Consider the following 55,886-nt stretch of genomic DNA (forward strand, 5'->3'; position numbering starts at 1 on the left):
CCGGAGGATACCGGCTGTTCGGGCGCTTCATCCGGCGAAACGACCACGAGCATCCTTCCTACATAAGGAGATTGTCGGTGGCCTTCTGGTCGACGGTGATCCAGACCGTGGCGCTGGCGGCCTTTCTGCTCGCTTCCTTCCTGTTCCTCGACGGCTTCAACGTGCTGCGGACGGATATCACGCCGATCGTGGTGACCTTCTTCGGCTTCGTCTGGTTCGTCAATTTCGTCTGGAAGCTCACCTATGGCGTATTGGCGCCGGGCGAGCCGGAGTGGCGGCTCGTCCGCATCACCAATCGCGGCGCCCGCCTGCTGACCCTTGCCGTGCTCGCCATGGCGATCGTCAACGGGCTCGACTATCTGCTCGGCGCGATCAGCGAGGCGCTGAATTCGCCGCTGGTTCTGACCATCGTCAAAAGCCTGCTCGCTTCGGTGATCATCGGCCTGATCCTGATTGCCATCTCCTTCGTCCAGCCGCGGCTTGTCGAGGGTGAAGATCCCGATGGGCCGGGACATCGGTGGCCGCGGTACTTTCCGCTGTTCCTCCGTGTCATGGGTCTGCTCCTGATCCTGTCGGTTCTGACGGGATATGTGGGGCTTGCCCGGTTCGCTTCGACCCAGATCGTGCTGACAGGTGCGGTGATCGTGCTGATCTATATCGGGCTCCTGTCGGGCAGGGCGGTTTCGAAACAGGGATCGTTCACGGATACGGCGGTCGGCCGCCGGCTCGCCGAAAGCTTCAGTTTCGGCGAGGTCTCCCTCGACCAGGCAGGGCTCGTTGCTGGACTTGGCATCTACGCCTTTGCGCTGATCCTCGGCATCCCCCTCATCCTGCTGACCTGGGGCTTCCAGATCGCCGATATCGAAGCCTGGATCTACAGTTTCTTCACGCAGATCCGGATCGGCAACATCTCGATCTCGATCGTCGGCATCCTCGGCGGCATCCTGCTTTTCGGCCTCGGTTTCGTCGTCACCCGCTGGGTACAGAAGTGGATCGACGGCAATGTGCTGGCGCGCAGCCAGGTGGATCTCGGGGTCCGCAACTCGGTCAAGACCGGTATCGGTTACCTCGGCATCGGGCTTGCGGTGATCGTCGGCGTCTCGGCCGCGGGCATCGATCTCTCGAGCTTCGCGCTGGTGGCATCCGCGCTGTCGGTCGGCATCGGTTTCGGTCTCCAGAATATCGTCTCGAACTTCGTCTCCGGTCTGATCCTGCTCGTCGAGCGGCCCTTCAAGGTCGGCGACCATGTGGTGACCGGGGCGACAGAAGGTATCGTCAAGCGCATTTCGGTGCGCGCCACGGAGATCGAGACGTTCCGCAAGCAGTCGATCATCGTGCCGAATTCCGACCTCATCAATTCGCCGGTCGGCAACTGGACGCATCGCAACAAGATCGGGCGTTCCGAGGTGCCGGTCGCGGTGAGCCACCACACCGATCCGCAGAAGGTGATGGATATCCTTCTGGAACTGGTCGATCAGGTGCCGGAAGTGCTGCGCAATCCGGAACCGCATGTGGAGTTTCTGAGCTTCGGGCCTTCCTCGCTCAATTTCGAACTGAGGTTCCATCTGGCCGACATGGGCGAGGGTTTGAGGATCCGCAACAATCTGCGGATCGCCATCCTCAGGCGGTTCAAGGAGGAGGGGATCGATATTCCGTTCCCGCAGCAGGAGATCATCTTTCATCGGGGCCGGCCGATCCTGCCGGAGGAGAACGATGCAAGAGGGGGCGCGTAACGGCCCTCTCCCCGAGCCCCGCGCGGCCATTCTGATGATCGTCGCGGGCGGGCTCCTGGCATGTCGTAAACAGGCGTTTGGCCCGCCTGTCGGAATTGCATAGTCCCTGCAGTTTGCGAAAAGGCCGCACGAGGCCGAAGAGGGGTTCATTCCATGAAGACACATGCACGGGCGGTGGTGATCGGCGGCGGCGTGGTCGGTGTTTCGACGCTTTATCATCTGGCGAAAAAGGGCTGGAGCGATGCCGTCCTGATCGAACGCAAGGAATTGACCTCCGGTTCGACCTGGCATGCGGCGGGCCTTCTGCCGCTTTTCAACCTCTCCTATTCGGTCGGCCAGCTGCACAAATATTCGGTGCGTTTCTATCAGGAACTGCAGGAAGAGACCGGCATGAATGTCGGTTTCTCGAAAGTCTCGAACATCCGTCTCGCCCGCACCAAAGACCGCTGGGAAGAGTACATGTATTATGCCGGGATCGCCGAGACGATCGGTGTCACGGTCAACGTCCTGACGCCCGAACAGGTGAAGGAGATCTGGCCGCTCTGCGAGATGGATGGAATCCTCGGCGCCATCCAGCATCCGGACGACGGCTATATCCAGCCGGCGGACCTCACCCAGGCGCTTGCCAAGGGCGCGCGCGACCTCGGCGCCACGATCTATCGCAACACGACCGTCACCGCCATCGAACAACAGCCGGACGGGCTCTGGAAAGTGACGACCGACAAGGGCGAGATCACCGCCGAACACGTCATTTCCTGCACCGGCAACTTCGCCCGCAAGACCGGCGAGATGGTCGGCATCAACATTCCGGTCATACCGGTCGAACACCAGTACATCGTCACCGAACCGCATCCGGCGATCCAGGAGCGCAAGGCCAAGGGCCTGCCGGAAATGGGGGTCCTGCGCGAATCGGACTCCTCCTGGTACATGCGCGAGGAGAATGGCGGCCTGCTGCTCGGGCCTTACGAGGTCGGAGCACCCGTCTGTTACGTCGACGGTCCGTCCGACGAGAGCGAATACGAGCTCTTCAACGAGGAACTCGACCGGCTGATGCCCCATATCGAGACCGCCATCGTGCGCGTGCCGGCCTTCGGCGAAGTGGGTATCAAGAAGGTCTATAACGGCGCGATCGCCTATACGCCGGACGGCTCGCCGATCGTCGGTCCGGCGCCCGGCCTCAAGAACTTCTGGCTGAACGAGGGCCATTCCTTCGGCATCACCGCCGCTGGCGGCGCCGGCTGGCAGCTGGCGGAATGGATCGTCGATGGCGAACCCACCGTCGACATGATGGGCGTCGATCCGCGCCGCTTCGGGCCTTACGCAACGGAAGGCTACCTCATCGAGAAGAACGAAGAGGCCTATGCCAATGTTTTCACGATGCATTATCCTGACGAGGAGCGTTCTGCCGCGCGTCCGTTGAAGACGACGCCGGTCTATGACCGGCTGAAGAAGATGGGTGCCGTGTTCGGCTCCGTCTACGGCTGGGAACGCGCCAACTGGTTCGCGCCTGAAGGTTATGAAGTGCCTGCGGAAGACCTCGGCGTCGGCGTCGACGTGCTGACCGGCCACAATCATGCGCCGGCACTGGAAGATGGCCGGATCGTCGAAAAATGGTCTTTCCGCCGCTCGAACTATTTCGACCACGTCGGCAACGAGGTCAAGAATGTCCACGAGAATGTCGGCGTGCTCGACATGTCGGCCTTCGCCAAGATGGAAGTGTCCGGCCCGGGTGCGCGCGCTTTCCTCGACTCTATCTTTGCCAATGCGATCCCGAAGAAGCGCGGCCGCATCGCGCTCTGCCACCTTCTGACCAAACAGGGTGGGGTGCGTTCCGAGTTCACGGTCTACGAATGGGCACCGGATCGTTTCTATCTCGTGTCGGCGGGCGCCTATGAGGCGCATGACCAGGATTACCTGCGTAAGCTCGCCCCGACAGATGGCTCGGTCAAACTGACCCAGATCACCCAGAGGCTCGGCGTGCTGGTTCTGGCAGGCCCGAAGTCCCGCCAGGTTCTGAAGAAGCTCACCCGCACCAGCCTCGACAACAAGGATTTCCCCTGGCTGTCCGGCAAGGAGATTTCCGTCGGCATGGCCTCCGCCCATGCGCTTCGCGTCAACTTCGTCGGCGAGCTTGGCTGGGAACTGCATCACCCGATCGAGATGCAGAACTATATCTTCGACAAGCTGATGGAAGCCGGCGCCGAATTCGGTATCAAGCCTTTCGGCATCCGAGCCATGCTCTCGATGTCGGTCGAGAAATCCTACCGGCTCATCCCGCGCGAAATGTCGATCGAGTACAATGCCTACGAGTCCGGCCTCGACCGGTTCATCAAGACCGACAAGGAATTTCTCGGCAAGCAAGGCCTGCTTTCCTACAAGGAAAAGGGGCTGCGGTGGAATTTCTGCACGCTGGTCATCGAAGGCGCCAATGATGTCGATGCCCGCGGTTCGGAGGCGATCTACAACGAAGACGGCGAATTGATCGGCCGCGCCACCAACGGCGCCTACGGCTGGCGTATCGGCAAGTCGTTGGCGCTTGCGATGGTCAAACCGGGCTATGCAGAGACCGGCACCAGGCTCAAGATCAAGATTCTCGGCAGCCTCTACAACGCCAGTGTTGTGCCGGAAAGTCCGTTCGACATGGACAACACTGCGCTGCGGGCCTGAAAACCGGCTAAAAGTAAGAAGTCATTGACGTTAGCGGGCGGTCTTCGGGCCGCCCGTACCGTTTTGATACCGTAGTGCTGCCCTGATTAACGGTTCTGCAAAGCGTTTCCACTAGGGATGTTATCAGAGGGGATAATATCTTATTCGATAGGGGCACCATGACATTCCTCGGCATCTCCGGGATGCAGTATTCCGGCCAATCACTGGCAAACTCCCGCATCCTGCTTGCGGAGGATTCGAACGTCTTTACGTCGATGATCGGGACCCGGCTCAGGGAGCTGTTCGGCATCGAGGTCGAGATCTGCCGCAACTTCGAGGAATTGCAGTTCGCCTATGACCGCTCCGCCGAGCCGGTGATGCTGGCGATTTCCAATATCAATCTGCCAGGCGCGGAAAACGGGGAAGCGCTGGAGTATCTCGTCGATCTGTCGATCCCAACCATCGTCTTTACCGGGACCTTCCATGAAGAAACCCGCGACAAGCTGCTGACCAAGGATATCGTCGACTATATCCTCAAGGACAATGTCTTCGCGGTTGAAATGCTGGCCGAATCGGTCTGCCGGTTCCTTACCAATCATCGCCACCACGTCCTGATCGTCGACGACAGCCCGACCGCAAGAGCGCTGCTCTCAAGCCGCCTGAAGCGCTACAATTTTCGGGTCAGCGTTGCGGAGAACGGTGCCAAGGCCTTGGATATTCTCAAGAAGAACCCGGATATCGGCCTCGTGGTCACCGACTACAACATGCCCGATATCGACGGCTTCGAACTCACCCGACGCATCCGTTCGGTGCGCGGCTCGCACGAGCTCAGGATCATCGGCGTGTCGTCCTCTTCGAACCGGCTGCTTTCGGCCCGCTTCCTGAAGGCCGGCGGCAATGACTTCATGCTGCGCCCCTTCATCGACGAGGAATTTTACTGCCGCGTCAACCAGAACCTGGATACGCTCATCCAGATCCGGTCGATGCAGGCAAGACGCCAGGAAACGGCGGTGAAGAACGTCGCCTGATCCCCGAGGAACTCCGTATGCCGTACCTTCTAAGCCAGCATTCCCGGGAGAAGGAGCGTCTGACCTACGGTTTGGCGCCGCCGTCGCGCATCGAGATGGAGGCGGCTCGTCCGACTGCCGATCCGTTGACCGGTTTTGCCAACCTGAAGGAATTTTACCGGCTTGGCGAACCGTTGGTCGGGGAATGTCTTTCCGAGGGGATATCCTGCGCCGTCGCGATCGTGGACATCGACCATTTCCGGCGGTTGAACGCTGTCCATTGCGAAGAAATCGTCGCCCAGGTCGTCAAGACCACCGCCGCCAGGCTTGGTTCCGCGTGTCGCGACAACCGACATTTTCTTGCGCGGCTGGGTGACGAAGAGTTCGGCATGCTGCTGGTCGGCCTCGACGTAGCCGCTGCGACGGAATTCTGCGAGAAACTGAGGCTTGATATTGCCGGCATCAGGATCGTTTCCGGCGATGTCGATTTTTCGATGACCGTTTCGATCGGACTGGCGGAGGTCTGCGGCCCGGAAACGTTCGACAATTATCTCAACGCCGCAGAACAATTCCTGTTCATGGCGAAAAGCCATGGCCGGAATCGGGTGTTTTCGGATTATACAATAGCGCTGCAGGCGGCAGGCTGACCCGCCGCAATCCCACGGCTCAGGCCACGACGCCGGTGCGCGACGTATTCATGTTGAGCTTGCGCTCGGCCCGCTCCTGCTGCGGCGAACGGTTATAGACCTCCCGATAACATTTCGAGAAATGCGACGCGGACACGAACCCGCAGGCAACCGCCACCTCGACCACGGGCATCGAGGATTGCACGAGCAGGTGCCTTGCCCGGTCGAGCCGGATCTCCAGATAATAGCGCGCCGGCGAGCGGCCCATTTCCTGGCGGAACAGGCGTTCGATCTGGCGCCGGGAGAGGCCGGCGTCGTCGGCGATCTCGACCAGCGACAGCGGTTCGGAGAGGTTGTTTTCCATGACCTCGATGATCGTCAGAACCTTGGCGTTCTGGACGCCGAGGCGCGCCCGCAGCGGCAGGCGCTGGCGGTCGTGCGGGTTGCGGACACGGTCCGTCAACTGCTGCTCGCAGACGCGGTTGACGAGGTTCTCGCCGAAATCCTGGCTGATCAGGTTCAGCATCATGTCGAGCGAGGCGGTGCCGCCGGCGCAGGTATAGAGGTTCGAATCGACCTCGTAGAGATCCGCATAGACTTCCGCCTGCGGGAATGCCTCGGCAAAGCCCGGCAGGTTCTCCCAGTGGATCGCACAGCGCTTGCCGTTCAGCAGCCCGGCCTGGGCGAGGACATGCGCTCCGGTGCAGAGGCTTCCAACGGCAATGCCGCGGTTATAGGTCTCGCGCAGCCAGGCGTTGACCGACTTGTTGTTGAATTCCTCCACGTAGACGCCCGAGCAGACCAGAACCATGTTTGGACGGTTTTCACCGGAGAGGTTGCGACGTTCGTCGGCGAGAGAAGAGTTTACTTCGATCCCGATGCCGCTCGAGGAATAGACCTTTTCGCCGTCGGCGGAACAGAGCCGCCAGGTATAGGCCGAGTATCCGAGCATGCGATTGGCGATTCGCAGCGTCTCCACCGCTGCAGCAAAAGGCAGCATGGTGAAATGGGGAACAAGAAAAAAGACGAGAGAGCGCTTTGCTGCCGGGTTTTTGGTCATCACATTCATGCCGTCATTCCCCTTGTTCGTGGCCGTACATTGCGGCCCGCTTTTCTTCAAAAGCGACATTGGCACGGGGAAAGGCGGCGGAGAAGGGCTTTGGACGACAGGCTGATAACATTTTTGCGACATAAGCGGGTCGCAGACGTAATTGCCAAAGGCGATAGGCTCAAAGCGTGTCTCAGACTACATGGCCCGCTTCGCTGTTCGCGTCGGCGGGCCATGGAGCGGGAGGGTTATCGGCGATGCGGTGCGGCATTGGTCGTCGGCCATCCGATGTCCTTGCGGATTTCTGCCGGCAGACCTTCCAGCATTCTTTCGGTCTGGCGACGACGCCATTGATCGCGAAGGCTGATAACCGCGTCCAGGGCAGGGCGGATGAGCGAGGCGAACGATGACGGCCGGGACCGGGAGCGATCGCTCTCCTGATAGGTGATCATAGTCATGTCAGTTCTCCTTGAGTGTCTCATGGGACAACGCTCAGTCGGGACAATGAACGCCATCAATCCATCAATCAATCGGATGCAAGTTATGCGTCTCATGAAATTCTGTTTGGTATCGACGCTTGCTTCCGATGTTTTTGAGTATGCCGCCGGTTTGACATTCAATCAAACGAAATGATATGGTGCTTAAGTTCAGAATTATTGATAGAGGCTGACATGACTGTCCCATTCCGCCCGCCGCTTCCGCTGCTCGATAATGACGTATTGCGCACGTTCGTGGCGATTGCCGAAACCGGCAATTTCTCGACCGCGGCCGATGCAGTTCTGCGTACGCCGTCAGCGGTCTCGATGCAGATCAAGAAACTGGAAGAGCAGTTGAAGACGACGCTCTTCCTGCGCGACGCTCGCTCGGTGTCGCTGACGCAGCATGGCGAGATGCTGCTTTCCTATGCGCGGCGCATGCTGGCGCTCTCCAACGAGGCAGTGTCACGTTTCGTCATGCCGGAACTCTCCGGCGTGGTGCGTCTCGGCGCGCCGGACGATATCGCCGAACGCCTTCTGCCGAAGGTGCTCAAGGATTTTGGCGAAAGCTTTCCGGGCATCATGGTCGATGTCACGGTCGATATGAGCGTTGCGCTCAAGAAGCGCATGGACGAGCAGCGGCTGGACCTGGCGCTGATCAACTGCGCCACCCGGCCTTTCTCGACGGCCGGAGAGATGATTCATACGGAACGACTGGTCTGGGCCGGCGCCAAATGCGGCACCGCCTATCTGCGCGATCCGCTGCCGATCTCCGTCTGGGAAGACGGATGCGTGTGGCGACATGATGCAATCTCTCAGCTCGAGAAGCACAAGCGGAGCTATCGCATCGCCTATGCCAGCGCCCATACGATGGCGCAGCGCGCCGCCGTGCTGTCCGATCTGGCGATCGCGCCGTTCCCGCGCTCCTATGTCACCGACGACATGCAGATACTCGGAGCGAAGGAGGGCCTGCCGGAGCTCATCAACTTCGATATCCGACTGTTGACGGCACCGCAGCTTTCCGTGCCCGGCAAGGCCGTGGCCGAAAGCATCCGCGAAGCTTTCGGCTCGCTGGTCGCCGCTGCTGCCTGATCCTACTCGCGGCCGCGGCGACGTCTGCGGCCGCCTTCTCCCGAAGCCTCGGCCGGCGCCTTGCGCTCCGGCAGGGTGATGACTGCCGCCAGGTGCGGGAAGGCATCGACCTTGTTCGGCAGGGCCATGGCATAAACGAAATGCTCCTGGAATTTCGGCTCCAGGGCTGTTTCGATCTTCTCGATCCTGCGCACGGTTTCCTCGATCTCGCGGCGGTAGCCGCGGTTTAGCAGGCACATCCGCGCTCCCGTGCCGGCGGCATTGCCGACCGATTTGACGCGGCCCAGATCGCAATCCGGGATGAGGCCCAGCACCATCGCGTATTTCGGATCGATGAACGTGCCGAAGGCGCCGGCGAGCCCGATGCGGTCGACATGGTCGACACCCTGCTTGTCCATCAACAGCTTGACGCCGGCATAAAGCGCCGCCTTGGCGAGCTGGATGGCGCGCACGTCGTTCTGGGTCACTGTGATGCGCTGCTCGCCGTCATGCACGAGATAGGAGAAGGTCCGGCCATTCTGGAGGATGCGCGGGCTGCGCTCCGCCATCGTGCCGTCCACCACGCCGTCTTCCGAGATCAATCCGGCGAGATACATTTCGGCAATCACTTCGATGATCGCCGAACCGCAGATGCCGGTGATCCCGGTCGCAGCGGCTGCATCGGCAAAACCCGGCTCGTCCGACCAGGGCTCGATGCCGATCACCCGGAAGCGCGGATCGAGGGTTTCGGCGTCGATGCGGATACGCTCGATGGCGCCGGGTGCTGCCCGCTGGCCCGACGAGATTTCGGCACCTTCGAAGGCCGGACCGGTCGGCGAGGAGGCCGCGACGACACGGGTCGAATTTCCGAGCACGATTTCCGCATTGGTGCCGATGTCGACCAGCAGCATCATCTCCTCCTGCCGGTGCGGACCTTCCGACAGGGTTGCCGCCGCGGCATCGGCACCGACATGGCCGGCAATGCAGGGCAGGAGATAGGTGCGGGTGCCGTCGTTCATCGGCAAGCCGATCTCGGAGGATCTGACCTTTACCGCTCCGGAAACGGCAAGCGCAAAGGGAGCTCCGCCAAGTTCTGTGGGATCGATCCCGAGGAACAGATGGTGCATGATCGGATTACCGACGAAGACGCTGTCGAGAATGTCGGCGCGGGACACGCCGCCGTCGGCGCAGACCTTGCCGATCAGTCCGTTCAGCGCCTCGCGCACGGCTAACGTCATCGCCTCGCGCCCGTCCGGGTTCATCATCACATAGGAAACGCGGCTCATCAGATCCTCGCCGAAGCGGATCTGTGGGTTCGATGTGCCCGCCGACGCCACGGTGCGACCCGACAGCAGCGACGACAGATGCATGGCGATCGTCGTCGAGCCGATGTCGCAGGCTATCCCGTAGGCCTCGTTCTTCAGGCCGGGATAGAGCGCGACGAGGCGGGCGCGATCGTCGTCCCGGTCCTTGTGAATGGCCGCCGTGACCTTCCATTCGCCCTTGCGCAGGATCTGCTGGACCTTGGGAATCAGATGGAAATCAACATCCAGATCGTCGAAATGCCACTCGGCGGCAAGCGCCGCCTTCAGGCGGTCGAGATCGCCGAGCGGTTTTTCCATGTCGGGCTCTTCCACCTCGACATAACACATGCGGATCGCCGGATTGCGGTCGAAGACACGCTCGTCGGCGGCCTTGCGGACCACCTGCGCGTTGATCACCGTATCCTGCGGCACGTCGACGACGAGATCGCCGAGGATCTGGGTCGAGCAGGAGAGGCGGCGCCCCTCGGGAAGCCCGCGCACGCGGTCGTAGCGCTCTTCCTTCGGGCCGAGCGGCGACAGGTGGTCGTTTGCCGAGGTAATGCCGTGCTTGGCGAAATGTCCTTCCTGGACCGAGACCTGGCAGCGCCCGCAGGTCGCCCGCCCGCCGCAGACGCTCTCCACATAGACGCCAAGCTGGCGCGCGGCATCGAGCACCGGCGTGCCGACCGGAAACCGGCCGCGTTTGCCGGACGGCATGAAGAGGACGAGGGGATCTCTCTTGGAAATATCCGCCATGATACCTGTATTTACTCCGTCCGCGCTCCGGCGCCAGCCCGTGCGGCCCGGCCGCCGCGTCGGCCGCTGGCAGCCGAAGGTGCAGCCGTCGCAGCAGTTCCACCGCCTTCGACCGGCTTATAGTCCCGATAGGTCATGATCCAGTTACCGCAATTCTGATCCGTGCCGTTGAGCACATTGGCTGCGCGCACCGCTTCCATCTCCTGCGGCCGGCAGGGGTTCATGATCGCCGACGTCATTCCGGCGCCGATCACCATCGGAATGAAGCCGGCATTGATGCCATGGCGATGCGGCAGGCCGAAGGAAATGTTGGAAAGCCCGCAGGTCGTATTGACCTTCAGCTCCTCGCGCAGGCGCCGCAGCAGCGCAAAGACCTGCAGACCCGCGGTTCCGAGCGCGCCGATCGGCATGACCAGCGGATCGACAACGATGTCATGCGGCTTGATGCCGTAGTCGGCCGCCCGTTCGACGATCTTCTTGGCGACCGCGAAGCGAACGTCCGGATCCATCGAAATGCCGGTCTCGTCGTTGGAGATCGCCACGACCGGTACGTCGTATTTCTTGCAGAGCGGCAGGATCGCCTCGAGCTTTTCCTCCTCGCCGGTCACCGAATTGACCAGTGGCCGGCCCTTGGCGACTTTCAGCGCTGCTTCGATTGCGGCTGTCACCGAACTGTCGATCGACAGCGGCACGTCGACGAGGCCCTGGACGATCTCCAGCGTCCGGACGAGCAGGCCAGGTTCGGTCTCGTTGGGATTGACCGAGGTGACCCCCGCATTGACATCGAGCATAGTGGCGCCCGCCGCCACCTGTTCCAGCGCGTCCCTGATGACCGTGTCGAAATTGCCCTCGATCATCTCGGCCGCGAGCTTCTTGCGGCCCGTCGGGTTGATACGTTCGCCGATCACGCAAAAGGGCTGGTCGAAGCCGATCACGATCTCCCGGGTTGCGGATGCGACGATGGTGCGGGTCATTTCTTCCTCCAGGCGCGCGATGCGGCGCAGAAACGATGTAATTGTCTGAACGTCAGGCGGTTTCGCGGCCGCCGGTCTTCACCAGCGCGACGAGTTTTTCCCTGTCATAGGCTGCTTCGAGCTCGGCCGCCGCCTTGTCGGCTTCGGCTTCAAGATCGTCGGACACGGCGATCGGTTCGGCCTTGCGCCATTCTGCGAGATAGTCGTCGGTGCCGGAGGCGCCGCTGCGCATCGCGCACATGTCGATCGCCTCGGTGAAGCGCAGCGACAATTCCCGCTTGGCGGTCTGGCGGCCCTTCTTGATGATCACCTGCGCCGGAATATCCCGCCAGAAGACGACGATGCGGTCGGCCATGAATTCCTCCGTGTTGAGGTGCAGCATGCACGGGTGCGGGCGACAAGACTGCGCTTGCGACGACGTCGCACCCAGCAAAATACGACGCGGCGATGGGATTGCCTTGCGGGATGCCGGGCCGGATGCCGGTTACCAGATCTTCCGGGTCAGCCCGTGATAGAGCCAGGTCCAGATCGGCGGTGGAAAACGCAGTGCGGAGGGGCCTTGCGGCTGGTACGGCTTCAGCGTTCCGTCGATGGCATCCTGAAGTGCGCGGACGCTGATATCGACGGAAAAGGCGGTCATCAGCAGCGGATAGGTGGCGAGCGAATCCGAGCCCGCCGGCTCCACCCGCTTCTCGTAGAGCGTCCCGCCGGTATCGATGCCCTTGTCGACCAGATGCACGGTGGCGCCAAAGTTCTTCTCGTCGCCTTCGACGCGCGACCAGTAACCGCCCATCTGGCCGCGGTACATCGGGTTGATGCCGGCGTGGAAGTTGATCACCGGGCAGGGGACAGCGGCAAGCGTCTCCGGCGACAGGATGCGGCAGGATATGGTGAAGATCGCGGCGGGATTCAGGGCTATCACCGCTGCGTGACAGGCCGGATCGTTGAGGGAGGGCACGTGCGTCGCGGGGATCGCCGGGTTCGGTTCGACGGAATGGCCGTAGTCGCGGATGATCTCGGCGGAGCGCCTTGCCGCCACGCTCTTGGTGAGCCGCGATGCGATCATCGTCGCCAGTTGGCCAAGCGCGGTAAACCAGCCGAACCGCCGGGCGCGGCGTTTCAGCAGCGTGCCCTTCGATTCCGGCTGTTCCTCGACGACATGCAGGTCGGGAAAGTGTTTTGCCAATGCGTTGATCATCACCTGCGGGTTCACCCCGCCTGATGTCATCACCACGATCCGAGAATTCCCGTCCTGCATCGATCCCCCCGCAAAAAGCGCAGGGCCGCACTCTTCCGCCGAAGGCCCGAAGAAACGGTTAAACCGAACGTAATGCCTGCGTGAGGTCGCCGTAGCCCGTGAAGCGGTATTCGTATTCCAGGCCGAGATAATCGGCGGCCCCGCGCGCCTTTTCCTGAAGGACCTCGTCTTCCTCCTGGCTCAGATAGACGAGTTTTCGGTAATTGCCGAAATACATGTCCTTCAGCTCCGGGTGGCGGTTGAGGCCGAGCGGCTCGATGACGAAGGCCTCGAACTGGCGGGCGAGAAAGTCGGTCAGAAAGAACGAGAACAGGTCTTCGTCCGCTTTTGCGGCAAAAGCGTCGTTTCCGGCGAAGAAGGAATAACAGTGCGGGCCTTCGATGCGGGCGATGCCCTCGCGTGCGCAGAGACGGTCGATGTCGCCGCCGGTTCCGCAATCCGCATAGGCGAAAAAGATCTTTTCGAAACCCGCTTCCCGCGCCTCGGCGACGGCTTTTTCGAGACCCGGAACGATCTTCTGCGGATAGGCATGCCAGATCGCCGGCAGGCAGTTGAGGTCGATGTGACCGAGGCCTTGCTGCCTGGAAACAGCGAGGATTTCCCGCGCGATCGCTCCGCACGCGATCACGTGAACTTTTTCGCGAGTTGAACGTTCCTTTGCCGGAAATTCCATTTCCGCCACGATTTCATCTCTCTCCATCGGAGTATTCTAACATGACGGCCAAGACAGTCACGGTGATCGCCGCTCTTTTCGCGACGATGGTTTCTCTCACTTCCTGCGGCAATACCATTCGCGGCATGGGCCAGGATGCGGCCAATACCGTCAATGCCACGCAGGATGCGGGACGCCGGGTCGATCGCGCTGCGCGCTAAGGCGTCGCCGTCAGCAAGCCGTTCGGCGCCTCAGGCGCCGGCGGCAAGGCTGTTGTGCTTGCGGCGGATGTATTCCTTTGCCGTTTCGACAGCGACCGCCGCATCGCGGCAATAGGCATCGGCACCGACCGCCTTGCCGAATTCCTCGTTGAGCGGCGCGCCGCCGACAAGCACGATATAGTCGTCGCGCATGCCCTTTTCCTTCAGGGTGTCGATGACGACCTTCATATAGGGCATGGTCGTGGTCAAAAGCGCCGACATTCCGAGAATATCCGGCTGTTCCCGCTCGATCGCATCGAGATAGTTCTCGACGGGGTTGTTGATGCCAAGATCGACCACGTCGAAGCCCGCTCCCTCCATCATCATGCCGACAAGGTTCTTGCCGATGTCGTGGATGTCGCCCTTGACGGTGCCGATCACCATCTTGCCGAGTTTCGGAGCGCCGGTCTCGACCAGAAGCGGCCGCAGGATGAACATGCCCGCCTTCATGGCACTCGCCGATAGCAGCACTTCCGGCACGAAAAGAATGCCGTCGCGGAAGTCGATGCCGACGATGCGCATGCCCTCGACCAAGGCCTTTGTGAGGACGTCATAGGGCGTCCAGCCGCGCGCGAGCAGGATGTTGGTCGCCTCCTCGATCTCCTCCTTCAAGCCGTCGTAAAGATCGTCGTGCATCTGCTGCACGAGTTCCTCGTCGGAAAGTTCCGCCAGGATGATTTCGTCGTCGGACATGCAATGCTTCCCTTCGTTCGAGGGGCCGGCTCGAAGGCCGGCAAATCAGACGTTTACCGTCCCGACTATCTGTACCTTTAATTTGCTTGGCAATTTCTTTCGTATGCGACAGCGGCGCGTCGGAAAAACGACGGAAGATCACGGCGTGATGTCTGTCCTGTACAAACCCGTGACGCAGAAAGGCGGGGCTCGGCTTGCGCATGAGCCTAGCATGGCGCATCAAAAAGGCTTGAGGCGCTTTTCAAAGCGGAGGCGAGGAACATCATGGACGATTTGACCCAAGAGACGGAACCGGCAGGCAGCGGGGCCAGACGCGGCCGCGGCGAGCGGGGAGCGGCAGGCCGCCGCGCAGCCCGCGCAGGCCACGGTCCCGGCCTCTCCTTGCCCTATATCACCCGCAAGATCGGTGTCTACGAGGTGCTGGACGAGGAGGGTCTTGCTCTCATCGAGCGCAATGCGGATCTCATCCTCGAAGAGATCGGCATCGAATTCCGCGAAGACGAGGAAGCGCTCGAACTCTGGGCGCAGGCGGGTGCCGACGTCCGGGGCCACCGAGTGCATTTTCCCAAGGGCCTCTGCCGCGAACTTCTGAAGACCGCACCGAGCGAATTCACCTGGCATGCGCGTAACCCGGAGCGCAATGTCCAGATCGGCGGCAAGGCGACCGTGTTCGCGCCGGTCTACGGACCTCCCTTCGTGCGCGACCTCGACGGCAAGCGCCGTTATGCGACGATCGAGGATTTCCGCAATTTCGTGAAGCTCGCCTATATGGCGCCGTCGATGCATTCGTCGGGCGGCACTGTCTGCGAGCCGGTCGACGTGCCGGTCAACAAGCGGCATCTCGATATGATCTACAGCCATATCAAGTATTCCGACAAGCCGTTCATGGGATCGGTCACCGCACCGGAACGCGCCGAGGACACCGTCGCCATGGCGAAGCTGGTCTTCGGCGACGAGTTCGTCGAGAACAATTGCGTCACCCTGAACCTTATCAACGCCAACTCTCCGATGGTGTTCGACGGGACCATGCTCGGCGCACTGAAGGTCTATGCGCGGCATAACCAGGCCTCGGTCGTGTCGCCGTTCATTCTCTCGGGCGCCATGAGCCCGGTAACGGTGACCGGCACGCTGACGCAGATCCTTGCCGAGGTGCTGGCCGGTGCTGCACTGACGCAGCTGATCCGCAAGGGCTCGCCGGTGCTGTTCGGTACGTTCGCGGCATCGATCTCGATGCAGTCCGGTGCGCCGACTTTCGGGACCCCGGAGCCGTCGCTGGTCTCTTACGGTGCCGCCCAGCTTGCCCGCCGCCTCGGCCTGCCGTTCCGCACAGGCGGTTCGCTCTGCGGCTCGAAAGTGCCCGATGCCCAGGCGGCGCACGAATCGGCCAATACGCTGAACACGACGCTGCTCGCCGGCACAAACTTCGTGCTGCATGCCGCCGGCTGGCTGGAAGGCGGTCTGGTGTCGTCCTACGAGAAATTCATGATCGACCAGGATCAGCTCGGCATGATGCAGAAGATGGCGCAGGGCGTCGATTTGTCCGAAGAGGGCCAGGCCCTCGACGCGATCCGCGAAGTCGGCCCCGGAAGCCATTATCTCGGCTGCGCCCATACCCAAGCGCATTTCCAGACGGCCTTCTACCGTTCGGCGCTGATGGACAACAATTCCTTCGAACAGTGGGAGATCGAGGGCGAGAAGCGGATCGAGCAGCGCGCCAATGCGCTCTGCCGCTCCTGGCTCGACAGCTACGAAGCACCGCCGCTCGATCCCGCGATCGACGAAGCGCTGCTGGCGTTCATCAAGGATCGCAAGGATTCGATGCCCGACGCCTTCACCTGAAGAGAGCCCGATGCCGCCAGGGAGCTAGGCGGTGCCAGGCTGGTCGCCGATTTCATCCAGGAGGGTGTCTGGCGACCGCACTACCGATACCAGGGGCCTCGGTGAGGCCGCCTTCACCAGCTCTCGACGAGATTGCCGCGGGGCTCGAACCCCACGGCATCCTGATCCGCGGGGTGGTGAATTTCGGAACGGGCGAGGGGCCGTTGCTGGGTGACGGCGCACTTGCCAGGTCCGTCGTATTGCTCGGCAATGTCGGCGGTTCGATCTGGCCGTCGTTCACGGAATGGCGAAAAGGCCATGACGGTCCCGATCCCCTCGACACGTGGTCGAAGTCCCTGATCTGGCCGCTCGCCGAGCAGCTCGGAGCCGCTGCCTATTTCCCGTCCGATCCGCCCTGGCAGCCGTTCCAGCAATGGGCGATGAAGGCCGAAGGTCTGAAGTCGTCGCCGCTCGGCATCCTCATCCATCCGCAGTTCGGGCTCTGGCACGGTTATCGAGGCGCTCTCGGTTTTCCGTTTGCGATGGAGTATTCGCCTGGTGCGGCCGAGCATCCTTGCGAGAGCTGCGCCGAAAAACCCTGCCTGTCGGCCTGTCCCGTCAATGCGGTCGGCCTGTCGGGCTTCGACATTCCCCGATGCAGCGCCTATCTTGAAAGCGATGCGGGCAGGGTGACCTGCATGGTCTCCGGCTGTGTTGCCCGCAATTCCTGTCCGGTCGGTGTGCAACATCGCTACCCGCTGGAGCAGCTCCGGTTCCATATGGAAGCGTTGGTGCGATGAGCGAAAAAAGTTTTTCTTGGGTACCCAAGGAATTTCCGGAGCGAAACGTCTAAGCTCTCAAGCGACGGAAAAGCGGGCGGATAAGTGAGCGCGGAAATCCTCGATAAGGCATGCCAGGGCGACCGCAATGCGTTTTCAGCGCTCATCGCGGCGCATTACGATTTCATTCATGCCGTCGCCTGGCGCTGGTGCGGCTCGCAAAGCGATGCGGAAGACATCGCCCAGGATGTCTGTATCCGCCTGGGCAAGGCGATCCGCAGCTTCAAGGGGCAGTCGGCGTTCCGCACCTGGCTCTACACGCTGACACTGAATGCGGTGCGCGACCATCAGCGCCAGTCCTCCCGCCGGCGACGGGACCAGGACCGGCTTGCAAACGACCCGATCTTCTTTTCGCATCTGGAGCCGGAGGAGGATGATCGCGGCAACTGGCTGTGGGCCGCGGTGCGCCGCCTGCCGGAAAAGCAGCGGGATGCGGTCCTGCTGGTCCATAGCGAAGGGCTCTCCCATGCGGCTGCGGCGGGCGTTCTCGACTGCAGCGAAAACACGGTCTCCTGGCATCTGCACGAGGCTCGCAAACGATTGAAGGACCTTCTGAAGAAGGAGGCGGTTTGACCATGACGGACGAATTCGACCAGCTCGGCAACCTTGCGCCGGCGCCCCGCGCTTCCGATGCGGCACGCGCCCGTGCGCTTGCCGCCGCCATGCAGGCGTTCGACGAGACGGAAAAAAATGCCGCACCCGGCAAAGGAAGTTCCTGGTGGCAGCGTCAAAGCTCCGTTCTCAACCGGATCTGGAGCACTCGCATGGTCACCCAACACCGTTATCTCGCCGGCTCTGCGCTTGCGACGATGCTGATCATTCCCACAGCCGCACTGCTGACATTCGAACTGACGCGCGGAAACCTGCCGAACTCAGGCCGGGTTGCCCTGCCGCAAGTCCTGGACGCGCCGAAGCCCACTGTGGAAAGAGGTCCGGTGCCGCCGGTCGCGAAGCCGGCTGAACCGCGGCAGCAGGAAGCGGTACGGGGAAGTGACGCTGCACAATCAGATCAACCCTTCCGGCAAAGCGATTCTTTCGCCTCGGATATTGCCGGGCTGCTGAATAAGCAGGAGGCCAGCGGTGGCGCGGCCAAACGAAGCGTGGCGCCCGCTCAAGCGGTTACGCCGGCTCCCATTGCACCGCCGCCGGTCATGGCTGAGCGTGCGGTACCATTGGCCGCCGCTCCCGGTTATGCGCCAACCGAGCGCGAAATCCTGCCGACACTCGAAGAAAGCCGCGACCGTTTCGCCAATGCGAACACCAATCCGGTAAAGAGCGTCGTGACCGATCCTGTCTCGACCTTCTCCGTCGACGTCGATACCGCGTCCTACGCCTTCGTCCGACGCTCGCTGCTGGAGGGACATCTGCCTGATCCCGACAGTGTGCGTGTCGAGGAGATGATCAATTATTTCCCCTATGACTGGCCACGGCCGCAGACGGTCGACGAACCGTTCCGCACCACCGTCACCGTCACGCCGACGCCGTGGAATAGCGGCACGCGGCTGATGCATGTGGCGATCAAGGGTTTCGAGACCGCGCCGGCCGCGCAGCCTGCCGCCAATCTCGTTTTCCTGATCGACGTCTCAGGCTCGATGAACGCGCCGGACAGGCTGCCTTTGCTGAAAAGCGCTTTCCGGCTGCTGGTCGGCAAGCTGAAGCCGGAGGACAAGGTCTCGATCGTCACCTATGCAGGCAACGCCGGGACGGTGCTTGAGCCGACGTCCGCCCGTGAGCGGGACAAGATTCTCGCTGCTATCGACAATCTGCGGCCCGGCGGCTCGACGGCCGGCGCGGAAGGCATCGATGCGGCCTATCGCCTGGCCCGCCAGGCCTTCATCCAGGGCGGCGTCAACCGGGTGATGCTGGCGACCGACGGCGATTTCAACGTGGGCGTTTCGAGCGACGAAGAGCTCAAGCGGATCATCGAGCAGCGCCGCAAGGACGGCATCTTCCTGTCGGTTCTCGGTTTCGGAAAGGGCAATCTCAACGACAGCTTGATGCAGACGCTCGCTCAGAACGGCAATGGCACGGCCGCCTATATCGATACGCTCGCCGAGGCGCAGAAGGCACTTGTCGACGAGGCCGGCTCGACGCTTTTCCCGATCGCCAAGGACGTCAAGATCCAGGTGGAGTTCAATCCGCAACAGATCGGCGAATATCGTCTGGTTGGTTACGAGACCCGGGCGCTGAAGCGCGAGGATTTCAACAATGACCGGGTGGATGCCGGCGATATCGGCTCCGGCCATGCGGTGACGGCGATCTACGAGGTGACGCCGAAAGGCAGTGCCTCGGCGCTCAACGACCCGCTCCGTTACGGCCCGGCCGCGGCGTCGGCGCCCATCCCGGTCTCCGATGAAATGGCCTTCGTCAAAATCCGCTACAAGCAGCCGGATGGCGACACCAGCAAGCTGATCACCACTGTTGTCACGGAGATGAATGCGGTGCGCGACTTCTCGGCGGCACCTCAGGACGTGCGTTTCGCCACGGCCGTCGCCGCCTTCGGTCAGAAACTGCGCGGCACCGATGCGCTCGATGCCTATCCCTACCGCCTGATCCTCGACATGGCGCGCAATGCCCGCGGCGAGGATGCGTTTGGATATCGGGGCGGGTTCCTCGACCTGGTGCGGCTCGCCGAAACCCTCGACCGTCGTTAGGCGGCACTCAAACCTTGGGGTATGCCCGCTCCAGCCCACCGGAGCGGGCGAGCCCGTCGCGAAACGCCGAATAGGCCGGGTGCTGGCTGGATTTTGCCGCTTCCATCAGCCGGATCTGTAGCCGGGCAGGGGCGATGTCGCCGATCCACTCGCCGCATTTCTGCAGCTTAAGAGAATTCAGGAACTTCGCTTCCGACGCGTTATGCAGGTAGAGGTGCAAACCATCGAGCAGCAGGTCGTCGGACGTCGGATTGTCCATCAACAGCATCAGCCAGGACTGATTTTCGGCCGAGAAGGTGGAAAGGCTTTCCGCTACCGTTTCCCGGCTGCCGATCGGGGATATGTTTGCCATGTCTGTGTCCTTCAGCCCAACGGTCAGCCGCGGCGGCGGCGTCTTTCCCGGCCGGAATCTCCGCCCGATTCACTGGCTGTCTTATTGCGCAGCGGGCCGATCTTGTCGACGATTTCCTCGATCGTCGGTCGCGGCCGAGGGGTATAATCGTCGAGTGCGGCGCGCATGGCGGCAAGATGTTCGCAGGACGTGCCGCAGCATCCACCGATGATCTTTGCGCCGGCATCGCGGGCGAGCCTCGCATATTCGGCCATCAGCGGCGGCGTGCCCGAATAGAAGATCTCGGCGCCGCGAAATTCCGGAATGCCGCAATTGCCCTTGACGATGGTGACGGCGTCAGGATCGGCGGCGGTGATGTCGAGCAGGCTCGACAGGATATCGGAGGCGCCGACGCCGCAATTGGCACCGGCCGCGACCGGGCCTTCGCCGACATCCTTCGCCACGCCGTGGATCTGCTTGGGATCGAGGCCCATCATCGTCCTGCCGGCCGTGTCGAAAGAGCCGGTGTAGGTATAGGGCAACCCGGCCCTGACGGCAGCTTCGGCCGCCGCGCGGATTTCTTCCGGCGCGGACATCGTCTCGATCCAGGCGATATCGGCGCCGCCGGCCTTCAGGCCCTCGATCTGTTCCGCGAAGGCGGCGACCGCATCCTCGTAGGTCAGGGCTCCGAGCGGAACGAACAATTCGCCGGTCGGTCCGACCGAACCCGCGACGATCACCTTGCGGCCCGCTCCGTCTGCCACCTTGCGGGCAATCTCGGCCGCAAGCCGGTTGAGTTCGTGCACCCGGCCTTCAGCCTTGTGCAGCTTCAGCCGCTGGCGCGTGCCGCCGAAGGAATTGGTGAGGATGATGTCGGCGCCCGCATCGACGAAATCCTGATGCAGCTTCTCGATCTTTTCAGGCGCGGCCTCATTCCACAGTTCCGGCGCTTCGCCGGCTTCCAGGCCCATGGCGAAGAGATTGGTGCCGGTCGCGCCGTCGGCCAGCAGCACGCCCTTTTCGGCCAGAAGTTCGGTCAGTGCGTTGGCGGTCGGCATGGCGGCGCTCCTTGCAATGGAAATATCATATAAAGAATCCTTTATATGATTGCAACTCGCTGCCGCATGCCTCTTCGCGACGCTGGCGGCTTCAGCAGCGCCGGTTCAAACAATCGCCTCAGAGCGCTGCCTTGATCTTGTCGGCGACGTCGGGAGCGACCCACTTGGTCCAGATGTCCGGACTGCTTTGCAGGAAATGTTTGGCGGCGGCTTCGTTGGTGCTCTTGTTCGCTTCCTGCCAGGCGAGCGCGCTGTTGACCGTCGTATTGGTCCACTTGCGCCTCTTGATATAGTCCATCGCCACCTCGGCCTTCTGGGCGAACTGTTTGGTGACCAGAGTGAAGGCCTGGGAGGTCGGATAGGAGTTGACCTTCGGGTTCGGGCAGTTCGGCACGGCGGTGCAGGCGTCCCAATCGGCCTTGTCGTGCGGGACGTTGAAGGAGAGCTTCACCATCTCGTATTTGCCGAGGAAGGCGGTCGGCGCCCAGTAGTAGCCGAGCCAGCCGGTCTTTTTCTCGAAGGCGTTGGTGATCGAACCGTCAAGGCCGGCGGCAGTGCCGGTATCGATCAGATCGAACTTCTTTTCCTCGGCGCCAAGCGCCCGGAAAAGGTTGGCGGTCGAAACCTGGCAGCTCCAGCCGGACGGGCAGTTATAGATGGCACCCCTTCCGGGCTTCTGCTGTGCCGGGAAAAGATCCGGATGCATCAGCGCCTGCTGCACGGTCTTGATATCGGGATGGGCGTCGGCGAGGAATTTCGGGATCCACCAGCCTTCGACGGCCCCGTCGGAGAGGATCTCCGCGCCGACGATCATGCGGCCCTCGGCAACGGCCTTGTCGAGTGTGGTGCGCACCGAGTTGATCCAGAACTCCGGTGCCAGATCCGGCTGGCCTCTTTCGTTCATGGACGTGAAGGTCGGAAGCGTGTCGCCCGGAACGAGCTGGACCGTGCAGCCGAAACCTTGTTCGAGGATGATCTTGTCGAGATTGGCTGCAATGCCGGCCGAAGCCCAGTTCATTTCGGCGATCGAGACTGAACCACAATCAGCTTGTGCCGAACCTGCAAAAGCATAGAGACCGCCGGCGAAGACCATGGAAGCGAGGATTTTTTTCATTTTGGGACCTCCCGGTCTTTCCTTTCACTGTTCACTTCAATCGAGCGCGAGGTGGTGCATACTGTTGGATTCAGTCCGAGCAGGCCGATGAGAGTATAGGTCTCGTTCGCATCTGCGATAGCTTTCCACGGATACTGTGCATTTATTATGTCAGTTCAAATCACGGTACGTCTTCCTCATGAGAAAGCAACATTCGCAGACCCGCGAGCGCGAAACAGTGTCGTGTCAGGCTGGGCCTTTTTCCGGTAGCCGCCGCTATTCACGTCGTCATTCTTGCGGAAAGAACAGAAAATTGAGAAAAACGCGCGACTTACGGAGTTCACTAACCATCCGGTAAGAATGTCGCGTTATTGCTTTTCATGCGGGCGGTTAGCTCGCGCTTGGCGCCGGATCAGGTAGTGCGTACCGGTCGCCCTTGCCGTCCGATGGCAGGCCCCGTTTTGTTGGCCCGCGGATACTTCATCTTCCGATCGTTGTCGAATTCGCGATTGTCAAATACGGGGCCACGGCCTCCTTTGCCAAATGTGCGGATTTGTGGCCGAAATCGGCTGGCCGGACGCGGCCAGCCGTGGCTGCCTGCGGCGATGAAGCCGAGCAACGGCAAGCGGGTGTTGGTTGACACTTCGCGTATATAGCTGCACCATTTGACCGTAATGCGAATCCAGAGACATCATCACCAACAGGACCGGACGCCTCCTGTCTACGAATCGTCCGGTCCCCTCTGGTTCAGGCCCTTTTCTCCATGACACGCATCGGTCACGTCACCCTTGTCCTCGGCGGCGCCCGCTCGGGCAAATCCGGGTTTTCGGAAAGGCTTGCCCGGGAGAGCGGCCTGGAACGGCACTACGTTGCCACCGGTCGTGCCTATGACGACGAGATGCGCGAGCGCATCGCCCGGCATCGTGTCGATCGCGGAGACGGCTGGACCACGCATGAAGTGCCGCTCGACCTGGTGGAGAGACTGACCGACATCGATGCGCGGGGGAGGGTCATCCTTGTCGATTGCCTGACGCTCTGGCTCACCAACCTGATGATGGACGAGCGCGATATCGACACTGCCGCCGCCGCATTCGTGCGCCGGTTCGAAAGCCTCTCGGCGAAACTGATCGTCGTCTCCAACGAGGTCGGCCTCGGCATCGTGCCGGACAACAGAATGGCGCGGGAGTTCAGGGACCATGCCGGAAGGCTGCATCAGCGGATCGCGGCATCTGCCGACGAGGTCTTCTTCGTCGCCGCCGGTCTGCCGCTGAGGATGAAGGGCTAGAAGCCGAGCCAGACGCGGACGGGATGGGTCGGGTCGGCGAGCAGTTTCAGGGCGAGCGCCAGGCAGGAGATGACGAGCAGCGGCTTGATCAGCTTCGCACCGTTCTTCATGGCCAGCCGTGAGCCGACCTGGGCGCCGAGGAACTGGCCGACGCCCATGATCAGGCCAATCTTCCAAAGCACGGACCCGGTTGCCGCAAAGACCAGGAACGAGCCGAAATTCGAGCCGAGATTGATGAGCTTGGTATGGGCGGTCGCCTTTAGCATGCCAAAGCCGGCGAGCAGCACGAAACCCAGCATGTAGAACGAGCCGGCGCCAGGCCCGAATATGCCGTCATACAGGCCGACCAACGGGACGATCGTCACCCCGAACACGAAGGGCGTCACCCGACGGTGACTGTCGATATCGTTGAGATTGGGCTTGATGGCGAAGAACAGCGCGATGGCGATCAGCAGGAACGGGATTGCCGCGGCAAGCCAGCCCGCCGGCACCAGCGACGCGAGCACGGCACCGACGGCCCCGCCGACCATCGACATGGCCGCCATTGGCAACTGGCTTTTCAAGTTCACATGGCCACGGCGCGCATAGGCGATCGTCGCGGATGCCGACCCAAACTGCGACTGCAGTTTGTTCGTAGCAAGCGATTCGAGCGGCGGGATGCCGGCGATCAGCATGACCGGAATGGTGATGAGCCCGCCACCGCCGGCGATCGAATCGACGAAACCGGCAAAAATCGCAGCAAGAAACAGCAGGAAGAGGAGTTGGAATGCAAGGTCGGTCAAGGGAAGGAGACTCTGTCGGCGGAAGCGCATCCGGACGGGTGCGGCGTGCTTCTCGCATCGAACCGTCGCGACTGCAACCGCCTCCAGCGGGACCCCAGCCATGTTGCTTCCGGGATTGCGCATCATCGGTTTGGCGTTATTGTGCGCGGCTTTCGAAGAGCCGAACGAGGAAAAGCTTATGCACAAGGTCATTTTCGATACGGACCCCGGCGTTGACGATGCGATGGCGCTGCTCTTTCTGCACCGGCACCCGGAAATCGATCTTCTCGGCGTGACGACCGTTTTCGGCAATGTGTCGCTCGATCTCACCACCCGTAATGCGCAGTTCCTGCATCAGGAATGGGGAATTTCAGCCCCCATCGCCAAAGGCGCCGACAGGACGATCGATCCGCTGCGCAGCGACGATCGCGCCGCTTCCGTCGTGCACGGGCTCGACGGTCTCGGCAATATCGGCCTGCCTGAGACTATCGACTGGCCGCTCGATCCGCGTCCCGCCTACCAGTTCATCATCGATACCGTCCGCGACAATCCGGGCGAGGTGACGCTGATCGCCGTCGGCCGCATGACAAACCTGGCGCTGGCGCTGCAGGCCGATCCGGATTTCGCCGGTCTCGTCAAGGAAGTCGTCGTCATGGGCGGCGCCTTCGATGTGAACGGCAACGTCACGCCGGCAGCGGAAGCCAACATCCATGGCGATCCGGAAGCCGCCGACATCATCTTCACCACGCCCTGGAAGGTCACCATCGTCGGGCTCGACGTGACGCTGAAGACGATCATGACCGGGGAGTATCTTGCCGACATGGCCAAGTCGGGCGAAAAGGCTGTGCAGCTGCTATCCGACCTGTCGCAATATTACATCGAGTTCTACAAGAGCCGGGTCGGCATCGCCGGCATGGCGGTGCATGACAGCACGGCCTGCGTCTATCTGGTACGGCCGGACCTCTTCATTCTCCGCAGCGGCGCGGTGCGAGTCGTCTGCGGCGGCATTGCCGACGGCGAAACGATCCAGGCGCCCGACAGCGGCCGCAAGTTCGTCGGTACGGCCTGGGACGGCCAGCCGAGCCAGTGGGTGTGCACCGACGTCCGATCGGGCGAGGTTCTGGAGGTGATCCGGGCTGCGCTGGTCGACAGCCGGGCCTCCGGCGCCTAGGCGATTGCTGTTTAGGCAACAGTTCCGGTGCAAATTTTCATGCGGGAAGACGAAGCCATTGGCATTTGTGATCGATTTCCCTATGTGGAACCTTGATTTGGATATTCGACAAAGGACATGGGCGTGACAGCTACATTCGATAAAGTTGCCGACATCATCGCTGAGACCAGCGAAATCGATCGCGAGACGATCACGCCGGAAAGCCACACGATCGACGACCTGGGCATCGATAGCCTGGATTTCCTGGATATCGTGTTCGCCATCGACAAGGAATTCGGGATCAAGATTCCGCTGGAACAGTGGACGCAGGAAGTCAACGAGGGCAAGGTTTCGACCGAAGAGTACTTCGTGCTGAAGAACCTGTGTGCCAAGATCGACGAGCTGAAGGCGGCCAAGGGCTGATCGTCACTGATCATCCCGGGCCGGCAAACTCATGCTGCTCGAATATTTCCAGATGATCGACCGCGTCGAAGCGGTCGATCTTGGGGCCAAAGTGTTGAAGGCGCGATCTGTCGTGCCTTCCAAAAGCCCTGTCTTCGAAGGCCATTTTCCCGGAATGCCGCTGGTGCCGGGCGTGCTCTTGATCGAGACTATGGCGCAGGCCTCCGGTTTCCTGGTGCTTGCCGCCACCGATTTCGCCGCCATGCCGTTCCTGATGTCGGTCGACGGCGCCAAGATGCGTGCTTTTGTGGAGCCCGACGCGGTTCTCGACATCGAGGCGTTTCTGGAGCATGAGGGGTCCGGTTACGCGGTGACCAAGGCAAAGATCACGTGTAACGGCAAGAAGGTCTGCGATGCACAGCTCAAACTGCGCACCATGCCGTTCAGCGAAATCCCGCTGGCGCCGGTCATCCGCAAGCGTGCGGAAGAGGTCGGCCTGATGGATGCGATTGCCGCAAGCGCATAAAAGCCCGCCCGTTCAGTCCGGTGGGTCAAAGAGGACATTATGAAGTCTGACAATGATGTCGTGATCACTGGTATCGGGATCGTCACCAGCCAGGGCGTGGGCAAGGAGCCGCATATCGCGCTCCTGTCGTCGCCGGAAGCGGGTGCCCCGAAAGTCGAGACCGATCGTTTCGCGCCGTATCCGGTGCATCCGATGCCGGAGATCGACTGGTCGGCGCAGATCGCCAAGCGCGGCGACCAGCGCCAGATGGAGAACTGGCAGCGGCTCGGCGTGTTTTCCGCAGGCCTTGCGCTCGACGACGCCGGCCTGAAGACCGATGCGGACGCCTGCGCCTCCATGGACATGATCGTGGCCGCCGGTGGCGGCGAGCGCGACATCAAGGTCGATTCGCTGATCGTCGACGAAGCGCTGAAGCGCAACGACCGCGAAATGCTCTTGAACGAGAAGCTGACCACCGAGCTCCGCCCGACGCTGTTTCTGGCCCAGCTTTCCAACCTGGTCGCCGGCAATATCTCGATCGTCCACAAGGTCACCGGTTCCTCGCGTACGTTCATGGGCGAAGAAGCGGCCGGCATTTCGGCCGTCGAGACCGCCTTCCACCGCATCAAGGCGGGCCAATCGACCCACAGCCTCGTCGGCGGCGCCTTCGTCGCCGAACGGGCCGACATCATTCTTCTGGTCGAAGGCATCCAGGCGCATGCGACGGGCGGCTGGCATCCGCTCTGGTCACGCTCGGCCGACAATGGCGGCGGCATGATCATGGGTACGGTCGGGGCCTTCCTGGTGCTCGAATCGCGCGCCCATGCGCAAGCGCGCGGCGCCCATATCTACGCCGTCATCGACGCGATCGAGGGCGATCGCGGCAATCGCGATGAAGGCAGGCTCGAAAAGCGCATCACCCGTCTCGCCGGCCACGCTTCGGGTATTTCGAAGGCCGATACGATCGTGTTTTCGGGCGCAAGCGGCGTCGTCGATCTCGCGACGCGGGAGAAAGAGCTACTGGAGACCGAATTCCCCGGCGCCGCGATCCGCGGATTTGGCGGTATCACCGGCCACGGCATGGAGGCGCAGTTCCCATTGGGTCTGGCGCTTGCGGCACTGACCTTGGACGGCGCAGCCACAGTACCCACATTTGACGCCGAAAACGAGAAGCCGATGACGGCGCCTGCGAAACACGCAGTGGTGACGACCGTCGGTTATACGCGCGGCGAGGGCCTTGCGGTCCTCTCGGCCGCGTAAAGGAGATTTTGATGAGCGACAACCGCTTCAAGGATCATCTCGGCCGGCCGATCATCGCGATCACCGGCATGGGCGTCATCACCTCGCTCGGCCAGGGTCTTGCCGACAACTGGGCGGCGCTGACGTCTGGCACCTCCGGCATCCACAAGGTGACCCGTTTCCCGACCGAGGGTCTGTCCACCAGGATCAGCGGCACGGTGGATTTCATCGCCGTTCCGGCCGAAAATTCCGTGGAACGTTCCTTCGCCTTTGCGCGCGAGACCACCACCGAGGCGCTCGCCCAATCTGGCCTTTCCGGCGATTTCGACGGGCCGCTCTTTCTTGCAGCACCGCCGGTCGAGCCGGAATGGAGCGATCGTTTCGCGCTTGCCGACCGCGCTCCGCCGTCGAAGGTCGAAGGCGACGCCTATGACCGTTTCCTCGCCGCCATGCGCGAACGCCCGGACCCGGTCTTCCTCGAAGCCGTGCAGTTCGGCTCGATCTCCGAACGCCTTGCCGACAAGTTCGGCACCCGGGGATTGCCCGTGACCCTCTCGACGGCCTGCGCCTCAGGCGTGACGGCCATCCAGCTCGGCGTCGAAGCGATCCGCCAGGGCCGTACCGACCGTTCGCTGGTGGTTGCGACCGACGGTTCGGTCAGCGCCGAGTCGCTGATCCGCTTCTCGCTCCTTTCCGCACTCTCCACCCAGAACGACCCGCCGGAAAAGGCTTCCAAGCCGTTCAGCAAAGACCGCGACGGGTTCGTCATCGCCGAAGGCGCGGCGACGCTGGTGCTCGAATCGCTCGAATCGGCAATCGCCCGCGGTGCCAAGGTGCTCGGCATCATGAAGGGCTGCGGCGAAAAGGCCGACCATTTCCACCGCACCCGTTCCTCGCCGGACGGCGGCCCGGCGATTGCGACGATCCGCGCGGCGCTGGCAGACGCCGGCATGGATGAGGGCAGCATCGGCTATATCAATGCGCACGGCACCTCGACGCCTGAAAACGACAAGATGGAATATGGCGCGATGCTCGCCGTCTTCGGCGATCGGCTGAAGGAAATCCCGGTTTCCTCCAACAAGTCGATGATCGGCCATACGTTGACTGCGGCCGGCGCCGTCGAAGCCGTCTTCTCGATCCAGACGATGCTGACCGGTACGCTGCCGCCGACCATCAACTACACCAACCCCGATCCGACGATCGTGCTCGATGTCGTGCCGAACAAAAAGCGGGACGGACAGCCGACAGCGGTCCTTTCCAACTCATTCGGCTTCGGCGGACAGAACGCCAGCCTTGTCATGGCGCTGGAACCGGCTTAGAGACCGTCGCCAATCACGTTTGACGAATTGGGACGCCTCCGGGCGAAGGAAGACCTATTATGCGCGCTCTGCAACTGATCGATGACCGGAAGCTCGAAGCGGTGGACATTCCCGAGCCCGAGGCCCCCGGCCCAGGCGAGGTAACGCTGCGGGTCAAGGCCGTCGCGCTCAACCATATCGACGTCTGGGGCTGGCGCGGCATGGCGTTCGCCAAGCGTAAGATGCCGCTGACGATCGGAGCGGAAGCCTCCGGCGTCGTCGAGGCGATCGGGCCAGGCGTTTCGAACGTCCTGCCGGGCCAGCTCGTGTCGATCTACGGCGCGCGCACCTGCGGCCTCTGCAAGCCCTGCCGCGAGAAGCGCGACAATCTCTGCGAACACGTGTCCGGCGTGCACGGCTTCCACCTCGACGGTTTCGCGCAGGAAAAAGCCAACCTGCCGGCCCGCCTGCTCGTGCCTGCACCTCCGGGCGTCGATGCGGTTGCCGCAGCGCTTGCACCGGTCACCTTCGGGACCGTCGAGCACATGCTGTTCGACAATGCCAAGCTGCAGCCGGGTGAAACCATTCTGGTCCATGCCGGCGGCTCGGGCATCGGCACCGCGGCCATCCAGCTCGCCAAGAAGATCGGCTGCACGGTGATCACCACGGTCGGTTCGGACGACAAGATCGAACGGGCCAAGGCGCTCGGCGCCGATCACGTCATCAACTACCGCACCGACCGGTTTGAAGGGGTGGTGCGCAAGCTCACCAAGAAAAAGGGCGTCGACGTCGTCTTCGAACATGTCGGCAAGGACACCTGGGCCGGCTCGATGCTGTGCATGAAGCGCGGCGGGCGGCTCGTCACCTGCGGCTCCACGTCAGGCGTTTCGACCGACATGAACCTGATGATGCTGTTCCAGCAGCAGCTGAAGCTGTTCGGCTCGTTCGGCTGCCGCATGGAGAACATGGCAAATGCCATGCAGAAAATGGCCCAGGGCATCGTTCATCCGGTGATCGACACGGAAGTCACCTTCGCCGAGATCGACAAGGCGCTGGAGCGGATGGAAACCCGCCAGGTGTTCGGCAAGATCGTGCTCCGGATGGACTGAGGCGTCCCCCCGTGAAGATGTTCCTTACCCGGATCGCTCTGGCGCTCATCCACTTCCAGCAATGGCTGGTGGCGCAGAGCGCGTTCGGGCTCCTGAATTTCCTGAAGATCTTTCCCGCGGATCCGGGCATCCGGTTCGCCGACCGGATGGCGCGTCGCATCGGGCCGAAGCTCGGCCGCCACAAGCTGATGCTCGTCAACCTGCGCAACGCCTATCCGGAAAAGACCGACGAGGAACTTGAGGAGATCGCCATAGCGAGCTGGGGCCATATGGGCCGGCTCGCCGCCGAGTACGTCTTCCTAGACCGGCTGTTTGATTTCGATCCGGAACAGGACAAGCCGGGCAGGGTGGAAGTCTCCGGTATTCCGATCTTCGCCGACCTGCGCGACAATCCGCGGCCGTTCATCGTCTTCACGGCCCACACGGGCAACTTCGAACTGCTGCCGGTCGCCGGCAATGCGTTCGGCCTCGAAGTGACGGTTCTCTTCCGGCCGCCGAACAATCCTTATATCGCCGACAAGGTCTTCGCCTTCCGCAGCGCCCGCATGGGCCAGCTCGTGCCTTCGCATGCCGGCTCGTCCTTTGCTCTGGCGCGCAAGCTCGAAACGGGGGGCGGTGTCGGCGTTCTGGTGGATCAGAAGTTCCGCAAGGGCCTCAAGACCAGCTTTTTCGGCCAGCCCGTCCAGACGAGCCCATTGCTCGCAAAGCTGGTTCGGCAGTTCGATGCCGAAGTTTATCCGGCTCGCTGCATCCGACTGCCGGGCAATCGTTTCCGGCTCGAAATCGAACCGAAGGTAGAACTGCCGCGGGACGCCAACGGCAAACTCGATCTCCAGGCGACCGGGCAGCTGCTCAACGACAAGGTGGAGAGCTGGGTTCGCGAATATCCCGAACAATGGCTCTGGTACCACGACCGGTGGCATATAAAGCGCTATCTGTAAGCAGATTTTGAGACTTTTCGGGCCGCGTTGCTGCGGTTTCTGTTTTAAGTCATCGGCCAAAAATTGGGTTTGCTTTTGAGGGATAAATTAATCTGAATCGCATTGAATATTGGGAGGCGCCGATCTTGGGGAAGAATCGGCGATAATCTCCGGCACGAGGGGGAGGGCATTTTGGAAGCGTTGATCGATCTGTTCTGGTCAAAATATGCCGATCTGCGGCAGGCCGTCGAACGCAACGACGATGATGCAACCGCCTCGCTCGATCGTGAACTCGATCCGCTTCTGCTCGCGGTGTTTTCGAGCCAGAGCAAGGATCCTGCCAGTATCCAGGCGCAATTCCGCTTCGCACTCGATCTCCTGAACGAAGAGGCCGACGATCGCGGCTGCGTCCGTCGCAACGGTCATCTGCTGCAGATGCTGGTGGAACGCTACGTCGTTCCCGAAACCGGGCTGTCGGCCAATCGCCGTCCGGAGCCGGAACCGCACGAGCATGCGGTGATCGCCGATGCGACGGCAGACGGTTTTCTCGACGACGCACTGCTGAACCGCATTTCCGACCGTATCGTGGTGATCGCGCCGGGCTATCGGATCTTCTATTCCAACGAGACCAACGCACGCCGTCTCGATCTGGCGCGCGATGCGCTGATCGGCCGGCATTTTGCTGAATTCGTCGGCCTCCACCGTTTCAAGAACGATTTCAAGCCGAACCTCGATCGCTGCTTTGCGGGCGAGAGCATATCGTTGACTTACGCCGATCAGACCGACGGCCAGACGGTCGTCGTTCGTTGCCGCATGTCTCCCTGCGTTTCGGGATCGTCACAGCTGATCGGCGCGCTTCTGGTGATGCAGGAAACCGCCGACCGACGCCGGCGCCCTGCAGCCTGACCTTTACCTGTCGGACCAGATGGCCAACTCGTAGCCTTCCGGATCGGCAAAGTGGAAACGCCGTCCGCCGGGAAATGAGAAGATCGGCTTGACGATGCTGCCGCCGGCTTTTTCGGTCCGCCGAAGGGCGTCTTCCAGATCGTCCGCGAAGAGAATGACGAGTGGGCCGCCCTTGGCTGTTACATCCGCCGATTTCGCAAATCCACCCGTCAGCCTTCCGTCCTGGAACTCGCAGTAATCCGGTCCGTAGTCCGTGAAAGTCCAGCCGAAGGCTGAGCCGTAAAAGGCCTTGGCAGCTTCGACGTCCTTCACATTGAATTCGATATAGTCGATCTTGCGATCCGCTCCCTTGGTTCCCATCGGGTCCTCCTATTTAGTTTCTTCCAGCAGATTTTTCAGCGCCCCGAGATCCTTCCGCACATGGGCGGCATCTGCCTCGAAAGCCGAGTCGTCAAGGTCCGGGCGCTGGAACAGCGTGAACATGACTTCCGCGCCGTCGCCGTTCGGCACGACGCGCAGCGGGTTTTCGACGAAGAGGCCGTTTTCCATCGTCACCGTGTGGTCGAGGATGCCGAATGGATTGTCGGGCGAGAACCGCACGCGCACCAGGCCGACCGGTCCGCCGTCGCCGATCCAGTCGTCACCGTCCCGGGTAAGCCCGGCAGCAAGGCCGGATGCCCAGAGTGGCATGTTTTCAGGCTGGCTTGCGAAGGCGTAAACGTGCTGCCAAGGTCTCTCGATGCCGATATGAATAATACGGGCGGGGAGGGTGGTCATGGTGGAATCCTCGATTTTCCCTCGGTCTAGCCGATGAGAAACAGCGGTTCTTGAACAAAACGGACAATCAGCCGCAAAGCTGTCTGCGGATTTCCCAGGGCGTAAAGGTCGTCAGCTCCTTCACATCGCGCGTCATGTGTGCCTGATCGGCATAACCGGCTTCAAGGGCGAGAATGGCGAGATTTCCGGATGCGGGCTGGCGGACCATGTGGAGAAAACGCTGTAGGCGTAAGATGCGCTCGAGCGTTTTTGGGCCATATCCGAAGTGATCGTGGCTCCGGCGGCGCAACGTGCGTTCGCCGAGCGCCTGCGTCGCCAAGGAGCCATCCAGCACACCGCTTCGTAGCTCATCGAAGAGCATTCCCATCGCGCTTTGGGGCTCGGCGGCCAGTGATGCCTCTCCTGCAGCCCAAGCATCGAACAGCCGCCGCCTTACGATCGGGCAGTTTGCTTCGGCAAGCCGGTCTTCCATCGTCCGGACGTCGTCCCGGAGCTCGCGGAGCGGCACGGCTCGTCCGACCAGCTCGCGGAGCGGCACGTCGAGCCAGTGCAGGGCAGCACCCGGCCTGAAGCGCAGGCCGAGGATGGTTTCACCGGGGGCGAGGGCAGGGAAGGCGGCTGTGCGGTCGGGGCCGATCACCATCAGTTGACCGCCGGCCCAGATCAGGTCGGAGCAGCCGTCCGGCACGACGGCAATCTGGCCCTCGAATTCCTGCGGCAGGCGGTGCGACCAGACACGGCAAAACAGCCTCGAAAGCGGCCCGTGCGCCGGTCGCTCTCGGTAAGTGCCGGCGCGCATTGCCAGTATCGGCGTATCTTTGCGCGTATCTTTGGCCGTATTCATACCTCCTTGTGGCATCCGAATTTGGCAGCCGCAAGACGCCGCCCGCCTCGGGGAAGACAGGTCGCTGCGTCGCCGCGACGAGGACGGAGTGTCATGGAAATTTAATCGTTTAGCGTCGCCATTGCCTTGCCGTTTCCCTATATGAATGCGACAACACCCTCGAATCTCAATATGGAGGCACATCCGTGGAACAGGCAGAAATCGGCCTTATCGGGCTCGGCGTCATGGGCTCTAACCTCTCGCTCAACATTGCCGAAAAAGGCAATAAGATCGCCGTCTTCAACCGATCTCCGGAAGCGACCCGCAAGTTCTACGCCGAGGCCGGCGAACTGCAGGGCCAGCTTGTCCCCTGCGAGACGCTCGAGGAATTCGTCGCCGCCATCCGTCCGCCGCGGCCGATCATCATCATGATCAAGGCCGGCGATCCGGTCGATCAGCAGATGGAGCTTCTGAAGCCTTACCTTTCGGCCGGCGACATCATGATCGATGCCGGCAATGCGAATTTCCGCGACACGATGCGTCGCTTCGACAATCTGAAGGACAGCGGCCTGACCTTCATCGGCATGGGCGTTTCCGGCGGTGAAGAAGGTGCGCGCCACGGCCCGTCGATCATGGTCGGCGGCACCGAGGACAGCTGGAAGCGCGTCGAGAAGGTGCTGACCTCGATCTCGGCAAAATTCAACGACGAGCCCTGCGTCGCCTGGCTCGGCGAAAACGGCGCCGGCCATTTCGTCAAGACCATCCATAACGGCATCGAATATGCCGACATGCAGATGATCGCCGAAATCTACGGCATCCTGCGCGACGGCCTCGGTATGAGCGCGACCGAAATCGGCGACGTATTCGGCAAGTGGAACGAGGGTCGCCTCAACTCCTACCTGATCGAGATCAGCCAGACGGTCCTGACCGCCGCCGATCCGATTTCCGGCAAGCCGATGGTCGACATCATCGTCGATGCCGCCGGCCAGAAGGGCACCGGCAAGTGGTCGGTCATCGAAGCCCAGAACATGGGCGTTGCCGCGACCGCCATCGAAGCTGCCGTCGCCGGCCGTGTCCTCTCGTCCCAGAGAACGGAACGCCTGGTTGCCGAAAAGATCTTCGGCCTGCCGAAGGTCGCGGAAGCGCCGAAGGATAAGGCTGCCTTCATCGCCGACCTCGAAAGCGCGCTGCTCGCCGCCAAGATCGCCGCCTATGCGCAGGGTTTTGCCGTCATGTCTGCAGCGTCCGCCGAATATAACTGGAACCTGCCAATGCCGACGATCGCCAAGATCTGGCGCGCTGGCTGCATCATCCGCTCGGCCTTCCTCGACGAGATCACGTCGGCCTTCACCAAGGATCCGCATGTGGCGAACCTGATCGTCACGCCGGCCTTCGCCCAGATGGTCAAGGACACCGATGCTCCGCTGCGTCGCGTCGTGTCCTACGCCGCGCTCTCCGGCCTGCCGGTTCCGGCGCTCTCCTCGGCGCTCTCCTATTTCGACGCCTATCGTCGCGGTCGCGGCACCGCGAACCTCATCCAGGCGCAGCGCGACTTCTTCGGCGCCCATGGCTTCGACCGCCTCGACGGCGTCGACAAGCATCACGGCCCGTGGGGCAGCGGCCTTAGCGAATTTGCCTGATCATTGATCCACACAACGCAAAACGCCCGCCAATCCGGCGGGCGTTTTCGTTTCAGTCCCTGGTGCCTAGTCCTTGGGCGCCATCTTCGACCAGACGGGACTGGCGACGCTCTGCAGCAGTTCCGGCCCGACGCCGTCGATGCGCGCCATCAGGGCTTTGGCGAGTTCCCGCCCGGCCTGGCGGATATCCTCGCTCACCGTATAGATCTCCGGCCGAATCCAGTTGAGAAAATCGGCTGACTGCTTCGATACCATGTCGACGTCGTGGCCCAGTTTCTTGCCGGCGGCCTCAAGCCCGGCCACCAGCGCGATCGTCGCCGATCCGCTGATCGAGATGATGCCGTCCGGAGGCTCGGCAGCGCGCATCATGCGTTCCGCATAGGCGCGGGTTTCTTCAAGTGGCGTCTCGCTGGTCACCCGGCCCATAGGCACTTCGGTTGCACCGAAATCGGCAAGCCCGCGTTCGAAGCCCACGCGGCTGTGGACGTAGAACGAGAAGCGGCTTCCCGGCGACAGGAACGCGATCCTCCGGCGGCCTTTTTCGACCAGTTTCTGAACGGCCTTATAGGCATAAGCCTCGTTGTCATAGTCGTGGTAGGGATGGATTATTCCCATGTCGGTGCGGCCGTGGGTGACGAAGGGCAGGTTCCGCTCCGTCATCAGCCGTACTCGCGCGTCATCGGGCTCAATCCGCGAGATGATCACTCCGTCCGCCGAGCCGGTGTCGAGGATATAGCGTACCGGCACCATCGGGTCCTTCTGGAAGGAATGCGGCGTCACCACGAGGTGATATTGCGTGCCGCCCAGCACTTCCGAAATGCCGTGCACCATCTGGCTGGTGAAGCCCATCAGTTCCTCGTCGATGCTAAGCACCAGGGCGATGACATTGGTCTTGCCGGTTCTGAGACGCACGCCGGCGCGGTTCGGCTGGTAGCCGAGCTGGTTGGCGACGAGGCGAACGCGCTCCTTGGTGTCGGCCCCGATATCCGGCGCATCCTTCAGCGCCCGCGAAACGGTGGTGATGCCGAGGCCCGTCATATAGGCGATCGTTTTCAAGGTAGGACGTTCACGGACCGCCGTCTGCGTTCCGCCCGTCCTTGGTCTTCCGCTATCATCCATGATTTGCCGTCGCTGCCCCCGAGTCAGGTGGCCACTATAAAGGGCCGAAGCTTGCCCGGAAACGTCGCGACACCTCCCTGTCCTCCAATACGAAATTAATAACTGAAACGATACAGGTAAAATGTCGAGAGGAATTTTGCCGAGGGGGAAACTCCCATTCCTGTTAGTTGTACAACGCAGATGCGAAATGACTTTTTGCAGATGCGAAAATCAGACTTCCTGATATTGCCCGTTAGTCGCCTGTATCCTGCCTTTTTAACCTCCCTGAGAGGCGAATGAACAAGCCAGCAAATTTCCCGCACATCCTCTTACGGTTGTATTTTCTCGACTCGCGAATTTTTTCGGACAAAACCGGTTGCGTCATATCGGTGATTGCCTTACGTTTTTACGGCAACGTTTCAGTGAGGGAGGAGACTCATGAATATTCGTTCTATGGCGGCTGTTCTTGCCGCAACCGTGATGCTGCCGTTAGGCGCGGCTCATGCCACAGATCTCGAAGTCACCCATTGGTGGACATCCGGAGGCGAAGCTGCCGCAGTCGCGGAACTCGCCAAGGCTTTCAACGCCACCGGCAACAAGTGGGTTGACGGCGCGATTGCAGGTTCCGGCGGCACCGCCCGTCCGATCATGATCAGCCGTATCACCGGCGGCGATCCGATGTCGGCCACCCAGTTCAACCATGGCCGTCAGGCCGAGGAACTGGTCCAGGCAGGCCTGATGCGCGATTTCACCGATCTCGCTAAGAAGGAAGGCTGGGACAAGATCGTCCGCCCTGCGGGGCTGCTGAAATCCTGCACTTTCGAGGGCAAGATCTATTGCGTGCCGCTCAACATCCATTCCTGGCAGTGGCTGTGGCTTTCCAACGACGCCTTCAAGAAGGCGGGCGTTGCGGTTCCGAAGAACTGGGACGAATACGTCGCAGCGGCTCCGGCGCTTGAAAAGGCTGGCATCGTGCCGCTCGCCGTCGGCGGCCAGGCCTGGCAGTCGACCGGCTTGTTCGCCGTTCTGACGGTCGCGATCGGCGGCAAGGACATCTACCAGAAGGTCTATGGCGACAAGGACGCAAAGGTCGCGGCCGGTCCGGAAATGGCCAAGGTCTTCAAGGCAGCCGATGATGCCCGCAAGATGTCGAAGGGCACCAACGTCCAGGACTGGAACCAGGCGACCAACATGGTGATCACCGGCAAGGCCGGCGGTCAGATCATGGGTGACTGGGCGCAGGGCGAATTCCAGCTGGCCGGCAAAAAGGCCGGCGTCGACTATACCTGCCTGCCTGGCCTCGGCGTGAACGAGGTGATCTCGACGGCCGGCGACGCCTTCTACTTCCCGGTCCTCAAGGATGCGGCGAAGACGAAGGCACAGGAAGCGCTCGCCTCGACGCTTCTCGACGCCAAGACCCAGGTTGCCTTCAACCTCAAGAAGGGCTCGCTGCCGGTGCGTGGCGACGTCGATCTTGCGGCCGCCAACGACTGCATGAAGAAGGGTCTTGAGATCCTTGCCAAGGGCAATGTCGTCACCAGCACCGACCAGCTCATCACGCAGGATACGCAGAAGCAGCTGGAAGACCTGATGTCGCAGTTCTTCGCCAACACGTCGATCACTGCCGAGGAAGCCCAGAAGCGCTTCGTGGCTATTTTCTCCAAGGCCGGTTGATCCGACAGACAGCGACCCAACAGCCGGCTCCGCGTCCGAGAGGGGCGGGGCCGGTGGTGGCTTGCTTCCTGCAGCCTTTGCTATCCAGAGGAGTTGACCATGGCGGCGCACACTCAGCCCGGCCGACCCAACCAGTTATTCCGCAATCTCAATTCGAAGATTGCCTCGATCCCGATGATGCTGACAGCCGTGGTGATTTTCCTCGGCGGCACGATCTGGACCGTCGTTTATTCCTTCACCAATTCCAAGCTCCTGCCGCGCCTGTCCTTCGTCGGTCTGGAACAGTATGAGCGGCTCTGGGATACGCCGCGCTGGATCGTCTCGATCCAGAATCTGGCGACCTACGGATGCCTGTCGCTGATTTTCAGCCTGACGATCGGTTTCCTGCTGGCGGCCCTGATGGACCAGAAGATCCGTTTCGAAAACACGTTCCGGACGATCTTCCTCTATCCGTTCGCGCTGTCCTTCATCGTCACCGGCCTTGTCTGGCAATGGATCCTGAATCCCGAATTCGGCGTGCAGTCCGTCGTCCGCTCGCTCGGCTGGACGAGCTTCACCTTCGATCCACTCTACAATTCCGACATCGTCATCTACGGCATCCTGATCGCCGCGCTCTGGCAGGGGACGGGGCTCGTCATGTGCCTGATGCTCGCCGGCCTTCGCGGCATCGACGAGGACATCTGGAAGGCCGCGCGCGTCGACGGCATCCCGATGTGGAAGACCTATCTCTTCATCATCATCCCGATGATGCGGCCGGTCTTCGTCACCACGCTCGTCATCATCGCCAGCGGCATCGTCAGGATCTACGACCTTGTCGTGGCGCAGACGAGCGGCGGCCCCGGCATCGCCTCCGATGTGCCTGCCAAATACGTCTACGACTATATGTTCTTCGCCCAGAACCTCGGCCAGGGCTTTGCGGCATCCACCATGATGCTGCTCGCCGTCGCCATCATCATCGTTCCCTGGGCCTATCTCGAATTCGGAGGACGCAAGCGTGGATAAATCGCTCACGATGCCCGTTTCAGGGCCCGGCATTTCCGCTCCGGCCGGTTCCCGGCTGGAAACCGGGCCGCAGGGAAAACGCCCTCGCAAGGTGCTCTCGTCGCGCAATATCATCGTCTACGGCGCGCTCGGCCTTGCGGCAATTTATTACCTTATTCCTCTCTATGTGATGGTCGTCACCTCGCTGAAGGGCATGCCGGAAATCCGTCTCGGCAATATCTTTTCGCCGCCGATGGAGATCACCTTCGAGCCCTGGGTGAAGGCCTGGGCGGAGGCCTGCACGGGCCTCAACTGCGACGGCCTTTCGCGCGGCTTCTGGAATTCGGTCCGGATCACCGTGCCGTCGGTGATCGTGTCGATCGCAATCGCTTCGGTGAACGGTTATGCGCTCGCCAATTGGCGGTTCAAGGGGTCGGAGATCTTCTTCACGATCCTGATCGTCGGTGCCTTCATCCCCTATCAGGTGATGATCTATCCGATCGTTATCATACTGCGCGAAATGGGCCTCTACGGCTCGCTCTACGGCCTCATCCTGGTGCATTCGATTTTCGGCATGCCGATCCAGACACTGCTGTTCCGCAACTATTTCGTCTCGCTGCCGGAGGAACTGTTCAAGGCGGCCCGCATCGACGGGGCGGGGTTCTGGCAGATCTATTTCCGGATCATGCTGCCCATGTCGCTGCCGATCTTCGTCGTCTCGATGATCCTGCAGACCACCGGCATCTGGAACGACTTCCTGTTCGGCGTGGTGTTCACCCGGCCGGATACCTATCCGATGACCGTTCAGCTCAACAACATCGTCAATTCCGTCCAGGGCGTGAAGGAATACAACGTCAACATGGCGGCGACGCTGTTGACGGGTGCGGTTCCGCTGATCGTCTATTTCGTTTCCGGCCGGCTTTTCGTCCGCGGTATCGCGGCCGGCGCAGTCAAAGGGTAAGCCTGATGCTCAACAATGTTTCCGCGCGCACTCAGAGCAGCGTTTCCATCCGCGAACTGTCGCTGTCCTTCGGCTCGGTGACGGTGCTCGAAAATCTCAACCTCGACATCCATGATGGCGAGTTCCTGGTCCTTCTCGGCTCGTCCGGCTGCGGCAAGTCCACTCTGCTGAACTGCATTGCCGGACTTCTCGAGCCGACCGAAGGCCAGATCTTCATCAAGGACAAGAACGTCACCTGGGAAGAGCCCAAGGACCGCGGCATCGGCATGGTGTTCCAATCCTACGCGCTCTATCCGCAGATGACGGTCGAGAAGAACCTCTCGTTCGGCCTTCGCGTCGCAAAGGTTCCGAAGGACGAGATCGATCGCCGCGTGGCACGCGCATCAGGCATCCTGCAGATCGAACCGCTCTTGAAGCGCAAGCCCTCGGAGCTCTCCGGCGGCCAGCGCCAGCGCGTCGCGATCGGCCGGGCGCTGGTGCGCGATGTCGACGTCTTCCTGTTCGATGAGCCCTTGTCGAACCTCGACGCAAAACTGCGCTCCGAACTGCGCGTCGAGATCAAGCGCCTTCATCAGGCGCTCAAGAACACGATGATCTACGTCACCCACGACCAGATCGAGGCGCTGACGCTGGCCGACCGCATCGCCATCATGAAGAGCGGCGTCATCCAGCAGCTCGACGATCCGGTGACGATCTACAATCGGCCGAAAAACCGCTTCGTCGCGGGCTTCATCGGTTCGCCATCCATGAATTTCCTGACCGGCGAACTCGTGGGTGAGGGCGGCCATACCGTCTTCAAGACCAATGGCGTCAGCTTCTCGCTCGACGGTTATGATGCTTACGAGCCGCTGAAGGGCGGGCGCAAGGTCATTCTCGGCGTCCGTCCGGAGCACATCAAGGTGGACGGCGATATCGCCGGCGGCGAAGTGCATGAGGCGGTGGTCGATATCGAGGAGCCCATGGGCGCCGATAACCTGCTTTGGCTGAAACATGCAGGCCACGTGATGTCGGTTCGCATCGGCGGCGCTCGGCGTTATGCCGTCGGCGCCAAGGTGCGCCTCGCCTTCGACATGACCATGGCTTCGCTGTTCGACGCTGGAACGGAAGAGCGGATCTGATGTTTGCGTGCAGCCAGTTGCAGTTGGGCCTATTCGCTTTGAGCCAGGAGGCACCCCCCTCTGGCCTGCCGGCCATCTCCCCCACAAGGGGGGAGATCGACTCGCTGCAACGTCTCGCCATCCCCGGCGCTTATAGTGGGACTGATGAGCAGGCCCCTAGCCAATCTCCCCACCTGTGGGGGAGATGTCCGGCAGGACAGAGGGGGGCTGGCACGGCACGCCATGAATTTTTTGGGCGGGCATCATAGTGGATATCGACCTATCTGGCCCTTGGCAGCTCGCATCTGCCGACGGAACGCATCGCACGCAGATGCCGATCCCGGGCGATGTTCACACTGCGCTAAAGACCACCGGCATCATTCCCGACCCGTATTTCGGGCGCAACGAGAACGACGTGCAATGGGTCGCAAATGCAGACTGGACGATCGAGAGGCGCTTCGCGCTCGATGACCCCACGGGCTCCTGGTATCTCGACATCACCTATCTCGATACGATCGCGACCGTCTTCGTCAACGATGTCCCGGTGCTTCAGGCAGACAACTGTTTCCGCCGTTACCGGCCGGACGTGTCGAAGGCGCTGAAGGCCGGCGAGAACACGATCCGCATCCTTTTCCATTCCAGCATCGCGGAAGGGGCAGAGCGGCAGGCGCGGCAGCCCTTCTACATTCCCTATTCCACGGCCAATTCGCCGATCCCGAACGGCAATATGCTGCGCAAACCGCAATGCCATTTCGGCTGGGACTGGAATGTCGCGCTGGCACCGCTCGGCCTCTACGGCGAAATCGCGCTGAAGCGGCTCGAAACCGCCCGTATCGAACACATCGTCACCAGCCAGAGACATGAGGCGGGCGCGGTCGATCTCATCGTGACGGTGACGCTTTACGCCGAAGGGCAGGGTGTCCTGCCGGTCTTCCTTTCGCTCGGCGAAGAACGGGTTCGGCTCGATTGCGGCGTGCGCGCCGGCGAAATCGCAGTAACGCACGTTTTTCATATCGAAGAGCCGGAATTCTGGTGGCCGTCCGGCAGTGGCGAGCAGGCGCTCTACGAATTGACAGTCGGCACCCCCACCGAAGCCATCGCCCGCCGGATCGGCATCAGGACGGCCGAACTGCTGACCGATCCGGACGAAGCGGGCAGCCGTTTCGCCTTCCGCATCAACGGCCGCGAGATCTTCTGCCGCGGCGCGAACTGGATTCCCGCCGACGCGCTGTTTTCTCTCTCGAGCCGGGAGAAAACAGAGGACCTGCTGCGCTCCGCCGTCGATGCCAACATGAACATGATCCGGGTCTGGGGCGGCGGTTTTTATGAGCCGGACTGGTTCTACGACCTCTGCGACGAACTCGGCCTGATGGTCTGGCAGGATTTTCAGTTCGCCTGCAACCTCTATCCCTCAACCTCGGATTTCCTCGAAAACGTCGCGGCGGAAGTCGAGTACCAGGCCCGCAGGCTGATCTCGCATCCCTCCATCGTGCTCTGGTGCGGCGATAACGAGCTGGTCGGCGCGCTGACATGGTTTCCGGAATCCCGGGCAAACCGCGATCGCTACCTCGTCTCCTACGACCGCTTGAATCGCGTCATCGAGCAGGCGCTCGAAAAGGCCGCGCCCGACGCCATCTGGTGGCCGTCCAGCCCCGCATCCGGCTATCTCGATTACGGCGACGCCTGGCATGCGGACGGATCGGGCGACATGCATTACTGGTCCGTCTGGCACGAGAACAAACCGTTCGCCGACTACCGCTCCGTTCGCCCGCGCTTCTGCTCGGAATTCGGCTTCCAGTCCTATACGTCGCTGCCGGTCATCGAGACCTATGCCGCGCTGAAGGACATGAACATCGCCTCGCCGGTCATGGAGCATCACCAGAAGAATGCCGGCGGCAACGAGCGCATTGCTGGCACGATGTTCCGCAACTTCCGCTTTCCGACGGACTTTGCCAATTTTGTCTATCTGAGCCAGGTGCAGCAGGGATTGGCGATCAAGACGGCCGTCGATTTCTGGCGGTCGCTGAAGCCGCATACGATGGGTGCGCTTTACTGGCAGCTCAACGACACCTGGCCAGTCGCCTCCTGGTCGAGCCTCGACTATGGCGGCAGCTGGAAAGTGCTGCACTACATGGCGAAACGCTTCTTCCAGCCGGTCACGGTTGCGGCGATCCCGTCGGACGACGGCCAGGAGATCCGTTTCTCGCTCGTCAATGACACAGCCGTCGACGTGACGGTGACCCTCAATCTGTCGTTCCTGACGCTCCAAGGCGAGCGCAACTCGCTTCGGAGCATCGAAGCCGTCTGCACACCCGATGCGGCCGTCACCGTGCTCACCTTGCCGAGCGCGGATATTCCCGACGGGTCGATCCTTGCCTGGAGCTTTTCCGCATCGAATGGCATGGCCGGCGAGGGGCATCATGTGCCGGGCAGCTACAAGGCCCTGGAGCTCGAACCGGCAAGGCTTGAGCTTACGGTGTCTCCATCCGGTGACGGAGCTTTTGACCTCGTCCTCAAGGCCGAGGGCCTCGCGCTTTTCGTGCTGATCGAGAGCGGCACGACCGGCCGTTATTCCGACAATGCTTTCGATCTTGCCAGCGGCGAAAGCCGCAGCATCCGCTTCACGCCCGCCGCGCCGACGGACGCGATCCCGCAATTCCGCATCTACGACCTCTATTCCTGCCACGCAGCAGGCAAGGGTATTATCAAGGGAGGATCACTATGACGAAACTCGGTTTTCAGCTTTATTGCGCCCGCAACTTTCCGCCGCTCGCAGATGTCCTGAAGAAGGTTGCGCAGGCGGGTTATACCGAGGTGGAAGGATATGGCGGAATTTACGCCAATCTCGACGAGTTGTCGCTGAAGGCGCTCAAAGGTGATCTTGATGCCAACGGCCTGACCATGCCGACCGGTCATTTCGGCATCGACCTTCTCGAAAAGGAGCCGGAACAGGCGCTGCTGATCGCCAGGACGCTCGGCGTCGAGGCGATCTATTGCCCGCATCTGCTTGCCGACCAGCGCCCGACCGATGCCGCCGGATGGTTCGCCTTCGGCCAGCGGCTGCAGAACGTCGGCAAACGTTATTGGGATGCCGGCTATACGTTCGGCTGGCATAACCACGACTTCGAGTTCAAGACCCTGCCGGATGGCTCGACGCCGCAGGAACAGATCCTTGCCGGCGGTCCCGATCTCGCCTGGGAAGCGGATATCGCCTGGGTCATCCGCGGCGGCGCCGATCCGTTCGCCTGGATCGAGAGCTACGCCAAGCGGATCACCGCCGTTCACGTCAAGGACATCGCGCCGGCCGGCGAAAACGCGGACGAGGACGGCTGGGCCGACGTCGGCCACGGCACCGTTCCGTGGAAGGACCTGATGGCGGCGCTGAAGAAGACGTCCGCAAAACATTACGTCCTCGAACACGACAACCCGAAGGACCTCGACCGGCTGCTGACGCGCTCGATCGCTTCCTTCAAGACCTATTGATCACAGAATTTTCGGAGTTTTCCATGCCCAAGGAACTTGGCGTCGGCATCATGGGATGCGGCAATATTTCCACGACCTACTTCAAGCTGTCGCCGCTCTTCAAAGGCCTGAAGGTTCTCGCCTGCGCGGATCTCAACGCGCAGGCAGCCCAAATGCGCGCCGAGGAATACGGCGTCAAGGCACAGTCGATCGAGCAGATGCTCGCCAATGACGAGCTCGACGTGATCGTCAACCTGACTATCCCGGCGGCGCATTTCGCGGTCTCGAAAGCAATTCTCGAAGCCGGCAAGCACGTCTACTCGGAAAAGCCCCTCGTGATCACGCTGGAGGAAGGCAAGGCGCTGCAGGCGCTTGCCAAGGAGAAGGGCTTGTCGGTGGGTTGCGCGCCGGACACCTTCCTCGGCGGCGCGCACCAGCTCGCGCGAAAATATATCGACGAGGGCGGTGTCGGGCGCATCACGTCAGGCACCTGCCACGTGATGAGCCCGGGCATGGAAATGTGGCATCCCAATCCCGGCTTCTTCTTCCTCGAAGGCGGCGGACCGATCCTCGATCTCGGGCCTTATTACATCGCCAACCTCATCAATTTCCTCGGTCCGGTGAAACGGGTCGCGGCACTGACGTCGATGGCGAACCCGACGCGTCTCGTCACCAGCGAGCCGCTGAAGGGCCAGGTGATCCCGGTCGAGACGCCGACCAACATCCACGCGCTGCTCGAATTCGTCAACGGCGCGACGATCACGCTCTCGGCAAGTTGGGATGTCTGGTCGCACCGTCACGCCAATATGGAGCTCTACGGCACCGAAGGGTCGATCTTCGTGCCAGACCCGAACTTCTTCGGCGGCACTGTCGAGGCGAGCGGCCGCAACAAGGATATCCAGCCGCTGAAACCCTGGGATCACCCGTTCGGCATCGACAACCAGGAACATCCGCAGGGGCCGCGCGCCAACTATCGCACGGCCGGTCTTGCGGACATGGCGATAGCGCTGATCGAGGGTCGCGATGCCCGCTGCTCGCTGGAGCGCACGCTCCACGGCGTCGACGTCATGACCTCGATCCTGAAGTCCGGCGAGGAAGGGCGGTTCATCGACCTTTCGACCACCTGCACCCAGCCGGCAGCGCTCGGCATCGACGAGGCGCTGGCGCTTCTGCGCTGATCGGCTATGAATGCGGCGCGCACCGCCTGAGACACCGGCGCGCCGCATTTCATTCGGAGGATTTCGATCATGACCTGGCAACCCGCGTCCAACCGCTACGAAACCATGAAGTACAACCGCTGCGGCCGTTCGGGACTGAAGCTCCCGGCGATCTCGCTTGGCCTCTGGCACAATTTCGGCGACGACACACCGCATGAACGCAAGGTCGCGATTGCCCGCCGGGCCTTCGACCTCGGCATCACCCATTTCGATCTCGCCAACAACTATGGCCCGCTGCCCGGCAGCGCCGAAACCGCCTTCGGTCAAATTCTCCGCGAGGATTTCAAGGGCTATCGCGACGAGCTGATCATCTCCTCGAAGGCCGGCTACAACATGTGGCCGGGTCCTTATGGCGAATGGGGCAGCCGCAAATACCTGATCTCTTCGTGCGACCAAAGCTTGAAGCGCATGGGCCTCGATTATGTCGACATCTTCTATTCGCACCGCTTCGACCCCGACACGCCGCTCGAGGAGACCTGCGGCGCGCTCGACCATATCGTCCGCTCGGGCAGGGCGCTTTACGTCGGCATCTCGTCCTACAATTCGAAGCGCACCCAGGAAGCAACCGCGATCCTGAAGGAACTCGGCACGCCGGTTCTCATCCACCAACCGAGCTACTCGATGATCAACCGCTGGGTCGAGGAAGATGGCCTGCTCGATACGCTGGAAGATCTCGGCATCGGCTCGATTGTCTTTTCGCCACTGGCGCAAGGCATGCTGACCTCGAAATATCTCGGCGGCATTCCGGAAGACAGCCGTGCCGCGCAGGGCAAGTCGCTGCGGCCGGCCTTCCTGAACGACCGGAACATCGCCAACCTCAAGGCGCTTAACGCAATTGCGGAAAAGCGTGGCCAGACGCTGGCGCAGATGGCGCTCGCATGGGTCCTGCGCGGCGGCCGCGTGACCACGGCACTGATCGGCGCCAGCCGCCCGGAACAGGTCGAGGACTGCGTCAGGTCGCTCGACAATCTGGAGTTCACGGCGGCCGAACTTGCCGAGATCGATACCTATGCCAACGATGCCGACATCAACCTCTGGGCCAAGTCGGCCGAGCGGGCAGGGCCGCAACGCTGATCCCACTGCCCGGCGGCCCCGGCCGCCGGGAATTTCATGTGTCATTGGGAGGAAGACAGGACATGATCCACAACCCCATCCTGCCGGGCTTCAATCCCGATCCGTCCATCTGCCGCGTCGGTGAGGACTATTATATCGCCACCTCGACCTTCGAATGGTACCCGGGTGTGCAGATCCATCATTCGCGCGACCTGGTGAACTGGACGCTGGTGCGTCGGCCCCTGGAGCGCGCGAGCCAGCTTGACATGCGCGGCAATCCCGACAGCTGCGGCATCTGGGCGCCGTGCCTCTCTTATTCCGACGGGTTGTTTTTCCTGGTCTACACGGACGTCAAACGCTTCGACGGCAACTTCAAGGATGCGCACAATTACATCGTGACATCGCCGACGATCGAGGGCGAATGGTCCGATCCGATCTATGTCAATTCCTCCGGGTTCGACCCCTCGCTCTTCCATGACGACGACGGACGCAAGTGGTTCCTCAACATGCAATGGAACCACCGCACGGAGAGTTACGGCGGCGCGCCGAAACATCCGGCCTTTGACGGCATCCTGTTGCAGGAGTGGGATTTCGAGACGAGGGCGCTGAAAGGCCCGATCAGGAACATCTTTGCCGGCAGTTCGCTCGGGCTGGTCGAGGGACCGCATGTGTTCAAGCGTAACGGCTGGTATTACCTGACGACTGCCGAGGGCGGTACGGGTTACGACCATGCGGTCACAATGGCGCGCGCGCGTTCGATCGACGGCCCGTACGAGATGCATCCGCAGACGCACCTCATTACCTCGAAGGACCATCCGAAAGCCGTTCTGCAACGCGCCGGCCATGGCCAGTACGTCGAAACGCCTGAAGGCGAAGCATACCACACCCATCTCTGCGGCCGGCCGCTCGCCCCGCAACGTCGCTGCACGCTCGGCCGCGAAACCGCGATCCAGAAATGCATATGGGAGGACGACTGGCTCTATCTCGCCCAGGGCGGCGTCGTCCCGGATGTCGACGTGCCCGCACCGGGCGACGCGAGGCATATCGAACAGCCTGCCCGCATCGAGCGTTCATTCGACGACAAGGCCCTGCCGCCGGAATTCCAGTGGCTGCGCACGCCCCATCCGGAGCGCCTGTTCAGCCTGACAGAGCACCCCGGTCACCTGCGCCTTTTCGGCCGCGAAAGCATCGGATCCTGGTTCGAACAATCGCTCGTCGCCCGCCGGCAGGAACACCATTCCTTCCGCGCCGAGACCGTGGTCGAGTTCTCGCCCGAGACCTACCAGCAGGTCGCGGGCCTGACGCATTATTACAATCGCCACAAGTTCCATTCGCTGGTGGTGACGCTGCATGAAAAGCTTGGCCGCGTGGTGACGATCTTCTCCTGCCCGGGTGATTTCCCGCATGGGCGCATGAGTTTTCCGGTGGGGAGCGGCGTTTCCGTACCCGAGGGGCCGATGCATCTCGCGATGGAGATCCGTGACAACGACCTGCAGTTCCTCTGGCGCGCCGGCGGTTCCAACGAGTGGCAGGAGCTTGGCCCGAGGCTCGACGCCGGCGTCATCTCGGACGAGGGCGGCCGCGGCGAACACGGCTCCTTCACCGGCGCATTTGTTGGCCTCTTCGCTTTCGACACGTCGGGTCGTGCGAAGACTGCGGATTTCGACTATTTCGTTTATGAGGCGCTGTAGTTTGAGCCCAATGCAATTCGTGTTATTTTGATGCCATGAAGAATGTGACGATCGCTCTCGATGACGAGGTCTATGAACTCGCAGCAGCCCGTGCCGCCGAGAAGAATACATCCGTGTCTTCGCTGATCGCTTCCCTGATCCGTCAGATGGAAGGGAAGCGGTCGCTCAGTCCCGAGGAATTCCAGAGAAGCCTGGAGCGCGAGGAGGAGTTGCGCAAGCGGGTTGGATATTTCAGTGCGAGCGAGAATATTAGCCGGGATGAACTCCACGACCGGTCCCTGTAGTTGGCATGGCGGTCTTTCTCGATACGAATATCCTACTTTATTCCGTATCTCGTGACCCCGCCGAGAATCGCAAAAGGTCGATAGCTCAGGAATATCTCGGACGAAGCGATTGTGTGCTGTCTATCCAGGTGTTGCAGGAGTTCTATGTTCAGGCGACGCGCAGCAGCCGGGCGCATCCATTGTCGCACGAGCTGGCTGTCAACTTCATCGAGACCTGGCTTCATTTCAAGGTGATCGAAAATACCACTGCGGTATTGAAAGCCGCCCTTGAGGTACGGGAGCGCACCAAATTTTCTTTTTGGGACAGTATGGTCGTAGCTGCCGCATTTGTCGGTGAATGCGATGAACTGGTCTCCGAGGACTTGTCCCACCGCCAGCAGATCGACCGGCTAACGATCATCAATCCATTTCTCTGAGAGTTGCCTAAATTGAGACCGCCCTTAAACAGTAAATTCTAAATCTTAGGAATTCAGCGGAACACATTAATTTCATTACAAAAATGTAATGCATCAATTCAGATACGGTTCATCATTCGGGTCCTAGTTTCCGGGCGTGGTCAACACGAGGAGACACCAGATGAAAAAGTTCTTTGCAATCCTTCTTTCCGCAACCGTGCTTGCCGCTCCGCTTGCCGCCCAGGCGCAGGATCGTCATTCCGGTCCGGATCGGACCAGGACCGTGACCCGCACGGTGACGGTTCAGAAGAAGGTCGTGGTGGTGAAGCCGCGCTGGTCCAAGGGTCATCGCATGACGGCTGCCGAACGTCGTCGCATGGCGGAAATCCGCGATTACCGCCGTTACCGCCTGTCGGCTCCGCCGCGCGGTTATCACTGGGTCAAGGTCGATAACGATTTCCTGCTGGTCGGCGTCGCAAGCGGCGTGATTTCGAGCTTCATCGCGGCTCGCTGAGAAAGATCGGCCTGCGGGGGTATTTCGCCTTCCCTCCCGCAGGTCTCACATATTCGCCGCTATGCGACCGGTGATCGTGCTTTTCGGTGGCTGGTCTCAGGTCCTTTCGGACAGGCATTCCTTCATCGAGCGGGCAAGTCCGCGCATCAGCTCGAAATAAAGGCCGGAACCCGATTTCAGCGTCGCCGCTTCCGGATCGAGCGTCCCTGAGCGGGCGGGCGTGCTTTCGGTCACGACCGCCACCAGCTTCGGCTCGAACTGCGGTTCGGCGAAGACGCAGGTGGCGCCCAGTTCCTTCACCTTCTTCTGGATCTGGTCGACGCGTTCGGCGCCGGGCATGGTCTCCGGGCTGACGGTGATCGAACCCGCGACGCTCACCCCATAACGATGCTCGAAATATTGATAGGCATCGTGGAAGACGATGAAAGGCTTGTTCTTGACCGGCGCGACCGTCGCCTTGATCTCGGTATCGAGCGCATCGATGTCCTTCATCAGCCTGGCGCCGTTTGCCTGATAGGCGGCAGCATTCGCCGGGTCGGCACTGACCAGCGTCTTTTCGATTTCCGCCGCCATCGCCTTGGCATTCATCGCATCGAGCCAGAGATGCGTGTCGAAGCCGCCGTGGTCGTGATGATCATCGTCGTGGTCGGCATGGCCGTCGGCGGGCTTTGCATGGTCGCCATGTTGATGGTCGTCATGCTCCGCTTCACCCCCTTCATGCCCGTCGTCATGGGCCTCGAAGGCGCCGCTTTCGCGGAAAGGCAGTTTTTGCAGTCCAGGTGCATCCTCCAGCTCGATCACAGTTGCCGAACTCGCCAGCGCATCCAGCGGCTTTTCGAGGAAGGCCTCGATGCCGGGGCCGATCCAGAAGATCACGTCGGCGCCTTCGATGGCGGCTGCATTGGAGGGCTTCAGTGCGAAAGTGTGCGGCGAAGCGGCGCCATCGACGATAAGTTTCGGCTCGCCGACACCCTTCATGATCGAGGCGACGAGCGAATGGATCGGTTTGATCGAAACCACCACGTCCGGGGCCGCAACGCCGGGGCCGGCACCGATGGAGAACACCGCGGCGGAGAGGAGGGAGATCGAAGCCGGCTTCATGCTGTGTCCTTGCATTGTGGCGTAATGTTATTACATCAATTGCGTTATGCTATAACGTGTGTCATAGCCATTGACAACTGGGAATTCGGAAAAACATGCTGATGTCCAATCGGGCTCGCGCCCCCAAAATCGAAAGCCAATTGGTATCGCTTGCCAATGCCGGCATTCGCCGGGATGGCCGATGGCTGGTGCGGGGCGTCGATTTCTCGATCCGCCGCGGCGAGGTGGTGACGCTGATTGGCCCGAACGGCGCAGGCAAGTCGACGACCGCAAAGCTTGCCATCGGCGTGCTGCGCCCGGACGAAGGATCGGTCGCAAGATTATCCGGCCTGCGCGTGGGCTATGTCCCGCAGAAACTGTCGATCGACTGGACCATGCCGCTTTCCGTGCGCCGGCTGATGCGGCTGACCGGCCCGCTTAATGACGCCGATCTTCTGGCGGCGCTGGCGTCGACCGGCATTTCCCATCTCATCGATGCCGAGGTCCGGTACCTCTCCGGCGGCGAATTCCAGCGGGCGCTGTTGGCCCGGGCGATCGCCCGCAAGCCGGACCTGATGGTGCTCGACGAGCCGGTGCAGGGTGTCGACTTTGCCGGCGAGAGTGCGCTTTACGACCTGATCCGCTCGATCCGCAATTCCACCGGCTGTGGCATCCTGATGATCTCGCACGACCTGCATATGGTGATGGCCGGCACCGACACCGTCATCTGCCTCAACGGCCACGTCTGCTGCCGCGGCACGCCGGAAGTGGTGAGCCAGAGCGCCGATTACCTGAAACTCTTCGGCAATTCTCGTTCGCTGGCGGTCTACAACCATCATCACGATCACACCCATCTGCCGGACGGCCGGGTCATGCATGGCGACGGTTCGGTGACCGATCACTGCCATCCCGATGACGGGCATCATCATCACGATGGGCATGATCACGACCATTCTCACCATGACCATCATGGCGGCCACCATCACGGCGATCATGCCGAGGCGAAGGGAGAGGGCCGTGCTTGACGACTTCTTCACCCGCGCGCTCGTCGCCGGCATCGGCGTCGCATTGACGGCCGGGCCGCTCGGCTGTTTCGTCGTCTGGCGGCGGATGGCCTATTTCGGCGATACGATGGCCCATTCGGCGCTGCTCGGCGTAGCGCTGTCGCTGTTCTTCCAGATCAACCTGCTGGTCGCCGTCTTCGGCGTCGCGGTCGTCGTGTCGCTGCTGCTTCTGGCGCTGCAGCGGCGCCAGTCGCTGTCGGCGGATGCGCTGCTCGGCATTCTCTCCCATTCGGCGTTGGCGATCGGCCTCGTGCTCGTCGCCTTCATGACCTGGGTCAGGATCGACCTCATCGCCTTCCTGTTCGGCGATATCCTCGCCGTGACGCGCACCGATATCGCGCTGATCTGGGGCGGCGGCGTGCTGGTGCTGGCGGCGCTCGCCTGGCTCTGGCGGCCGCTGATCGCGTCCACGGTCAGCGAGGATGTGGCCGAAGCCGAGGGCATGAAGCCGGCGCAGACGCGGCTGCTCTTCATGCTTCTGATGGCGCTCGTCATCGCCATCGCCATGAAGATCGTCGGTATCATGCTGATCACCGCGCTTCTGATCATCCCTGCGGCTACGGCCCGGCGGTTTTCCGCAAGCCCTGAGCTGATGGCGGTGCTCGCCTCGCTGATCGGCGCGCTGGCCGTGGTCGGCGGCCTGTTCGGCTCGCTGCACTACGATACGCCGTCCGGCCCTTCCATTGTGGTCGCGGCGCTCTTACTTTTCATTTTAAGCCTGCTTCCCGCAGCGGGTAAAAACACGGCCGAGAAGGCCGGCAACCAAGGAGTGCGATGATGAACGCACCAGTTTCGACACCGACATCCGCTCCGGCGCTGACCAAGAACCAGTCGCTCGTCTTCGACGTTCTCGACCGGTCCGATGCGCCGATGAGCGCCTATACGATCCTCGATCGGCTGCGTGACCATGGTTTTCGTGCGCCTCTGCAGGTCTACCGGGCGCTCGACAAGCTCCTCGAATTCGGCATGGTGCATCGGCTGGAAAGCCTCAACGCCTTCGTCGCCTGCGCCCATCCGGAAAGCGAATGCTGCGGCAAGGGGCATGGCCACGGGCACGGCACGGTCGCGTTTGCGATCTGCGAGAGCTGCGGCCACGTTTCGGAATTCCACGACCACGAGGTCGATCACCGCCTCGGCGCCTGGGCCAAGGCCAAGAACTTCAAGCCTGCCAAGACGACGATTGAAATCCGCGGGCTTTGCGGCGCCTGCGCGGCCTAGAGAAGCCGGAGATCGCGCGCAAAGCGCTTCCAGTTGGCGACATAACGGACAGCCGACTGTTTCAGCTTCTCGACCGCTTCGTCGTCCAGCACCCGCATCATTTTCGCCGGCGAACCCACGATCAGGGAGTTGTCGGGAAATTCCTTGCCCTCGGTGACCAGGGCATTGGCACCGACCAGTGAATTCCGGCCGATCTTCGCGCCATTCAGGATCGTCGCGCCCATGCCGATCAACGAATTGTCGCCGATCACGCAGCCATGGATGATCGCATGGTGGCCGATCGTGCAGTTTTCGCCGATCGTTACCGGATAGCGCGGATCGGTGTGGATCATCACGCCTTCCTGGATGTTCGAACCCTTGCCGACGACGATCGGTTCGTTGTCGCCGCGAAGCACCGAACCGAACCAGATGCCGACATCCTCGCCGAGTTCAACCTTGCCGATGATGGTCGCATCGGGCGCCAGCCAGAAACGGTCGGGACCGGGCGTTTTCGGTTCGAATTCTCCGAGTGCATAGATCGGCATGGTTTCCTCCCTGTCGCGGTTTCGTCAGGCGACTGTCAGCGACAGCGCTCCGACGCCATCGATGCCGCAGGTGACCTTGTCGCCGCGCACCACAGCGCCAACGCCGGCCGGCGTGCCCGTCATGATCACGTCACCGGGGGCGAGGACGAACAGTTTCGACAGTTCGGCGATGATCTCCGGCAGTTTCCAGATCAGCTGATTGAGGTCGCCGGACTGTTTTCGCGCGCCGTTGACGTCAAGCCAGACGCTGCCCGCCGAGGGATGGCCGATTTTTTCGGCCGGGACGAGGGCCGAGACGGGCGCCGACTTCTCGAAGGCCTTGGCGGCCTCCCACGGACGGCTCATCTTCTTGGCGACATCCTGCAGGTCGCGGCGGGTGAAGTCGATGCCGACCGCGTAGCCATAGACCTTGGACAGCGCGTCCTCGACCGAAATATCGGCGCCGCCGCCCGAGAGCGCCACGACCAGTTCCACTTCGTGATGGACGTTGGAGGAGAGCGGCGGGTAGGGGAAGGTCTCGCCGTTATAGATGTTGTCGGCATTCTTCTGGAAAAAGAACGGCGGCTCGCGGGTCGGATCGCCCCCCATTTCGATCGCGTGGTCGGCATAGTTGCGACCGACGCAATAGACCCGGCGAACCGGAAAGCGCTCCGCCACTCCCTCGACCGGCAGAAGAACGGTTTCGGGCATGGGGATCACGGTCGCAAGCATGGAAGACATCCTGGGAAAACTGTGGGCACAGAGCGATAAAGACGGCGCCCTTTGTCTCCCAATTCGTTGATTAATCCTAGCGCTTTTTCAAGACCGCAGGAAAAGCTTGCGCCCTTCGGGCAACGATCCCGGACGCCAGAGAGTATACACCCCGACGATTGCCGGGGGCTCCGATCGAAGCGCCGTTGTGCGGACTTCATGTCTGGCTCGCTTCTCGCGCATAACGCGTCGGTGGCAATCCGACAACGCGGGTGAATGCGACGCTGAACGCGCTTGCGGAACTGTATCCGACACGTTCGGCAATCTCCTTCATGCCACCGTCGCCACGCCGCAGAAGGTTCTTCGCCAGAGCCATGCGCCACGAAAGCAGGTACTCCATCGGGGTGACGCCCATGGCGCGACGGAATCGATCGAAGAAGGCGGAGCGGGAGAGGGCGGCTTCCTGGGCCAGTTGCTCCACCGTCCAGTCCTTGGTCGGATCTTCGTGCATCCGACGGATCGCGACCGCCAGCCGTCCATCGGCCAGTCCGCGCAGAAGCCCGGGCGGCGCTGCGGTGCCTGCCGTGGATCGGAGCGCCTCGATGAGCAGAACTTCCAACAGGCGCGCCAGGATCATGTCCCGCGCAGGCCGCTGTTCGCGAGCCTCTTCGCGCACCAGCTTTACAAGGGTCGCAAGCCGTCTCTCGCCGCGAACGTGCACGAGTTGGGGCAGGAGCGACACCAGCAGGGCAGCGTCCGGCGACCCAAAGACAAATCGGCCGACCATCAGCCGGACGTCGGGCGGCCCATCCGGATTGCCATGTCTTATTTCGTCCGCGAACTGGGTGACGGTCAAGGGATCGAAGCCCTCCGACGGCATCGGTTCCAGGTTCGACATGCTGAAGCCATAGGCCGACGGGATCAGAACGAAGTCACCCTCCCGCAGGTCGATCGGTTCCTGTCCGTCGACGGTCAGGCGGGACGAACCTTCGAGGATCACGCAGTAGAAGGGCTGTCCCGTTTCCAGGCGCTGAACACACCAGGCGCCTGCGCCGCTGACGAGTTTCGTCGAGGGGACGCTGGGTTGGAGCAATGTAACCACTTCGGCGAATGGATCGACCATATCAGGACTTTCGCGAATGAGAACCGGACTTCTGATTGTAGTCAGTCCAGCCTCCGCGGTCTAGGTTTCAGGTGCTGCAAAACACATGAAGGAGCCGCCATGAAAACCGTTCTCATCACCGGTTGCTCGTCCGGATTCGGTCTGGAGATCGCCAGGTATTTCCTCGACCGCAATTGGAAGGTTATCGCGACGATGCGTTCGCCGCGCGAGGATATTCTGCCTTCCTCCGAGCACCTCGGGATACTCGCCCTCGACGTCACCGATCCGGAAAGCATTCGCCAAGCCGTCGACGCCGCCGGACCAATCGACGTGCTGGTCAACAATGCGGGCATCGGCTGGCTGAATGCCCTTGAAGGCACATCGATGGATATCGTCCGCGAGATCTTCGAGACGAACACTCTCGGGACGATGGCCGTGACACAGGCGGTCCTGCCTCAATTCCGGCAACGGAGAACCGGCGTCGTGGTGAATGTTGCGTCGAGCGTGACGTTGAAGCCGATTCCGCTGCTTTCCGTCTATACGGCAAGCAAGGCTGCGGTGGATGCTTTCACCGAGGTGCTGGCGCTGGAACTCCAGCAGTTCGACGTGCGGGTGCGCCTGGTACAGCCGGGAAGGGCGCCCGACACCCGTTTCGGGGATAACGCGCGG

The 55,886-nt window shown here is 61.7% G+C and carries 56 protein-coding genes (2 of these 56 only partly in view); 36 read left to right on the plus strand and 20 right to left on the minus strand.

The genetic code is table 11. From position 1 onward, the window contains the following. The 4 genes from C5J26_RS20725 to C5J26_RS20740 form a co-directional block, all read left to right on the plus strand. Positions 1-1,733, plus strand: partial view of a mechanosensitive ion channel domain-containing protein gene (locus C5J26_RS20725; RefSeq protein WP_245441229.1) — the 3' portion only. It extends 748 nt beyond the left edge of the window; 1,733 of the gene's 2,481 nt are visible here — the last part of the coding sequence; its start codon lies off the left edge, out of view; its stop codon occupies positions 1,731-1,733. Between the two features lie 153 nt (positions 1,734-1,886). Next, a complete protein-coding gene (locus C5J26_RS20730; protein ID WP_105403489.1) occupies positions 1,887-4,400 on the plus strand; it encodes an FAD-dependent oxidoreductase in 2,514 nt (837 codons plus the stop codon). Positions 4,401-4,558: 158 nt separating this feature from the next. After that, positions 4,559-5,407, plus strand: coding sequence for a response regulator (locus tag C5J26_RS20735; RefSeq protein ID WP_105403490.1), 849 nt, complete (start codon positions 4,559-4,561; stop codon positions 5,405-5,407). A gap of 17 nt (positions 5,408-5,424) precedes the next feature. After that, on the plus strand, positions 5,425-6,033 hold the full coding sequence (locus C5J26_RS20740) for a GGDEF domain-containing protein (RefSeq protein ID WP_105403491.1): 609 nt from the start codon (positions 5,425-5,427) through the stop codon (positions 6,031-6,033). Between the two features lie 19 nt (positions 6,034-6,052). Here the strand turns inward: C5J26_RS20740 and C5J26_RS20745 are convergent, their stop codons facing one another. Both C5J26_RS20745 and C5J26_RS20750 read right to left on the minus strand, forming a co-directional pair. Further along, a complete protein-coding gene (locus C5J26_RS20745; RefSeq protein WP_046667158.1) occupies positions 6,053-7,072 on the minus strand; it encodes a GlxA family transcriptional regulator in 1,020 nt (339 codons plus the stop codon). Between the two features lie 236 nt (positions 7,073-7,308). Further along, positions 7,309-7,518: a hypothetical protein gene (locus C5J26_RS20750; protein ID WP_105403492.1), complete on the minus strand. Its 210-nt coding sequence runs from the start codon at positions 7,516-7,518 to the stop codon at positions 7,309-7,311. A gap of 213 nt (positions 7,519-7,731) precedes the next feature. Here C5J26_RS20750 and C5J26_RS20755 point away from each other — a divergent pair, with 213 nt between their 5' ends. Next, the gene (locus tag C5J26_RS20755) at positions 7,732-8,628 is read left to right on the plus strand and encodes a LysR family transcriptional regulator (RefSeq protein ID WP_105403493.1); all 897 of its coding nucleotides are present in this window, start codon (positions 7,732-7,734) and stop codon (positions 8,626-8,628) included. Between the two features lie 2 nt (positions 8,629-8,630). Here the strand turns inward: C5J26_RS20755 and C5J26_RS20760 are convergent, their stop codons facing one another. From C5J26_RS20760 to C5J26_RS20780, 5 genes are all read right to left on the minus strand, one after another. Continuing rightward, entirely contained in the window at positions 8,631-10,667 is a 2,037-nt protein-coding gene (locus tag C5J26_RS20760; RefSeq protein ID WP_105403494.1) for an ASKHA domain-containing protein, read from the minus strand. A gap of 11 nt (positions 10,668-10,678) precedes the next feature. Next, the gene (locus C5J26_RS20765) at positions 10,679-11,641 is read right to left on the minus strand and encodes a methyltetrahydrofolate cobalamin methyltransferase (protein WP_105403495.1); all 963 of its coding nucleotides are present in this window, start codon (positions 11,639-11,641) and stop codon (positions 10,679-10,681) included. 52 nt (positions 11,642-11,693) lie between these two features. Then, positions 11,694-11,996, minus strand: a complete 303-nt coding sequence (locus C5J26_RS20770; protein ID WP_105403598.1) for a virulence factor — start codon at positions 11,994-11,996, stop codon at positions 11,694-11,696. A 129-nt stretch (positions 11,997-12,125) separates the two neighbouring features. Next, positions 12,126-12,899, minus strand: coding sequence for a formyl transferase (locus C5J26_RS20775; protein ID WP_105403496.1), 774 nt, complete (start codon positions 12,897-12,899; stop codon positions 12,126-12,128). A gap of 58 nt (positions 12,900-12,957) precedes the next feature. Further along, on the minus strand, positions 12,958-13,599 hold the full coding sequence (locus C5J26_RS20780; RefSeq protein ID WP_245441230.1) for a DUF1638 domain-containing protein: 642 nt from the start codon (positions 13,597-13,599) through the stop codon (positions 12,958-12,960). 14 nt (positions 13,600-13,613) lie between these two features. Here C5J26_RS20780 and C5J26_RS20785 point away from each other — a divergent pair, with 14 nt between their 5' ends. Next, positions 13,614-13,772, plus strand: coding sequence for an entericidin (locus C5J26_RS20785; protein WP_105403498.1), 159 nt, complete (start codon positions 13,614-13,616; stop codon positions 13,770-13,772). Positions 13,773-13,802: 30 nt separating this feature from the next. Here C5J26_RS20785 and C5J26_RS20790 read toward each other — a convergent pair whose 3' ends face one another. Further along, entirely contained in the window at positions 13,803-14,504 is a 702-nt protein-coding gene (locus C5J26_RS20790; protein WP_046599807.1) for a B12-binding domain-containing protein, read from the minus strand. Positions 14,505-14,768: 264 nt separating this feature from the next. Between C5J26_RS20790 and C5J26_RS20795 the strand changes: the two genes are divergently transcribed. From C5J26_RS20795 to C5J26_RS20810, 4 genes are all read left to right on the plus strand, one after another. Beyond that, positions 14,769-16,343, plus strand: coding sequence for a trimethylamine methyltransferase family protein (locus C5J26_RS20795; RefSeq protein ID WP_105403499.1), 1,575 nt, complete (start codon positions 14,769-14,771; stop codon positions 16,341-16,343). Between the two features lie 101 nt (positions 16,344-16,444). Then, positions 16,445-17,122: a ferredoxin gene (locus tag C5J26_RS20800; protein ID WP_105403500.1), complete on the plus strand. Its 678-nt coding sequence runs from the start codon at positions 16,445-16,447 to the stop codon at positions 17,120-17,122. An 84-nt stretch (positions 17,123-17,206) separates the two neighbouring features. After that, a complete protein-coding gene (locus tag C5J26_RS20805) occupies positions 17,207-17,734 on the plus strand; it encodes an RNA polymerase sigma factor (protein ID WP_105403501.1) in 528 nt (175 codons plus the stop codon). A gap of 2 nt (positions 17,735-17,736) precedes the next feature. Continuing rightward, on the plus strand, positions 17,737-19,815 hold the full coding sequence (locus tag C5J26_RS20810; protein WP_245441231.1) for a VWA domain-containing protein: 2,079 nt from the start codon (positions 17,737-17,739) through the stop codon (positions 19,813-19,815). A gap of 7 nt (positions 19,816-19,822) precedes the next feature. Here C5J26_RS20810 and C5J26_RS20815 read toward each other — a convergent pair whose 3' ends face one another. From C5J26_RS20815 to C5J26_RS20825, 3 genes are all read right to left on the minus strand, one after another. Then, a complete protein-coding gene (locus C5J26_RS20815) occupies positions 19,823-20,167 on the minus strand; it encodes a hypothetical protein (RefSeq protein ID WP_046666995.1) in 345 nt (114 codons plus the stop codon). Positions 20,168-20,190: 23 nt separating this feature from the next. Continuing rightward, the gene (bmt, locus tag C5J26_RS20820) at positions 20,191-21,204 is read right to left on the minus strand and encodes a betaine--homocysteine S-methyltransferase (RefSeq protein WP_105403503.1); all 1,014 of its coding nucleotides are present in this window, start codon (positions 21,202-21,204) and stop codon (positions 20,191-20,193) included. 118 nt (positions 21,205-21,322) lie between these two features. Beyond that, positions 21,323-22,318: an ABC transporter substrate-binding protein gene (locus C5J26_RS20825; protein ID WP_105403504.1), complete on the minus strand. Its 996-nt coding sequence runs from the start codon at positions 22,316-22,318 to the stop codon at positions 21,323-21,325. A 742-nt stretch (positions 22,319-23,060) separates the two neighbouring features. On the opposite strand from C5J26_RS20825, the gene cobU reads away from it, so the two are divergent. Beyond that, positions 23,061-23,582, plus strand: coding sequence for a bifunctional adenosylcobinamide kinase/adenosylcobinamide-phosphate guanylyltransferase (cobU, locus tag C5J26_RS20830; RefSeq protein ID WP_105403505.1), 522 nt, complete (start codon positions 23,061-23,063; stop codon positions 23,580-23,582). Here the strand turns inward: cobU and C5J26_RS20835 are convergent. Continuing rightward, a complete protein-coding gene (locus tag C5J26_RS20835; protein WP_172724303.1) occupies positions 23,579-24,364 on the minus strand; it encodes a TSUP family transporter in 786 nt (261 codons plus the stop codon). The two genes, cobU and C5J26_RS20835, sit on opposite strands and share 4 nt — an antisense overlap. Before the next feature lie 178 nt (positions 24,365-24,542). Between C5J26_RS20835 and C5J26_RS20840 the strand changes: the two genes are divergently transcribed. The 8 genes from C5J26_RS20840 to C5J26_RS20875 all read left to right on the plus strand — a co-directional run bounded on the left by C5J26_RS20840 (position 24,543) and on the right by C5J26_RS20875 (position 31,872). Further along, positions 24,543-25,514, plus strand: coding sequence for a nucleoside hydrolase (locus C5J26_RS20840; RefSeq protein ID WP_105403506.1), 972 nt, complete (start codon positions 24,543-24,545; stop codon positions 25,512-25,514). Positions 25,515-25,631: 117 nt separating this feature from the next. Beyond that, on the plus strand, positions 25,632-25,916 hold the full coding sequence (locus C5J26_RS20845) for an acyl carrier protein (RefSeq protein WP_092662234.1): 285 nt from the start codon (positions 25,632-25,634) through the stop codon (positions 25,914-25,916). 31 nt (positions 25,917-25,947) lie between these two features. Then, positions 25,948-26,421 (plus strand): 3-hydroxyacyl-ACP dehydratase FabZ family protein, encoded by a 474-nt coding sequence (locus C5J26_RS20850; RefSeq protein WP_037082199.1) that lies wholly within the window; start codon positions 25,948-25,950, stop codon positions 26,419-26,421. 39 nt (positions 26,422-26,460) lie between these two features. After that, positions 26,461-27,660 carry a beta-ketoacyl-ACP synthase gene (locus C5J26_RS20855; protein ID WP_105403507.1) on the plus strand — a complete coding sequence of 400 codons (1,200 nt, stop codon included), beginning with the start codon at positions 26,461-26,463 and terminating at the stop codon, positions 27,658-27,660. 11 nt (positions 27,661-27,671) lie between these two features. Then, positions 27,672-28,958, plus strand: a complete 1,287-nt coding sequence (locus C5J26_RS20860; RefSeq protein WP_105403508.1) for a beta-ketoacyl-ACP synthase — start codon at positions 27,672-27,674, stop codon at positions 28,956-28,958. A gap of 59 nt (positions 28,959-29,017) precedes the next feature. Beyond that, the gene (locus C5J26_RS20865) at positions 29,018-30,046 is read left to right on the plus strand and encodes a zinc-binding dehydrogenase (RefSeq protein ID WP_007760295.1); all 1,029 of its coding nucleotides are present in this window, start codon (positions 29,018-29,020) and stop codon (positions 30,044-30,046) included. A gap of 11 nt (positions 30,047-30,057) precedes the next feature. After that, on the plus strand, positions 30,058-30,987 hold the full coding sequence (locus C5J26_RS20870) for a lipid A biosynthesis lauroyl acyltransferase (RefSeq protein ID WP_105403509.1): 930 nt from the start codon (positions 30,058-30,060) through the stop codon (positions 30,985-30,987). A gap of 171 nt (positions 30,988-31,158) precedes the next feature. Next, complete coding sequence (locus C5J26_RS20875) at positions 31,159-31,872, plus strand: PAS domain-containing protein (RefSeq protein WP_105403510.1); 714 nt, start codon at positions 31,159-31,161, stop codon at positions 31,870-31,872. A gap of 3 nt (positions 31,873-31,875) precedes the next feature. On the opposite strand, the gene C5J26_RS20880 is transcribed toward C5J26_RS20875, so the two are convergent. The 3 genes from C5J26_RS20880 to C5J26_RS20890 all read right to left on the minus strand — a co-directional run bounded on the left by C5J26_RS20880 (position 31,876) and on the right by C5J26_RS20890 (position 33,493). Continuing rightward, the gene (locus C5J26_RS20880; RefSeq protein WP_046666983.1) at positions 31,876-32,232 is read right to left on the minus strand and encodes a VOC family protein; all 357 of its coding nucleotides are present in this window, start codon (positions 32,230-32,232) and stop codon (positions 31,876-31,878) included. A gap of 9 nt (positions 32,233-32,241) precedes the next feature. After that, positions 32,242-32,649: a polyketide cyclase gene (locus C5J26_RS20885; protein WP_105403511.1), complete on the minus strand. Its 408-nt coding sequence runs from the start codon at positions 32,647-32,649 to the stop codon at positions 32,242-32,244. Between the two features lie 67 nt (positions 32,650-32,716). Then, a complete protein-coding gene (locus C5J26_RS20890) occupies positions 32,717-33,493 on the minus strand; it encodes a helix-turn-helix domain-containing protein (protein ID WP_105403512.1) in 777 nt (258 codons plus the stop codon). A 185-nt stretch (positions 33,494-33,678) separates the two neighbouring features. Between C5J26_RS20890 and gndA the strand changes: the two genes are divergently transcribed. Next, positions 33,679-35,112, plus strand: a complete 1,434-nt coding sequence (gene gndA / locus C5J26_RS20895) for an NADP-dependent phosphogluconate dehydrogenase (protein ID WP_105403513.1) — start codon at positions 33,679-33,681, stop codon at positions 35,110-35,112. 66 nt (positions 35,113-35,178) lie between these two features. Here gndA and C5J26_RS20900 read toward each other — a convergent pair whose 3' ends face one another. Beyond that, positions 35,179-36,231 (minus strand): LacI family transcriptional regulator, encoded by a 1,053-nt coding sequence (locus tag C5J26_RS20900; RefSeq protein ID WP_105403514.1) that lies wholly within the window; start codon positions 36,229-36,231, stop codon positions 35,179-35,181. A gap of 417 nt (positions 36,232-36,648) precedes the next feature. On the opposite strand from C5J26_RS20900, the gene C5J26_RS20905 reads away from it, so the two are divergent. From C5J26_RS20905 to C5J26_RS20960, 12 genes are all read left to right on the plus strand, one after another. After that, positions 36,649-37,884, plus strand: a complete 1,236-nt coding sequence (locus tag C5J26_RS20905; RefSeq protein WP_105403515.1) for an ABC transporter substrate-binding protein — start codon at positions 36,649-36,651, stop codon at positions 37,882-37,884. 99 nt (positions 37,885-37,983) lie between these two features. Continuing rightward, complete coding sequence (locus tag C5J26_RS20910) at positions 37,984-38,886, plus strand: carbohydrate ABC transporter permease (protein ID WP_007760323.1); 903 nt, start codon at positions 37,984-37,986, stop codon at positions 38,884-38,886. A gap of 10 nt (positions 38,887-38,896) precedes the next feature. Further along, positions 38,897-39,826: a carbohydrate ABC transporter permease gene (locus C5J26_RS20915; protein ID WP_046636422.1), complete on the plus strand. Its 930-nt coding sequence runs from the start codon at positions 38,897-38,899 to the stop codon at positions 39,824-39,826. 5 nt (positions 39,827-39,831) lie between these two features. Next, a complete protein-coding gene (locus C5J26_RS20920) occupies positions 39,832-40,944 on the plus strand; it encodes an ABC transporter ATP-binding protein (RefSeq protein WP_105403516.1) in 1,113 nt (370 codons plus the stop codon). A gap of 244 nt (positions 40,945-41,188) precedes the next feature. Beyond that, positions 41,189-43,648: a glycoside hydrolase family 2 protein gene (locus C5J26_RS20925; protein ID WP_105403517.1), complete on the plus strand. Its 2,460-nt coding sequence runs from the start codon at positions 41,189-41,191 to the stop codon at positions 43,646-43,648. Then, positions 43,645-44,406: a sugar phosphate isomerase/epimerase gene (locus C5J26_RS20930; protein ID WP_105403518.1), complete on the plus strand. Its 762-nt coding sequence runs from the start codon at positions 43,645-43,647 to the stop codon at positions 44,404-44,406. The genes C5J26_RS20925 and C5J26_RS20930 overlap by 4 nt, the downstream gene beginning before the upstream one ends. 23 nt (positions 44,407-44,429) lie before the next feature. After that, positions 44,430-45,563: a Gfo/Idh/MocA family protein gene (locus tag C5J26_RS20935; protein ID WP_105403600.1), complete on the plus strand. Its 1,134-nt coding sequence runs from the start codon at positions 44,430-44,432 to the stop codon at positions 45,561-45,563. 69 nt (positions 45,564-45,632) lie between these two features. After that, on the plus strand, positions 45,633-46,676 hold the full coding sequence (mgrA, locus tag C5J26_RS20940; protein ID WP_105403519.1) for an L-glyceraldehyde 3-phosphate reductase: 1,044 nt from the start codon (positions 45,633-45,635) through the stop codon (positions 46,674-46,676). A gap of 62 nt (positions 46,677-46,738) precedes the next feature. Beyond that, entirely contained in the window at positions 46,739-48,346 is a 1,608-nt protein-coding gene (locus C5J26_RS20945; RefSeq protein WP_105403520.1) for a glycoside hydrolase family 43 protein, read from the plus strand. A 35-nt stretch (positions 48,347-48,381) separates the two neighbouring features. After that, complete coding sequence (locus C5J26_RS20950) at positions 48,382-48,630, plus strand: DUF6364 family protein (protein WP_105403521.1); 249 nt, start codon at positions 48,382-48,384, stop codon at positions 48,628-48,630. Between the two features lie 5 nt (positions 48,631-48,635). Further along, complete coding sequence (locus C5J26_RS20955) at positions 48,636-49,046, plus strand: PIN domain-containing protein (protein ID WP_105403522.1); 411 nt, start codon at positions 48,636-48,638, stop codon at positions 49,044-49,046. Positions 49,047-49,206: 160 nt separating this feature from the next. Further along, positions 49,207-49,539, plus strand: a complete 333-nt coding sequence (locus C5J26_RS20960; protein ID WP_105403523.1) for an RcnB family protein — start codon at positions 49,207-49,209, stop codon at positions 49,537-49,539. Positions 49,540-49,635: 96 nt separating this feature from the next. Here C5J26_RS20960 and C5J26_RS20965 read toward each other — a convergent pair whose 3' ends face one another. Then, complete coding sequence (locus C5J26_RS20965) at positions 49,636-50,640, minus strand: zinc ABC transporter substrate-binding protein (protein WP_105403524.1); 1,005 nt, start codon at positions 50,638-50,640, stop codon at positions 49,636-49,638. A gap of 95 nt (positions 50,641-50,735) precedes the next feature. Here C5J26_RS20965 and C5J26_RS20970 point away from each other — a divergent pair, with 95 nt between their 5' ends. Genes C5J26_RS20970 through C5J26_RS20980 form a run of 3 tightly spaced genes read left to right on the plus strand, consistent with a single transcriptional unit; the run spans position 50,736 to position 52,901 of the window. After that, positions 50,736-51,644, plus strand: a complete 909-nt coding sequence (locus C5J26_RS20970) for a metal ABC transporter ATP-binding protein (RefSeq protein ID WP_105403525.1) — start codon at positions 50,736-50,738, stop codon at positions 51,642-51,644. Then, on the plus strand, positions 51,637-52,461 hold the full coding sequence (znuB, locus tag C5J26_RS20975; RefSeq protein ID WP_105403526.1) for a zinc ABC transporter permease subunit ZnuB: 825 nt from the start codon (positions 51,637-51,639) through the stop codon (positions 52,459-52,461). Before C5J26_RS20970 ends, znuB begins: the two co-directional genes overlap by 8 nt. Continuing rightward, positions 52,461-52,901 (plus strand): Fur family transcriptional regulator, encoded by a 441-nt coding sequence (locus C5J26_RS20980; RefSeq protein ID WP_046667152.1) that lies wholly within the window; start codon positions 52,461-52,463, stop codon positions 52,899-52,901. Before znuB ends, C5J26_RS20980 begins: the two co-directional genes overlap by 1 nt. Here the strand turns inward: C5J26_RS20980 and C5J26_RS20985 are convergent. The 3 genes from C5J26_RS20985 to C5J26_RS20995 all read right to left on the minus strand — a co-directional run bounded on the left by C5J26_RS20985 (position 52,898) and on the right by C5J26_RS20995 (position 55,238). Next, on the minus strand, positions 52,898-53,425 hold the full coding sequence (locus C5J26_RS20985) for a gamma carbonic anhydrase family protein (RefSeq protein ID WP_105403527.1): 528 nt from the start codon (positions 53,423-53,425) through the stop codon (positions 52,898-52,900). The genes C5J26_RS20980 and C5J26_RS20985 overlap by 4 nt on opposite strands. 24 nt (positions 53,426-53,449) lie before the next feature. Further along, on the minus strand, positions 53,450-54,136 hold the full coding sequence (locus C5J26_RS20990; RefSeq protein ID WP_105403528.1) for a fumarylacetoacetate hydrolase family protein: 687 nt from the start codon (positions 54,134-54,136) through the stop codon (positions 53,450-53,452). 196 nt (positions 54,137-54,332) lie between these two features. Beyond that, positions 54,333-55,238: an AraC family transcriptional regulator gene (locus tag C5J26_RS20995; protein WP_105403529.1), complete on the minus strand. Its 906-nt coding sequence runs from the start codon at positions 55,236-55,238 to the stop codon at positions 54,333-54,335. Positions 55,239-55,337: 99 nt separating this feature from the next. On the opposite strand from C5J26_RS20995, the gene C5J26_RS21000 reads away from it, so the two are divergent. Next, on the plus strand, positions 55,338-55,886 hold the 5' portion of the coding sequence (locus C5J26_RS21000; protein WP_105403530.1) for an SDR family oxidoreductase. It continues 198 nt past the right edge of the window; the window shows 549 of its 747 coding nt (coding positions 1-549); it begins with the start codon at positions 55,338-55,340; its stop codon lies off the right edge, out of view.

It is taken from the genome of Neorhizobium sp. T7_12 (genome assembly GCF_002968535.1).
GTDB lineage: Bacteria > Pseudomonadota > Alphaproteobacteria > Rhizobiales > Rhizobiaceae > Neorhizobium > Neorhizobium tomejilense.

What these genes read in the sequence shown, in the direction of transcription:
- C5J26_RS20780 (WP_245441230.1), bottom strand. Translation starts at nt 13,599, where the DNA reads ATGGAGAGAGATGAAATCGTGGCGGAAATGGAATTTCCGGCAAAGGAA.
- C5J26_RS20970 (WP_105403525.1), top strand. Translation starts at nt 50,736, where the DNA reads ATGCTGATGTCCAATCGGGCTCGCGCCCCCAAAATCGAAAGCCAATTG.
- C5J26_RS20960 (WP_105403523.1), top strand. Translation starts at nt 49,207, where the DNA reads ATGAAAAAGTTCTTTGCAATCCTTCTTTCCGCAACCGTGCTTGCCGCT.
- C5J26_RS20855 (WP_105403507.1), top strand. Translation starts at nt 26,461, where the DNA reads ATGAAGTCTGACAATGATGTCGTGATCACTGGTATCGGGATCGTCACC.
- C5J26_RS20900 (WP_105403514.1), bottom strand. Translation starts at nt 36,231, where the DNA reads ATGGATGATAGCGGAAGACCAAGGACGGGCGGAACGCAGACGGCGGTC.
- C5J26_RS20735 (WP_105403490.1), top strand. Translation starts at nt 4,559, where the DNA reads ATGACATTCCTCGGCATCTCCGGGATGCAGTATTCCGGCCAATCACTG.
- C5J26_RS20765 (WP_105403495.1), bottom strand. Translation starts at nt 11,641, where the DNA reads ATGACCCGCACCATCGTCGCATCCGCAACCCGGGAGATCGTGATCGGC.
- C5J26_RS20985 (WP_105403527.1), bottom strand. Translation starts at nt 53,425, where the DNA reads ATGCCGATCTATGCACTCGGAGAATTCGAACCGAAAACGCCCGGTCCC.
- C5J26_RS20825 (WP_105403504.1), bottom strand. Translation starts at nt 22,318, where the DNA reads ATGAAAAAAATCCTCGCTTCCATGGTCTTCGCCGGCGGTCTCTATGCT.
- cobU (WP_105403505.1), top strand. Translation starts at nt 23,061, where the DNA reads ATGACACGCATCGGTCACGTCACCCTTGTCCTCGGCGGCGCCCGCTCG.
- C5J26_RS20980 (WP_046667152.1), top strand. Translation starts at nt 52,461, where the DNA reads ATGAACGCACCAGTTTCGACACCGACATCCGCTCCGGCGCTGACCAAG.
- C5J26_RS20930 (WP_105403518.1), top strand. Translation starts at nt 43,645, where the DNA reads ATGACGAAACTCGGTTTTCAGCTTTATTGCGCCCGCAACTTTCCGCCG.
- C5J26_RS20755 (WP_105403493.1), top strand. Translation starts at nt 7,732, where the DNA reads ATGACTGTCCCATTCCGCCCGCCGCTTCCGCTGCTCGATAATGACGTA.
- C5J26_RS20795 (WP_105403499.1), top strand. Translation starts at nt 14,769, where the DNA reads ATGGACGATTTGACCCAAGAGACGGAACCGGCAGGCAGCGGGGCCAGA.
- C5J26_RS20945 (WP_105403520.1), top strand. Translation starts at nt 46,739, where the DNA reads ATGATCCACAACCCCATCCTGCCGGGCTTCAATCCCGATCCGTCCATC.
- C5J26_RS20790 (WP_046599807.1), bottom strand. Translation starts at nt 14,504, where the DNA reads ATGTCCGACGACGAAATCATCCTGGCGGAACTTTCCGACGAGGAACTC.
- C5J26_RS20995 (WP_105403529.1), bottom strand. Translation starts at nt 55,238, where the DNA reads ATGGTCGATCCATTCGCCGAAGTGGTTACATTGCTCCAACCCAGCGTC.
- C5J26_RS20785 (WP_105403498.1), top strand. Translation starts at nt 13,614, where the DNA reads ATGACGGCCAAGACAGTCACGGTGATCGCCGCTCTTTTCGCGACGATG.
- mgrA (WP_105403519.1), top strand. Translation starts at nt 45,633, where the DNA reads ATGACCTGGCAACCCGCGTCCAACCGCTACGAAACCATGAAGTACAAC.
- C5J26_RS20815 (WP_046666995.1), bottom strand. Translation starts at nt 20,167, where the DNA reads ATGGCAAACATATCCCCGATCGGCAGCCGGGAAACGGTAGCGGAAAGC.
- C5J26_RS20955 (WP_105403522.1), top strand. Translation starts at nt 48,636, where the DNA reads ATGGCGGTCTTTCTCGATACGAATATCCTACTTTATTCCGTATCTCGT.
- C5J26_RS20965 (WP_105403524.1), bottom strand. Translation starts at nt 50,640, where the DNA reads ATGAAGCCGGCTTCGATCTCCCTCCTCTCCGCCGCGGTGTTCTCCATC.
- C5J26_RS20740 (WP_105403491.1), top strand. Translation starts at nt 5,425, where the DNA reads ATGCCGTACCTTCTAAGCCAGCATTCCCGGGAGAAGGAGCGTCTGACC.
- C5J26_RS20935 (WP_105403600.1), top strand. Translation starts at nt 44,430, where the DNA reads ATGCCCAAGGAACTTGGCGTCGGCATCATGGGATGCGGCAATATTTCC.
- C5J26_RS20880 (WP_046666983.1), bottom strand. Translation starts at nt 32,232, where the DNA reads ATGGGAACCAAGGGAGCGGATCGCAAGATCGACTATATCGAATTCAAT.
- C5J26_RS20745 (WP_046667158.1), bottom strand. Translation starts at nt 7,072, where the DNA reads ATGACCAAAAACCCGGCAGCAAAGCGCTCTCTCGTCTTTTTTCTTGTT.
- C5J26_RS20840 (WP_105403506.1), top strand. Translation starts at nt 24,543, where the DNA reads ATGCACAAGGTCATTTTCGATACGGACCCCGGCGTTGACGATGCGATG.
- C5J26_RS20950 (WP_105403521.1), top strand. Translation starts at nt 48,382, where the DNA reads ATGAAGAATGTGACGATCGCTCTCGATGACGAGGTCTATGAACTCGCA.
- C5J26_RS20860 (WP_105403508.1), top strand. Translation starts at nt 27,672, where the DNA reads ATGAGCGACAACCGCTTCAAGGATCATCTCGGCCGGCCGATCATCGCG.
- C5J26_RS20810 (WP_245441231.1), top strand. Translation starts at nt 17,737, where the DNA reads ATGACGGACGAATTCGACCAGCTCGGCAACCTTGCGCCGGCGCCCCGC.
- bmt (WP_105403503.1), bottom strand. Translation starts at nt 21,204, where the DNA reads ATGCCGACCGCCAACGCACTGACCGAACTTCTGGCCGAAAAGGGCGTG.
- C5J26_RS20915 (WP_046636422.1), top strand. Translation starts at nt 38,897, where the DNA reads ATGCCCGTTTCAGGGCCCGGCATTTCCGCTCCGGCCGGTTCCCGGCTG.
- C5J26_RS20865 (WP_007760295.1), top strand. Translation starts at nt 29,018, where the DNA reads ATGCGCGCTCTGCAACTGATCGATGACCGGAAGCTCGAAGCGGTGGAC.
- C5J26_RS20760 (WP_105403494.1), bottom strand. Translation starts at nt 10,667, where the DNA reads ATGGCGGATATTTCCAAGAGAGATCCCCTCGTCCTCTTCATGCCGTCC.
- C5J26_RS20775 (WP_105403496.1), bottom strand. Translation starts at nt 12,899, where the DNA reads ATGCAGGACGGGAATTCTCGGATCGTGGTGATGACATCAGGCGGGGTG.
- C5J26_RS20730 (WP_105403489.1), top strand. Translation starts at nt 1,887, where the DNA reads ATGAAGACACATGCACGGGCGGTGGTGATCGGCGGCGGCGTGGTCGGT.
- C5J26_RS20850 (WP_037082199.1), top strand. Translation starts at nt 25,948, where the DNA reads ATGCTGCTCGAATATTTCCAGATGATCGACCGCGTCGAAGCGGTCGAT.
- C5J26_RS20770 (WP_105403598.1), bottom strand. Translation starts at nt 11,996, where the DNA reads ATGGCCGACCGCATCGTCGTCTTCTGGCGGGATATTCCGGCGCAGGTG.
- C5J26_RS20990 (WP_105403528.1), bottom strand. Translation starts at nt 54,136, where the DNA reads ATGCTTGCGACCGTGATCCCCATGCCCGAAACCGTTCTTCTGCCGGTC.
- C5J26_RS20910 (WP_007760323.1), top strand. Translation starts at nt 37,984, where the DNA reads ATGGCGGCGCACACTCAGCCCGGCCGACCCAACCAGTTATTCCGCAAT.
- C5J26_RS20920 (WP_105403516.1), top strand. Translation starts at nt 39,832, where the DNA reads ATGCTCAACAATGTTTCCGCGCGCACTCAGAGCAGCGTTTCCATCCGC.
- C5J26_RS20890 (WP_105403512.1), bottom strand. Translation starts at nt 33,493, where the DNA reads ATGAATACGGCCAAAGATACGCGCAAAGATACGCCGATACTGGCAATG.
- C5J26_RS20845 (WP_092662234.1), top strand. Translation starts at nt 25,632, where the DNA reads ATGGGCGTGACAGCTACATTCGATAAAGTTGCCGACATCATCGCTGAG.
- C5J26_RS20905 (WP_105403515.1), top strand. Translation starts at nt 36,649, where the DNA reads ATGAATATTCGTTCTATGGCGGCTGTTCTTGCCGCAACCGTGATGCTG.
- C5J26_RS20885 (WP_105403511.1), bottom strand. Translation starts at nt 32,649, where the DNA reads ATGACCACCCTCCCCGCCCGTATTATTCATATCGGCATCGAGAGACCT.
- C5J26_RS20750 (WP_105403492.1), bottom strand. Translation starts at nt 7,518, where the DNA reads ATGACTATGATCACCTATCAGGAGAGCGATCGCTCCCGGTCCCGGCCG.